The sequence below is a fragment of the Rhodovulum sp. PH10 genome (assembly GCF_000293785.1).
Lineage (GTDB): Bacteria > Pseudomonadota > Alphaproteobacteria > Rhizobiales > Xanthobacteraceae > Rhodoplanes.
The window spans coordinates 1-46,286 of the sequence record NZ_AKZI01000083.1 but is presented as its reverse complement, the minus strand read 5'-3'; the positions used below and the strand labels follow the sequence as shown (position 1 = coordinate 46,286).

Sequence of the window (46,286 nt, the reverse complement as noted above, 5' to 3'; positions counted from 1 at the left end):
GGGGGGGGGGGGGGCGCGGGGGGGTCGGCGACGGGGCGCGGCGCCCCCTCACCCGGCCTGCGCGCCGGCGGCGCGAAGGCCGACCTCTCCCCGCACGCGGGGAGAGGTGAAGCCGCAATCGTCGAAAGAGTCGTCTTGCCGCTCATCGCTCTCACCGGTAGGGCGCGTCGAGCGCGATGTTCTGGGCGATCTCGCGCTCCCAGCGGTCGCCGTTCGAGAGCAGCCGCGCCTTGTCGTAATAGAGCTCTTCACGGGTCTCGGTGGCGAACTCGAAGTTCGGCCCCTCGACGATCGCGTCCACCGGGCACGCCTCCTGGCAGTAGCCGCAATAGATGCACTTCACCATGTCGATGTCGTAGCGGGTGGTGCGCCGCGTGCCGTCGTTACGGCGCGGCCCCGCCTCGATGGTGATCGCCTGGGCCGGGCAGATCGCCTCGCACAGCTTGCAGGCGATGCAGCGCTCCTCGCCGTTCGGATAGCGACGCAGCGCGTGCTCGCCGCGGAAGCGCGGCGACAGCGGGTTCTTCTCGAACGGATAGTTGATGGTCGGCTTCGGCTTGAAGAAATAGCGCATCGACAGGCCGATCGCCTGCACGAACTCCAGGAGGAATAGCTGCCGGGCGGCCAGATCGAGTCTCATCGTGTCGTCCTCGCGTTCACCGCCAGCCCCCGTATTGCAGCACGCCAGCCACCACCACCACCATGAACAGCGAGATCGGCAGGAAGACCTTCCAGCCGAGCCGCATGAGCTGGTCGTAGCGGTAGCGCGGCACGAACGCCTTCACCAGCGCGAACATGAAGAACACCGCCAGCGCCTTGAGGGTGAACCAGATCACCCCCGGCACCCAGGTGAAGGGCGCGAACGGGATCGGCGACAGCCAGCCGCCGAGAAACAGGATGGTGCACAGCGCGCACATGGTGGTGATCGCCACGTACTCGCCGAGCATGAACAGCACGTAGGGCGTCGAGCCGTACTCGACCATGTAGCCGGCGACCAGCTCCGACTCCGCCTCGACGAGGTCGAACGGCGGCCGGTTGGTCTCGGCCAGCGCCGACACGAAGAAGATGATGAACATCGGAAAGAGCGGCAGCCAGTACCAGCCGAGCATGCCCCACTCGCTGTCCTGCGCCCGCACGATGTCGGACAGATTGAGCGAGCCGACGCACAGCAGCACGGTGATGATCACGAAGCCGATCGAGACCTCGTAGGAGACCATTTGGGCGGCCGAGCGCAGCGCCGACAGGAAGGCGTATTTCGAGTTCGACGCCCAGCCGGCCATGATGATGCCGTAGACGCTGAGCGAGGAGATCGCGAAGACGTAGAGGATGCCGAGATTGATGTCGGCGACCGCCCAGCCGTCGGCGACCGGTATCACCGCCCAGGCCGACAGCGCCAGCACGCAGGTGACGAGCGGCGCCAGGATGAACAAGCCCTTGTTGGCGCCGTCCGGGATGATCGGCTCCTTGAGGGCGAACTTCATCATGTCGGCGAAGGATTGCAGCAGCCCCCATGGCCCGACCACGTTGGGGCCGCGCCGGATCTGCACCGCCGCCCAGATCTTGCGGTCGGCATAGAGGACGTAGGCGATCACCGTCATCAGGATCAGCAGCACCGCGAGGCTCTGGATCACGATGATCAGCAGCGGCCAGATGTAGTCGGTCCAAAGCTCGGCCATCGGGGGCTACTCCGCGGCGCGCAGCGCGTCGTGGTCGCGGGCGAGCGCGGAGCACTCGGCCATCACCACGGAGGCGCGGGCGATCGGGTTGGTCAGGTAGAAGTCGGACACCGCCGGCACGAAGGCGCCCTTGTCGGGCGTGCCGGAGCGGCCGGCGAGCCGGTGGACTTCCGCGGGCGTGCCGGGCGCCACCACGTCGAGCCGCTGCAGATGCGGGTGCGCCTGGTAGAGCGCGGTGCGCAGCGCGAGCAGCGAATCCCACGGCAGGGTACGGCCGAGGATTTCCGACAGCGCGCGGAGAATGGCCCAGTCCTCGCGGGCCTCGCCCGGCGGGAAGCCGGCCCGCAGGCCCATCTGCACCCGCCCCTCGGTGTTGAGATAAATGCCCGATTTCTCGGTGTAGGCGGCGCCGGGCAGGATCACGTCGGCGCGGTGGGCGCCGCGGTCGCCATGGGTGCCGATATAGACGACGAAGGTTTCGGGGGCGACGTCGATCTCGTCGGCGCCGAGCAGCACCAGCACGTCGAGGCCGCCGAACGCCGCCATCCGCGTCGCGTCGAGCCCGCTTTGCCCCGGCACGAAGCCGATATCGAGGCCGCCGACCCGCGAGGCCGCGGTGTGCAGCACGCCAAAACCGTTCCAGTCGTCCTTCACCGCGCCGAACTCGACCGCCGCCTTGGCGGCGAGCGTGGCGATCGCCGCGCCGTCCGGCCGCGCGGTCGCGCCGTTGCCGAGCAGCACCAGCGGCCGCTCCGCCTTGCGCAGGATGTCGGCGAACTCGCCGTTGCCGGCCGCGAGGTCGGCGAGCGTGTCGGGGCCGGCACCGAGATACTGATAGGGATAGGTGAGATCGACCCGCTCGCCGATCAGGCCGACCGGGAACGGCCCCGCGCGCCAGCGCTTGCGGATGCGGGCATTGAGCACCGCCGCCTCGCGGCGCGGATTGGCGCCGACGATCAACAGCGCGTCCGCGGTCTCGATGCCGGGAATGGTCGGGTTGAAGCGATAGGCCGCCTTGCCCCAGGCCGGATCGATCACCGAGCCGTCCTGCCGGCAGTCGATGTTCTGCGAGCCGAGCCCGGACATCAGCTCCTTGAGCGCGAACATCTCCTCGACGCTGGCGAGATCGCCGGCGATGGCGCCGATCCGGCCCGGCCCGGTGCCGTCGACCTTTGCCGCGATCGCCCGGAACGCCTCGCTCCAGGAGGCGGGGCGCAGCTTGCCGCTCTCGCGCACATAGGGCCGGTCGAGCCGCTGCACCCGCAGGCCGTCGACCACGTGGCGGGTCTTGTCGGAGATCCACTCCTCGTTCACGTCCTCGTTGACGCGCGGGAGGATGCGCAACACCTCGCGGCCGCGGGTGTCGACCCGGATCGCCGAGCCGACCGCGTCCATCACGTCGATCGACTGGGTTTTCGTCAGCTCCCACGGGCGGGCGGTGAAGGCGTAGGGCTTCGAGGTCAGCGCGCCGACCGGGCAGAGATCGACCACGTTGCCCTGCAGCTCGGAGGTCAGCGCCTGCTCGAGATAGGTGGTGATCTCCATGTCCTCGCCGCGGCCGATGGCGCCGAGCTCGGGCACGCCGGCCACCTCGGTCGCGAAGCGCACGCAGCGGGTGCACTGGATGCACCGGTTCATCGCGGTCTTGACGAGCGCACCGAGATACTTGTCCTCGACCGCCCGCTTGTTCTCCTTGAACCGCGAGGAATCGACCCCGTAGGCCATCGCCTGGTCCTGCAGGTCGCATTCGCCGCCCTGGTCGCAGATCGGGCAGTCGAGCGGGTGGTTGATGAGGAGGAACTCCATCACCCCTTCCCGCGCCTTCTTGACCATCGGCGATTTCGTCAGCACCTGCGGCGGCTCGCCGTTCGGCCCCGGCCGGCAGTCGCGCACGCCCCAGGCGCAGCTCGCCACCGGTTTTGGCGAGCCCTTCAGCTCCACGAGGCACATGCGGCAGTTGCCGGCGATCGACAGGCGCTCGTGGAAGCAGAAGCGCGGAATCTCGGCGCCCGCCGCCTCGCAGGCCTGCAAGAGCGTGTAGTCCGGCGGAACGTCCACCTCGATGCCGTCGACGACGATCTTTGTCATCTCACGTTCGTTCCTGCTCGACCGCCTCTCCCCGTCGTCATCACCGGGCTCGACCCGGCGATCCATCGTCTTCGCTCGATGGATGCCCGGCTCGAGGCCGGGCATGACGCATGGGTGCTGGGCTGCCTCCCTCGTGTTCGCGTCATTCCGCCGCCACCGGGACCTCGCCCGGATCGCGCACGCCGACCGCGTCGGGCCGCGCCGCGTATTCGTCGATGCGCCGCTCGATCTCGCCACGGAAGTGGGTGATCAAGCCCTGGATCGGCCACGCCGCGGCGTCGCCGAGCGCGCAGATGGTGTGGCCCTCGACCTGCTTCGACACCTCGAACAGCATGTCGATCTCGCGCTTTTCCGCGCGCCCCTCGGCCATCCGGCTGACGACGCGCCACATCCAGCCCGTCCCCTCGCGGCAGGGCGTGCACTGGCCGCAGCTTTCGTGGCGGTAGAAATAGGAGATGCGGGCGATCGCACGGACGATGTCGGTCGACTTGTCCATCACGATCACCGCCGCGGTGCCGAGGCCCGACTTCAGCTTCATCAGCGAGTCGAAATCCATCGGCAGGTCGTTGCAGAGATCGGCCGGCAGGCAGCGCACCGACGACCCACCGGGGATCACCGCGAGCAGATTGTCCCAGCCGCCGCGCACGCCCCCCGCATGGGTCTCGATCAGGTCGCGCAGCGGGATGCCCATCTCCTCCTCGACATTGCACGGCTTGTTCACGTGCCCGGAGATGCAGAAGAGCTTCGTTCCGGTGTTGTTCGGCCGGCCGAGGCCGGCGAACCATGCGGCACCGCGTCGGAGAATGGTCGGCGCGACCGCGATGCTCTCGACGTTGTTCACCGTGGTCGGGCAGCCATAGAGCCCGACATTGGCCGGGAACGGCGGCTTGAGCCGCGGCATGCCCTTCTTGCCCTCGAGGCTTTCGAGCAGGGCCGTCTCCTCGCCGCAGATGTAAGCGCCGGCGCCGTGATGGACGTAGAGGTCGAAGTCGAAGCCGTGGATGTTGTTCTTGCCGATCAGTCTTGCCTCGTAGGCCTGATCGATCGCCGCCTGAAGGCGCTCGCGCTCGCGGATGAACTCGCCGCGGACATAGATGTAGCCGGTATGCGCGCCCATCGCGAAGCCGGCGACCAAGCAGCCTTCCACCAAGAGGTGCGGGTCGTGGCGAAGGATCTCGCGGTCCTTGCAGGTGCCGGGCTCGGACTCGTCGGCATTGACGACGAGATAGCTCGGCCGCCCGTCCGACGCCTTCGGCATGAACGACCATTTGAGGCCGGTCGGGAAGCCTGCGCCGCCGCGGCCGCGCAGACCGGAGGCCTTCATGTCGGCGACGATGCCGTCGCGGCCCTTCTCGAGCAGCGCCTTGGTGCCGTCCCAGGCGCCGCGCTTGCGCGCGCCCTCGAGGCCCCAGTCGCCCTGCCCGTACAGATTGGTGAAGATGCGATCGCGATCGTTGAGCATCATTCCCGCCTAGTGGTCTTGCTGCCCTCGGACGCGTCGCCGACCGGCGGCTTGGGCGTCCCTTCCTCACGGACGTTCGCGGCCTCGCCGGGCCGCTTGGGCTCGGTGTCGGCGAGCGCCGGCTCCTTCGGCGTCGGCGTGCTCGGCCGCTCCGGCAGGTCGGTCAGCGTGGTCGGCCCACCCTCCGGCGCCGAGCACTGGCGGCCGATCTGCGAGCCGGTCGCGACCTGCCGTCCGGCGGCGAGATCGTCGAGCAGCTTTGCGAAATTCTCCGGCGTGAGGTCTTCGTAATAATCGTAACCGATCTGGGCCATCGGCGCGTTGACGCAGGCGCCGAGACACTCGACCTCGGTCCAGGAGAGCTTGCCGTCGGCGGTGACGTGGTGCTCCTCGCCGATCTTCTCCTTGCAGACCTTCTTGAGCGCGTCGGCACCGCGCAGCACGCAGGGCGTGGTGCCGCACAGCTGGACGTGATGCTTCCCGACCGGCTCGAGATTGAACATCGTGTAGAAGGTCGCGACCTCGAGCACCCGGATATAGGCCATGCCGAGCAGGTCGGCGACGTGCTCGATCGCCTTCTGCGGCACCCAGCCGCCGGCCTGCTCCTGCGCCCGCCACAGAAGCGGGATCACCGCCGAGGCCTGACGCCCTTCCGGATATTTGGCGATCTGCCCCTTGGCCCAGTCGAGATTGTCGCCGGTGAAGGCGAACTCCTTCGGCTGCTGGTCCGCGGGAGCGAGGCGACGAACGGACATTTCAGTTGATCTCCTTCGCGCCGGGTGCGGCAGCCGGGCCGAGCAGCGCCTCGACCGAGACCGTGAGGCCGGGCGGATCGAGCACGATCTCGCCGTCACGGAGGATGCGGGTGTCGATCGTGGCCTCGCCGGTGCGGCGGTGATGCACGACGGCGCCCTGGGTGCCAGCGACGATCAGGTAGTGCGCGACGCTCGGCAGGGCGAAATAGTCGACCAGCTTGGTCTCCCGGTCCTCGCGCTCGCTCGACGGCGACACCACCTCGACGACGATCACCGGCGTGTCGATCAGCAGCGCGTCGGGATCGGGCTCGGCGCCGCAGTGCACGACGACGTCCGGGATGCGCACGGTGCGCTCGCCGACCCTGACGCCCACGCCGTCGATGAACACCTCGCAGGGAACCGGGGCGCTCTGGATCGCGTCGTAGAGCGCGCGGTAAACGGCCGACTTCGCGCGATTGTGCTTCACCGAATCCCGGGTCATGGCGACCACCCTGCCGTCCACCAGTTCGTAGCGCTCGGTCTCCGGCTGGCGCGCGCTCCAGTCCAAGAATTCCTGCACGGTCATCCGGGCGGTCGGGGGCAGCGGCGCGTTCATCGGTCGACCTCCCCGAACACCAGATCGAGCGAGCCGATGATCGCGGTGATGTCGGCCATCAGGTGGCCCTTGCTGAGGAAGTCGATGGCGCTGAGATGCGCAAAACCGGTCGCGCGGATCTTGCACTTGTACGGCTTGTTGGTGCCGTCGGCGACCAGATAGACGCCGAGCTCGCCCTTGGGGGTTTCCGCCGCCGCATAGACCTCGCCGGGCGGCACGTGAAAGCCCTCGGTGTAGAGCTTGAAGTGATGGATCAGCGCTTCCATCGAGCGCTTCATCTCGCCGCGGCGGGGCGGCACGTACTTGTTGTTCTCGGGCAGCACCGGCCCCTGCCCGTCCGGCTGCGCGAGCTTCTCGAGGCACTGGCGGATGATGCGGATCGACTGGCGCATCTCCTCCATGCGGACGAGATAGCGGTCGTAGCAGTCGCCGTGCTTGCCGATCGGGATGTCGAAGGCGAGCTCGCTGTAGCACTCGTAGGGCTCGGCGCGGCGAAGGTCCCAGGCGGCGCCGGCGGCGCGCACCAGCGGGCCGGAAAAGCCCCAGCCCCAGCAGTCCTTCAGGGTCATCACCCCGATGTCGACCATGCGCTGCTTGAAGATGCGGTTTTCCGTGAGCAGCGCGTCGAGGTCGGCGAGCGTGCTCAAAAACGGGTCGCACCACGCCGCGATGTCGTCGAGCAGCTTCGGCGTCACGTCCTGATGCACGCCGCCCGGACGGAAATAATTGGCGTGCATGCGGGCTCCCGAGGCGCGCTCGTAGAAGCCCATGATCTTTTCACGATCCTCGAAGCCCCACAGCGGCGGGGTCAGCGCGCCGATGTCGAGCGCGCCGGTGGTGACGTTGAGGATGTGGTTCTTGATGCGCGTCAGCTCGAGAAAGAGCACGCGCAGGAGCTGGGCACGGCGCGGCACGGCGAGGCCGAGCAGTTTTTCGACCGCCATGCAGAAGACGTGCTCCTGCGACATCGGCGAGGAGTAGTCGAGCCGGTCGAAATACGGGATCGCCTGCAGATAGGTCTTGTACTCGATCAGCTTCTCGGTGCCGCGGTGCAAGAGCCCGACATGCGGATCGGCGCGCTCGATCACCTCGCCGTCGAGGTCGAGCAGCAGCCGCAGCACGCCGTGAGCCGACGGATGCTGCGGGCCGAAATTGATCGTGAAGCTGCGGACGGAAGCCTCTGCCATCACTCACCCTCCGCCGACGCCAGCCCGGCGGCTTTCGCCTTCTCGCCCGTGCGGGCATTGAACTTGTCCCAGCTCACCACCACGCGCTCGTGACGGCCCTTGCCGATGGTGTCGACCCCGTCGTGGGCCGTCACCTGGAAGGTCAGCCGGCGGCCATCGACCGCGACGCACTCGGCGTCGACCGTCACCGTCAGGCCGGGCGGCGTCGCCGCCGTGTGGTCGACGTCGACATGCACCCCGAGGCTGCCCTCGCCCGCGTCGAGATGCGGCGCCATCAGCCGCACGCAGGTCCATTCCATCAGCCCGACCATGAAGCCGGTGGCAAAGACCTTCGGCATCGCCGAGAATTCCGGCGCCTCCGGATAGAGGCACGGCACCGTCTTGGTCTCGGGCACCGTGTAGGAGAAGCGGTGCGTGAGGCCGGGCACGAGGGAGGGCTTCATCGCGGCTCAGCCCACCTTGGCCTTCTCGTCGCCGGGCAGGACGTAGTCGGGCCCCTCCCACGGCGAGAGAAAATCGAAGTTGCGGAATTCCTGCGCCAGCCGGACCTTGTCGTAGACGACGCGCTTCTGCTGGTCGTCCCAGCGCACCTCGACGAAGCCGGTGAGCGGAAAGTCCTTGCGCAGCGGATGACCCTCGAAGCCGTAGTCGGTGAGGATGCGGCGCAGGTCCGGATGGCCGGTGAAGACGACGCCGTAGAGGTCGAACGCCTCGCGCTCGAACCAGTCGGCGCCGGGATAGACCGAGACGATCGACGGCACGCTCTCGCCGTCCTCGACCGCGAGCTTGATGCGCACCCGCTGGTTCTTGGTCGGCGACAACAGATGATAGACGACGTCGAAGCGCTGCTCGCGCTGTGGCCAGTCGACCGCGGTGACGTCGATGAAGCAGGCGAACTGGAAGTCGGGGTCGTCGCGCAGCCGGGTCGTCACGGCGACGATCTCGCTCGCCTTCGCGGTCACCGTGAGGTCGCCGTACGCGACCGAATGGCCGGTCACCGCGCCGGGAAGCGCCCGTTCGATCGCCTGTCCGAGCTCGTCGAGCCTGTCGTCCATCGGTGTCCCCAACTCTCCTGGCTCGTCCTTCGTCGTGCCGTCCCGCGGTCGGGCCGGCAAGGAACCGGCGACGTCCGCCGGTCAGCGTTCGATGGTGCCGGTGCGGCGGATCTTTCGCTGCAGCAGCAGCACGCCGTAGAGCAGCGCCTCGGCGCTCGGCGGGCAGCCCGGCACGTAGACGTCGACCGGCACGATGCGGTCGCACCCGCGCACCACGGCGTAGGAGTAGTGATAGTAGCCGCCGCCGTTGGCGCACGAGCCCATCGAGATGACGTAGCGCGGCTCCGGCATCTGGTCGTAGACCTTGCGGAAGGCGGGCGCCATCTTGTTGGTCAGCGTGCCGGCGACGATCATCACGTCCGACTGGCGCGGCGAAGCGCGCGGCGCGAAGCCGAACCGCTCGAGGTCGTAGCGCGGCATCGCCGCGTGGATCATCTCGATGGCGCAGCAGGCCAGGCCGAACTGCATCCACATCAGCGAGCCGGTGCGCGCCCAGTTGATGATCTCGTCGGTGGCGGTGACGATGAAGCCCTTGTCGGCGAGTTCGTCGTCGACCCGCGCGAAGAAGGGATCGTCGGCGCCGACCGGCTTGCCGGTCGCCGGATCGAGCACACCCGTCGGGGCGGGAGCGACCAGCGGACGTTCGTTCAGTCCCATTCCAGGGCTCCCTTCTTCCACTCGTAGACGAAGCCGATGGTCAGGACGCCGAGAAAGACCATCATCGACCAGAAGCCGAACAGGCCGACGTCGCCGAAGGCGACCGCCCAGGGAAACAGGAAGGCGACCTCGAGGTCGAAAATGATGAACAGGATGGAGATCAGGTAGAACCGAACGTCGAATCGCGCACGGGCGTCGTCGAAAGCATTGAACCCGCATTCATATGCGGAGAGCTTTTCCGGATCCGGATTCTTGTAGGCGATCAGGAAGGGGGCCACCATCAGACCGAGCACGATCACCAAGGCGATGGCGACGAACACCACGATCGGAAGATAGTTCAGCAGCAAGGCGTTCATACGAGACCTCTGATCTGCGACAAACAGCCCCCCGGGCCGGCCGTGCCGGTCCGCGGTCGCGCTCGGATGACCAGGCTCCGGACGGTCCCCGTCCGGACACCCCGCTGCGCCCGCAGCCCCGCGAGAACCGGTTGGAGTCGTTCCAGGCGGGACGCCCGACGCTTACCCCAGCGTCCGGACCGCCGCAAGCCGCCCGTTGCCCTCCGAAGCGGCATGCACGGTCGCCGTGCAAAGGAGAATTTTTTCGGCGCGGACGGGCTGTGGCACATCGCAGAGCAACATGCAAGACGACATGCAAATCACAGGCGATTGCAGCAGGAAACGGGCTTTTGGTACCGTTCCGCCCGCCGGCGGGCCCGCTGGCGGGACCGTCGCCGGGCCTGCCGCGGGGCTCTCCTCCGGCCGGGACGGAGCGCGCGGGCGAGAGGGGCGAGAGATCGGTCGGCCCGTCGCGGCGCCGTCTCGTCGCGACGACGCTGCGGGAACCCGGACAGAATCGAGAATCGCCCGCGACTCGCCGCATCGGGCGACAGCATCGGGTTGCCATCGCGTCCCGCCGCACCCGCCGCACCGATCTTCGGCGTCCTGGCCGCACCGCCGCCACGCCGCAGCGCCGCGACGATGGCGGCCCGCCGATGCGGACCGACGATCCGGCCTGCCGGATGCGGCATCGGCCGTCCCGGCGGTGCGCCCGGCCGGCCCTCCGCTTCGCAGTGCGCTACTCCGCCGTGCCCTGCCCGCCTGCGCTACCCGGCCTGCCCTACTCGGCCTGCCCTACTCGGCCGCGCTCGCCACCGCAGCCGCCACCCGCGCCTGCTCGGCGAGGTCGAGCACCACCCGGCACACACCCGGGTCGTCGGGGTCGTGCTCGGTGCGGAAGCCGAGCTCGGTGCACATTTTCAGCATCGTGGTGTTGTCGCGCAGCACCTGCCCCTCGACCACCTTCAGGCCTTCCGAGCGGGCGTATTCCAGCATCTGCAGCATCAAGACCCAGCCGAGCCCGCGCCCCTTGAGGTCGGAGCGCACCAGCACCGCGTACTCGCCCTTCTCGTAATTGGCGTCGGAGTGGATGCGCACGCCGCCCAGCATCTCGCCGGTGTTCTCGTCGATGGCGATGAACACCATCGCACGGGCGTAGTCGATCTGCGTCATGCGGGCGATGAAGGTGTGGCTGAACTCCTTGACCGGCGCGAAGAAGCGCAGCCGCAAATCGTTCTCGCCGACGTGCTTGAAGAACTTCAGATAGAGGCCCTCGTCCTCCGGCCGCACCGGCCGCACCAGCACGTCGAGCCCGTCCCAGATCTCGAGCTTCGGGCGCCGCTCCCACTCCTTCGGGTAGGGCTTTACCGCAAAACGCGACCGCGCCCCGGCCGCGACCGGCGCGACCAGCACCCGCGCGTCGACCGCGATCACCCCGTTCTCGTCCGCCAGCACCGGGTTGAGGTCGACCTCGCGCACCTCGGGAATGTCGGCGAGAAGCTGGGAGAGCTTCACCAGCATCAGCTCGAGCGCGCGTCGGTCGGCCGGCGGCACGTTGCGATAGCCGGCGAGCAGCCGCGATACCCGCGTGCGGTTGATCAGGTCGCCGGCGAGCTTCATGTCGAGCGGCGGCAGGGCGAGCGCCTTGTCGTTGATCACCTCCACCGCCGTTCCGCCGCGGCCGAACACGATGACCGGCCCGAATGTCGGGTCGTCGGCGGCGCCGACGATCAACTCGCGCGCTTTCGGCCGGACATACATGGGATGCACGGTGACGCCGGTGATCCGGGCATTCGGCTTGGCCGCCCGCGCGCGGCGCAAAATGTCGTCGGTCTCCTCGCGCACCGAGTCCTCGGTCAGCACGTTGAGGCGGACGCCGTTGATCTCCGACTTGTGGATGATGTCGGGCGACAGGATCTTCAGCACCACCGCCTGCCCCTTGGCGAGGAACGGCCGCGCCGCCGCGGCCGCCTCGCGCCCGTTGGTGGCGAGGAAGGACGGGGCGATCGGGATGCCGTAGGCGGTGAGCAGGGTCTCGATGTCGAGCGGATCGAGCCAGGTCTTTCCCTCGGCGATCGCGTCGGCGACCACCGATTTCGCCACCTCGGCGTCGGAGACGAACTGGTCCGGCACGCTCGGCGGCGTCTCCATCAGTGCGTCCATCGCCTCGCGATAGCGCACGATGTGCATGAAGCCGCGGATCGCCTCGGTCTCGGTCGCGTAATGCGGCACGCCGGCGGCGTCGAACACACGGGTGGCGTCACCGTTGTCGCCGACCCACACGGTCAGCACGGGCTTGCGCGAATAGGCGCGGCCACGCTCGCGCTGGATCACGTCGACCACGGCGGCGGCCGAGTCGGCGGCGGAGGCGAGTGCGGTCGGGCAGTTCATCACCAGCACGGCGTCGTTGCCGGGATCGGCGACGAGCTGCTCCAGCGCGGCGCGGTAGCGGTCGGCATCGGCGTCACCGATGATGTCGACCGGGTTCGCCTTCGACCAGGTGGGCGGCAGAACCTTGTCGAGCGCGGCGATCCGCTCCTCGGAGAGGGTCGCGAGGCGGCCGCCGTAATCGACCAGCCGGTCGACCGCCAAGACCCCGATGCCGCCGCCATTGGTGAGCATCGCCAAGCGCTTGCCGTCGAACGGGCTGAGATGGCCGAGGGTCTCGGCGGCGGCGAACAGCTCGTCGAGATCGAGCACCCGCAGAAGGCCGGCGCGGCGAAAGGCGGCATCGTACACCGCGTCCGAGCCGGCGAGCGCGCCGGTATGGGTCGCCGCCGCCCGGGCGCCGAGCGTGTGCCGGCCGGATTTCACCACGATCACCGGTTTTACACGCGCCGCGCCGCGGGCCGCCGACATGAACTTGCGCACGTCGGTGATCGACTCGACATACATCAGGATCGCGCGGGTCTTGCGGTCCATCGCGAAGTAATCGAGCAGGTCGCCGAACTCGACGTCGATCGCGTCGCCGATCGAGGCGACCGCGGAGAAGCCGATCGAGCGGTTGGCGGCCCATTCGACCAGGCTCGCGGCGATCGCGCCGGACTGCGAGATCAGCGCGAGATCGCCGACCTTGGCGTTGCGGGTGGCGAAGCTCGCATTGAGATTGATGCTGGGAACCAGGAGCCCCAGGCAGTTGGGGCCGAGAATGCGGATGCCGTGGATGCGGGCGGCCTGCACCGCCTGCTCGGCGAGCGAGCCCGGCCCGTGGCCGAGGCCGGCCGAGATCACCACCACCCCCTTGACGCCGCGCGCCCCGGCCGCGGCGATCGACCGCGGCACCTCGAGCGGCGGAACCGTGAGGACCAGCAGGTCCGGCACCGGGTCGAGGTCGTCGATGCTCGCCAGCGTCGGCATCCCGTCGACTTCGGGGTAGCGCGGATTGACGAGCTGGATCGGCCCCTTGAACCCGCCGTCGCGGATGTTGGCGAGCACGATGCGGCCGAGCGAGCGCTCGCGCGGGCTCGCTCCGGCGAGTGCCAGGGATTTGGGGGCGAACAGCGATTCGAGTCGGTAGGTGCTCATGGATTCGCCTCTTTTCGAGCCGGGCGCGGCGGCGCTCGGCTGCCGGGTTTCCTCGGCCGAGCCGACCGGGTCGGCAGGCACAGAGACAACTGAGAGAACACGCGACGATCGCACTGCAGCAGAAAAATTGTATGAATAGGGCCTGCAATACCACCGGAATCTGCAGAAACGACGATCCTCCGCTGCATTGCACCATTCGCCGGCGACAAAGGCACTGCGGCGAAAGGCCTCCCGTCGATCGGCCGGCGGCGGGCGCCGAAACCCGCCGCCGCTCGATCCAACCCCGTCTACCGCAGGTCGAGAATCTCGCGCGTGAGCATTTCTCCTACCTCTGGATCGGCACGAACGGCGATCGCAGCTCGCCCGACTTGTAGCGGGGGGGATGCAGGATCACCTGCTTGCCCGGCTTCTCGAACTGGGCGAGGTCGTCGCCCTCGATTCCCTGGTACTGGATCGTGAGGATGCGCGGCTCCGCCCACTCGCCGCGGTCGCCGAACCGGATCGTCCCGACGATCGTGTCGAAGGCGTTGGCGCGAATGTGATCGGCGAGTTTTGCGTCGTCGAGCGACCCGACCGCCTCGATCGCCGATTGCAGGATCTGCATCTCGGCATAGGCGAAGGGCGGGATGTAGAGACCGAGCGGGTCGACCCCCGCAGGCTTCGCGCGCTCCCGGTAGGTCACCAGGAACTGCTCGATGCCGGGAAACGTCATCGTCGGCTCGGGAACATAGAGGTCGTAGGCGACGATGTTCTCCAGCATCGGCCCGAGCTGGTGCTTGAGGGTGGCGAACTGCAGGCCGATCATCCCGCCGCCGACCATCCGCGCGCCGAACCCGACCTCGTGGATGGTGCGGATCATGCCGGCCGAATCCGGCGGATAGGACGCGATGAACAAAAGGTCCGGCCGGGCCGCCTTGATGCTGCGCACGATCGGCGTGAAGTCGACCGTGCTCGGCGGATAGCTGCGGTCGTAGACGATCTTGGTGCCGTAGGTCTTGGCGTTGTCGCGCGCGCCTTCGAGCGCGAGGATCGAGTATTCGGCGTCCGCGCCCACCAGTGCGATGCTCGCGGGCTTCGGCGAAAGACCCATCGCCAGCTCGTAAAAGCCCTTCGAGAACTCGTGCTTGGCGTCCGGCCCGTTGGGCTGGAGCTGAAAGTACCGGTCGTACTGGAAGGCGTCGTTGCCGGCGAGCGCGAACAGCGAGAGAAACAGCTTTCCGCGCTGCATCACCACCGGCATCGCCGCCGCGGTCGGCACGCTCGCATAGCCGGAGATCACCAGGTCGACCTTGTCGATGTCGAGGAGCTTCGTGTAGATGCCCGGCACCGTCGCCGGGTTCGACTGGTCGTCGTAATGGACGAGCTCGACCTTACGCCCGAGCAGCCCGCCCTTCTGGTTCACCTGGTCGGCCCAGATCTGGTAGGCGAGCAGCGCCGCCCGGCCGCCGCCGGCGAGGCCGCCGGTGAGCGCCATGCTGAAGCCGATGCGGATCGGCTCCTTCGACTGGCCGAAGGCGCGCGTCGCCGAGAGCGGCAGCAGCGCGCCGGCGAGCACCGATCCGCCGAGGGCAAACGTATCGCGTCGCGAGAATCGAGCCACGGGCATGTCTCCCTTTGGACCGATCCGATCCCGGCCGGAGCATGCACGGCCGGTGAAGCGTGAGCCTGCCGACATGCGGCAGCCGAGACCGACCGGTCGTCTTTGTGGTTGTTGACCCCGAGACGATAAGTTTTGTCAAAATACGCCGCAACGGTGCATCCGAACGTTGCAGGCTAATCCTGCAACCGCGCGTAGGTCTCCACCCGATCGGTGCCGACGGTCTCGGTCCGCTGCAGGACGAGCGCCGGCCCGCCGGTGAGCGCCGCGAGCGGCAGCGTCTCCAGCGGCGCGATGCCGTCCGGCCCGATCGTCCTCTCGCCGTGGATCAACACGGCCGCGTCGACCAGATCGGCCTTCACCAGCGCGGCCGCGACGGTCGGCCCGCCCTCGACCAACAGCCTCGTGATGCCGCGCTCCGCCAGCGCTTTTGTCACCGCTCCGAGGTCGAGGCCCGCCTCGGCACGGCCGACCCGCAAAACCTCGGCGCCGGCGTCCCGCAGCGTAGTCTCCGCCTCGGCCGACGCGTCGTGCGCGGCAAAGATCCACAGCGGCGTCTCGCACGCGGTTTTCACGAGGCGCGAGGTTTTGGGCAGCCGCAAATCCGCGTCGAGCACCACCCGGACCGGCGAGCGGTGCGCGAGGCCGGGCAGCCGGCAGGTCAGCAAGGGGTCGTCGGCGAGCGCGGTGCCGATCCCGACAAAAATCGCGTCGTGCATCGCCCGCATCAGATGGACGCGGGCGTTCGCGGCCGCGCCGGTGATCGCCACCGGGCGGCGCCCCGGAAGGGCGACCTTGCCGTCGGCCGACAGCGCGAGCTTGAGCGTCACCTCCGGCCGGCCGTCGAGGAGTTTTCGGATGTGCCCGGCATGCGCGGCGCGCGCCTCGGCGGCGCGCAGGCCGACCTCGACCGCAACTCCGGCCGCCCGCAGTCTCGTGTGCCCCTGCCCCGCCACCAAGGGGTTCGGGTCCTCGATCGCCGACACCACCCGGGTGACACCGGCGGCGATCACCGCATCGGCGCAAGGCGGCGAGCGGCCGTGATGCGAGCACGGCTCGAGCGTGACATAGAGCGTCGCCCCGCGCGCCGCCTCGCCCGCCCGGCGCAGCGCATCGACCTCGGCATGCGGCCGCCCGCCCGGCTGCGTCCAACCCCGCCCGACGATCCTGTTTCGGCCGTTCCCGTCGTCGCGTACCAGCACGGCACCGACTGCCGGGTTCGGCCAGGTGTTGCCGAGCCCGCGGCGCCCGAGCGCCAGCGCCAGGTCCATGAACCGGGCGTCGGAGACCTGGGTGTCATCCGGCGCACGGTCCTGCGACGGCACTTTGGTCTTCGTGGACAAGCTCATGATTCGTCAGATTTTTACAGCACACGAACGGCCGAGCGGACGATATCGTCCCGCAGGCGCGGATGAAGACTGTCTCGGGTGGGGAGATCGACCCGTGTCCCGAGCCGGCTCTCGATCGACTCCTCGAGCCCGACCAGATCGACCAGCGAGAATTTCTTGGCCGGATCGTAATCGATGAACAAGTCGAGGTCGCTTCCGGCCGTCGCCTCGTCGCGCGCCGTCGCGCCGAACAGCCAGAGAGAGGTCGCCCCCCTCGCCCGCACGACGTCGCCGACTTCCGTCAGGCGTGCGATGGCTTCGGCTCGTTCCATGCCGACGCTCGTCTCACCCCGGCTTCGCCGGGCCGTCCTCGTCGTCCTCGCCGGCGAGCTCCGCCAGCGCGGTCTCGAAGTCCTTGGCCTCGCGGAAATTCTTGTAGACCGAGGCGAACCGGACATAGGCGACGTCGTCGAGCTCGCGCAGGTGGTCCATCACCGTCTCGCCGATCGTCTCGGCGGTGACCTCGCTCTCGCCGAGACTTTCCAGCTCCCGCACGATGCGCGAGATCGCCTCCTCGACCCGCTCGGGATCGACATTGCGCTTGCGCAGCGCGATCTCGACCGAGCGGGCGAGCTTGTCGCGGTCGAACGGCACGCGCCGGCCGTTGCGCTTGACCACGGTCAGCTCGCGCAGCTGCACCCGCTCGAACGTAGTGAAGCGGAAGCCGCAGACGGGACACAGCCGCCTGCGGCGAATCGCGGAGGAATCCTCGGTCGGACGCGAGTCCTTGACCTGCGTGTCGAGGCTGCCACAGCTCGGACAGCGCATTCCTCAAATCCCTCCGGGCGTCCCGCCTCAGAAATCGTAGATCGGGAACCGCGCCACCAGCTTGGCGACCTTTTCGCGGACCGCCGCCTCGACCAGCGAGTCGGCGTCGGTGTGCTTCTGCGACAAGACGTCGAGCACCTCCGAGATCATCTCGCCGATCTCCTGGAACTCGGCGACCCCGAAGCCCCGCGTGGTGCCGGCCGGCGTGCCGAGGCGGATGCCGGAGGTGACCATCGGCTTCTCGGGGTCGAAAGGAATGCCGTTCTTGTTGCAGGTGATGGCGGCACGGCCGAGCGCGCCCTCGGCGACCTTGCCGGTCAGGCGCTTCGGCCGCAGATCGACCAGCATGAGGTGCGTGTCGGTGCCGCCGGAGACGATGTCGAAGCCCTTCGACTTCAGGGTTTCCGCAAGCGCTTTCGCATTTTCCGCGATGTTCTTCGCATAAACCTTGAAGGACGGCCGCAGCGCCTCGCCGAACGCCACCGCCTTGGCGGCGATCACGTGCATCAGCGGCCCGCCCTGCATGCCGGGGAAGACGGCCGAGTTGATCTTCTTCGCCAAAACCTCGTCGTCGGTGAGGATGACGCCGCCGCGCGGGCCCCGCAGCGTCTTGTGGGTCGTGGTGGTGACGACATGGGCGTGCGGGAACGGGCTCGGATGGGCGCCACCGGCGACCAGGCCGGCGAAGTGCGCCATGTCGACCATCAGATAGGCGCCAACCTCGTCGGCGATCTCGCGGAACGCGCGGAAGTCGATGATCCGCGGATAGGCCGAGCCACCGGCGACGATCACCTTCGGCTTGTACTCGCGGGCGAGGCTGCGCACCTCGTCCATGTCGATGCGGTGGTCGTCCTGGCGCACGCCGTAGGGCACCACGTGGAACCACTTGCCGGACACATTGACCGGCGAGCCGTGGGTGAGATGGCCGCCGGCCGCCAGATTGAGCCCCATGAAGGTGTCGCCGGGGTTCATCAGCGCGAAGAACACGGCGGAATTGGCCGAGGCGCCCGAGTGCGGCTGGACATTGGCAAAGCCGCAGCCGAACAGCTTGGTGACGCGCTCGATCGCCAGCCGCTCGACCACGTCGACATATTGGCAGCCGCCGTAATAGCGCTTGCCGGGAAGCCCTTCGGCGTACTTGTTGGTGAGCACCGAGCCCTGCGCCTCGAGCACCGCCCGGCTGACGATGTTCTCCGAGGCGATCAGCTCGATCTCGTCGCGCTGACGACCGAGCTCCTTCTGGATCGCGTCGAAGACGTCCGGGTCGCTGTCACGGACGGAGGCGGAAAAGAAGCTCTCGGCCTCGGGCGAGGCCGCATTCTGGGTCACCGACATCATGGTCTCCTGGCGCCGCGGGAAGAGCGTCGGCGCCGAGCGTCAGGCTGGTCCCGCGATATGCCCGCTCGATTAGCATAATGCTCTCGGCACGCCAACTGTGGGCAGATGCCGCGGGTCTCGGCCTAGATGTTGAGAGCGCCGGCGCGCACCCGGATATACACGACGACACCCCGCAGGGGTCGTACCTCTGCGCGACCCGGACAGCTTACCACCGATCGGTCACCGCTAATCGGTCACTGCTCCCGGGCGAGCCGGCGCTCGAGCTTGCGCATCGCGATCCGCCGCAGCTCGCCGCGCGGCGCCGCGGCCGGCCCGGTGATGCTGACCTCGATGCCGGTGAGCGCATCGATCGCAACGACCTTCACGTATTGTCCGACCACCGTCATCTCGAACAAAATCTCGCGGCCGGAAGCGGTATCGTCTGCCATCGAGATTCAGCGCAACGTCGCCCCCTGCCCTCGTCGCCCGACGCGACGTCAGCCGCGATGCACCGTGGTGCTCGCCGCCAAACCGTCGCGCGAATAGACGTCCTCGCGGAACTGCACCACGCCGTCGGGCGTCGCCCAGGCGGTGACATAGACCCAGTAGAGCGGCACCGGGTCGGCGAGGCGCGCGTCCTTGCGCTCGCCCGACTTGATGACGGCATCGATCTCGGCGCGCGACCAGCCCGGCGTGCCGGACAAAAGCCACACCACCAGCTCGCGCACGTTCTGCACCCGCATGCAGCCGGAGGAGTGGAAGCGGAAATTGTCGCCGAACAGGCTCTTTTCCGGCGTGTCGTGCATGTACACGCCGTCCTTGGAGGGAAAGTTGATGCGCAGCGAGCCGAGCGAGTTGAAGTCGCCCGGGTCCTGCCGGAAGCGGTAGCTCACCGCCTCGTTGGAGTACCAGTTGATGTCCCGCGGCTGCAGCTCGTTGCCCTTCGGGTCGTAGATGTGAATGTGGTTCTCGGTGAGGTAGTTCGGGTCGTCCTGCATGCGCGGGATGAGATCCTTGCGCACGATCGACACCGGCACCGTCCAGTAGGGGTTGAAATTGACCTCGACGATCCGGCTCTGCAGGTCGGGCGACGGGCGGTCCGGCTTGCCGGCGACGGTGACGTGGCGCGACACCACCACCCCGCTCTCGATCGCCTCGATCTGCGCCGCCGGGATGTTCGCCACCACCAGCTTGTTGCCGAGATTGCTGCTCAGCGTGCGCAGCCGCACCACGTTGATCTTCAGCTGCATCAGCCGCACGTGGGCCGGCACGTTGAGCGCCTGCAGCGTCTGCGCGCGCACCACGCCGTCGACCGACAGGCCGTGACGCGCCTGGAAGCGGCGCACCGCCGCCTCGACATAGGAATCGTAGACGTCGCCGGTGCCGGCCGCCGCCGGATCGAGATCGCCGGAGACGGCGAGCCGTTGGCGCAGGATCGGCACGCTCGGGTGGCGGTTGCCGAGCCGCAGGCGGTCGGGCGCCGGCACCTCGGGCCAGCCGCCGCGCGCGACGATGCCCTCGTAGCGCGGGATCGCCAGCTCGGTGGTGCGGGCGGTCGAGGGATCGAGCGTCGGCAGCGACGCCTTCGGCATCAGGATGGTGCGCGAGGCCGAATCGAAGCCCTGGCCGAAATTGCGGCCCTGCGCCTGGTCGATCAGCTGCTGGAGAATGGCGTCGTCGGCCAGCGCCCGGCGCGCCAGCCCCATGGAGGCCACGCCGCCGGCGGCGAGCGCCGCCAGAAAAGCCCGCCGGTCGAGTCCGTTCTTGTTGATTGGTCCGCTCATCCCGCCCCTCGCACGACCGTCGCACCATCGGTTGCCGCGCGCCGATCCGCACGGGCGTGCCCCGGCACCACGTATCCCGGATACCACGTGTCCATTTCCGAGTGTCCGCGACGTCCGGCAGCCGCCGGACCCGCGGTCGCGACGCAAACGACTCTGTGGGTAGGAAGGTCGATCGGCGATTTTATGTCAAGGAAGCCCGGCCGGCACGGGCTTCCTTCGGAGCGCCGCCGGATGCGTTCATGCGAGAGGCGCGTTCAGCCGCTCGAGCACGAGATCGGCGCGACTCGCGACGTCGACCTTCGGCAAAATCTCGATAGCATAACCGAGCTCGGCATAGACCCGCAGCAGCCGCTCGTGCTCGGCCACCGCCTCGGCAAAGCCGTGCCGCCGGTCGTCGTCGCGGCCGTAAATCTCCGGCCATGGCGGCGTCACGAACACGCGCCGGTGGTAGCGATGCGCGCGGCAATGGTGCTCGATCGCCGGCTCGCCGGTGGCGTGCTCGAGCGCTGCGGCCGCATCGACCAGCCCGCGATCGAAGAAGACCCATGCTGGCGCGGGCGATGACGCCGGCGCGGGCCGTGCGGCCGGCGCGGCGCCCTCCTCCCGCAGCGCCCCCGCCGCCCCTGCCTCCGCCCGTGTCGCCTCCGCCGCCGCGCGATCCGCGAGGGCCAGCGCGATCGCCCGCCGTGCAAAAGCCGCGAGATCGACCCATGGCAGCGCAGTGCCGCCCGCTTCGCGCTCCTCGGCGACGATCCGGCGTCCCGGCTCCTCGACCACGGCAAAGCCGCGCCGCTTCAGCTCGGCCAGCAGCGTCGATTTTCCCCCGCCCGAGCAGCCGGACACGACGACGAAACGGTTCATGAGACATGCCGGTGGTGCAAGGAGGAGATCGGTGCTCGCATGGTCGGCGCGACGCGCCGGCCGAGACCGGCACCGTCGCTGCCCCGGAAACGAAGGGAGACGCCCGCAGCATGCCCGACGCAGAGCTTCATTTCCACGCGATCACCGCCCGCGGACGGGAGAGCGGCGGCGGCGCGACCGACGCGTGCTTTCCCTATTGGAGCTTCACCAAGACGGTGATCGCGATCTCGGCCGCAAAACTCTCCGACGCCGGGGTGCTCGATCTCGACGCCGCGATCGCGGGAGAGCAGTTCACGGTGCGCCAGCTGTTGAGCCACACCGCCGGGCTGCCGGACTACGGCTCGCTCCCCGAGTATCACCGTGCCGTGGCGGCCGGCGACGATCCGTGGCCGCGCGACAGGATGATCGAGGCCGTGCTGTCGCGCGGGCCGCTGTTCACCCCCGGCGAGGGATGGTCCTATTCCAATATCGGCTACATGCTCGCGCGCGAGCGCATCGAGGCCGCCTCGGGCGTCGGCTTCGGCCGTCTGGTCGACGAGACGATCCGCCGGCCGCTCGGCCTGGACAGCATCGCGCTGGCGACCACCCGGGAGCAGTTCTCGCGGCTCCACTGGCCGGCCGCCCGGCACTACCACCCGGGCTGGGTCTATCACGGCTGCCTGACCGGAACCGCGCGCGACGCGGCGGCGCTTCTCCACGCGCTGTGGTGCGGACGTCTGCTCGGCGAACGGGGGCTCGCGGAGATGCTCGTCCGCCGGCCGCTCGGCGGAGCAATCCCGGGCCGGCCGTGGACGGAGTGCGGCTACGGCCTCGGCCTGATGAGCGGGCGCATGGGCGACGCCGGGCGGGCGATCGGGCATTCCGGCGGCGGACCGTTCTGCGTGAACGCCGTCTATCACTTCCCGGACCGCGACGAACCGGTGACGGTGGCGTGCTTCACCGACGGGACGGCCGAAGGGCGGGCGGAATTCGAGGCGGTCGCGGTCGCCTGCACCGGCCGGCCGTCGCCCGGCACGGAACGCGCCCGCGCGCCCCGGTCCCGATCGTGATGACGACGGGACCGCGAGTCGAGCCCGGCCCCGTATCGAGATCGCAGCCCGGTGGCCGGACGGCGATTGGCCCCTTTGGCACCCGGACGCGGCCGCTGGCCGCGAGATCACCGGTGCGAGTGTGAAAAATCCGGCGGAGGGATCACCAGCGCAGCAGCTTCGGCCCGAGATGGGCGCCGGCCGCCGCGCACAGCACGATCGTCGCGCCGTACCAGACCGCGACGAACGGCACAGAATCGTCCATGCAGTGGAGCGCGTAGCCGGTCGCGCTGATGCCGCCGGCGACCAAGCCGGCGAGCGCGCCGGCGCGGCGCAGATCGGTCGGCATGTGCTGGCGCACCGCCCACATCGTCGCCGCGAACGGAACCACCGCGATCAGCGGGATCGAGATCAAACATTCGAGCCACTGGTCGCCCAGCACGACGTCGTCCCAGTGCCCCTGCGGGACCATCGACAAGACCCCGACAGCGAGCGCGATGATCGCCACGAACGGCAGCGCGACGACGGCGAGCGAGACGCGCCGCTCGCCGCCCGGCCGCGCAAGCCGGATCAGATAGAGGAGCGAGAGCCCGACCACGGCGAGCGAGAACACGAGCTTCGCCACGAGATGGACGAGCGACCCGGCGTGCCCCATGTCGGCCCGCGTCCCGAAGGCGAGGAAGACCAGCCCGACCACGGCGACCGCGCCGACCGCCACCGCCAGGACGATCGAGCGCGCGACCTTTCGCGTGTCGGCCGGCTGCACGTTGGTGCTGAGCATGTCGATCAAATCGTCGGTCTTCATGGCTTGCTCTCCCGAGCGATCGCTGCGGCCAGCGCCTTGAGGCCCCGGTGGATGTTGACCTTGACGGCGGACTCCGAGGCGCCCGACCGCGCCGCCGCCTCGGCGACGCTCAGGCCGTCGATCTTGACGAGCCGGATGGCCTCGCGCATCCGCTCCGGCAGCGTCGTCAGCAGGCGGCCGAGATCGAGCGCGCTCTCGGTGCCGGCGCGGTCGTCGACCGCGACGATGTCCTCCGCCTGATCGAGCCCGACGTCGCGCATCGAGGCGTGGGTGCGGCGCAGATAGTCGAGCAGCTTGTAGCGCGCGATCGCGTGCAGCCACGGCGTCAGAAGCTCGGCCGGATCGTAGGTGTGGCGCCCGGTGTGGATCGCCATCAGCGCCTCCTGCACCAAATCCTCGGCCTCCGCGACACTACGCCCCATCCGGGTGAGCCGGCCGCGGTAATAGCCGCGCAGATAGCCGCTCAACCGGTTCAGCAGGTCCCGGTGGGCCCGGTCGTCACCGCCGATGCTCTTCAGCATCAGCGCCTTCAGCTCCGGCTCGATCGGATGCATCGGCCGCGCCGTCAGCTCGCGCCCGCCGGCACGCCGCGCTCTTCCGCGGACGGCTCGGCGCCGGCGGTTTTGGAAGACAGCCCGCGGCTCTTCACCACCGCATAGATCGCCGGAATGACGATCAGCGTCAGCACCGTCGAGGACACCATGCCGCCGATCATCGGCACCGCGATCCGCTGCATCACCTCGGCCCCCGTCCCGTGGCTCCACAGGATCGGCAGCAGCCCCGCCATGATCGCCGCCACCGTCATCATCTTCGGCCGCACGCGCTCCACCGCACCGGTCATGATCGCCGCATGGAGGTTTTCGCACGTGAACGGCCGCCCCTGGGCATGCCGCTCGGCGCGCAGCGCCTCGAGCGCGTGATCGAGATAGATCAGCATCACGACGCCGGTCTCGGCGGCGACGCCGGCGAGCGCGATAAAGCCGACCGCCACCGCGACCGACAGGTTGAAGCCGAGCCACCACATCATCCACAGGCCGCCGACCAGCGCGAACGGAACCGACAGCATCACGATCACGCTCTCGGTGATCCGGCGGAAGTTGAGATAGAGCAGCAGGAAGATGATCAGGATGGTGACGGGAACGACGATCTTCAGCCGCGCCGAGGCGCGCTCCATGTACTCGAACTGGCCGCTCCATCCGACGAAGTATCCGGGCGGAAACTGCACCTGCTCGGCGACCGCCCGCTTGGCATCGGCGACATAGCCGCCGATGTCGCGGTCGCGCATGTCGACATAGATGTAAACGACGAGCTGGGCGTTCTCGGTGCGGATCGCCGACGGGCCGCGGTCGAGGCTCACCTTGGCGATCTGCCCGAGCGGCACCGTCGCGCCACCCGCGACGGGCACGAGGAGCTGCGAGGCGATGGTTTCGGGATCGCTGCGCAGGTCGCGCGGATATCGCACGCTCACCGAATACCGCTCCCGCCCCTCCACGGTGGTGGTCACCGGCGCGGCGCCGAGCGCCGAGGCGACCATCTCCTGCAGGTCGTCGATGGTGAGACCATAGCGGGCGATCTGGGCGCGGTCGGGATCGATGTTGAGATAATATCCGCCGATCACCCGCTCGGCAAACGCGCTGGTGGTGCCCGGAACCGTGCGCACCACCGCCTCGATGCGTCGGGCGAGGGTTTCCAGCTCTTTCAGGTCCGAGCCGTAGACCTTGATGCCGATCGGTGTGCGGATGCCGGTCGACAGCATGTCGGTGCGCGCCTTGATCGGCATGGTCCAGGCGTTCGACACGCCGGGGAATTGCAGCGCGCCGTCCATCTCGGCGATCAGCTTGTCGATCGTCATGCCGGGCCGCCATTTCGACTCCGGCTCGAGATTGATCACCGTCTCGAACATCTCGGTCGGCGCCGGGTCGGTCGCGCTCGAGGCGCGGCCGGCCTTGCCCCACACCGACGCGACCTCGGGGAAGCTCTTGATGATCTTGTTCTGCGTCTGCAACAGCTCGGCCGCCTTGGTGACCGACAGGCCCGGAAAGGTCGTCGGCATGTAGAACAGCGTGCCCTCGTTGAGGGTCGGCATGAACTCCGAGCCGAGCTTCATCGCCGGCCAGGCGCTGGCGGCGAGGATCAGCAGCGCCGCGACGATGGTGGTGCCCTTGAAGCGGAGCGCCGCGACGATGAACGGACGATACGCCCAGATCAGGAACCGGTTCACCGGATTCTTGTGCTCCGGCATGATGCGGCCGCGCACGAACAGGAGCATCAGCGCCGGCACGAGAGTGACCGAGAGAAAGGCCGCGGCGCCCATCGCGAACGTCTTCGTGAAGGCGAGCGGCTTGAACATCCGGCCTTCCTGCGACTCCAGCGCGAAGATCGGCAGGAACGACACGGTGATGATCAGAAGGCTGAAGAACAGCGCCGGCCCGACCTCGATCGCCGCCTCGGTCAGCGACTCGGCGCGCGGCTTTCCGGGCGGCGCCCGCTCGAGATGCTTGTGGGCGTTCTCGATCATCACGATCGAGGCGTCGACCATCGCGCCGACCGCGATCGCGATGCCGCCGAGGCTCATGATGTTGGAGGAGAGCCCGAGCAGATACATCATGAGATAGGCGATCAGCACGCCGATCGGCAGCGTCACGATGGCGACGAAGGCGCTGCGCACGTGCAGGAGGAAGAGCACGCACACCGCCGCGACGATGATGCTCTCCTCGATCAGCGTGCCCTTCAGGGTCTCGATCGCCCGGTGGATCAGGTCGGAGCGGTCGTAGACCGGGAGAATCTCCACCCCCGACGGCAGGCTCGTGGCGATCTCGGACAGCCGCGTCTTCACGTTGTCGATCACCGTGAGCGCGTTCTCCTCGGAGCGCTGCAAGGCGATGCCCGTCACCGCCTCGCCCTCGCCGTTCAGCTCGGTGATGCCGCGCCGCTCGTCGGGCGCGATCTCCACCCGCGCGACGTCGCGCAGAAAGACCGGCACGCCCTTGTCGCTCTTCACCACGACGTTGCGCAGGTCGTCGAGGCTCTTGATGTATCCGCGTCCGCGGATGGCGAACTCGGTCTCCGACAGCTCGATGCTTCGGCCGCCGACGTCGCGATTGCTCGCCTTGATCGCCGCCTTCACCTTGTCGAGCGGTATGCCGAGCGACTGCAGCCGGCGGGGATCGACGATCACGCTGTACTGCTTGACGAAGCCGCCGACGCTGGCGGCCTCTGCCACGCCCTCCGCCTTGGCGACGGCGAAGCGGATCTGAAAGTCCTGCAGGCTGCGCAGCTCGGCGAGCGTGTGCTGCGTGCTGCGCACGACGTACTGATAGACCCAGCCGACCCCGGTCGCGTCGGGGCCGAGCGACGGCGTCACGCCGACGGGAAGCTGGCGCTGCGCGGCGCTGAGATATTCGAGCACCCGCGAGCGCGCCCAGTAGAGATCGGTGCCATCCTCGAAGATCACGTAGACGAACGACACGCCGAAGAACGAGAAGGCCCGCACCGTCTTCGATTTCGGCACGCTCAACATCGAGGTGGCGAGCGGATAGGTGACCTGATCCTCCACCACCTGCGGCGCCTGGCCGGCATATTCGGTGTAGACGATCACCTGCACGTCGGAGAGGTCGGGGATCGCGTCGAGCGGCACGCGGTACACCGCATAGAGGCCGGCGAGCGTGACGAACAGCGTGGCGAGCCCGACCAGGACGGTGTTGCGGGCCGACCAGCGGATGATGGCCCCGATCATGGCTTCGGCTCCGGCGCGCCGAACGACTTCAGCGCCGCGTTCAGGTTGCTCTCGGAATCGATCAGGAAGGTCGCGGTGGTCACCACCGGCTCGCCGTCGGCGACGCCGTCGAGAATTTCCACGAAGCCGTCCGCGCGCTGGCCGAGCCTCACGTCGCGCGGCTCGAACCGGCCTTCTTCCTTCGAGACGAACACCACCTTGCGCGAGCCGGAGTCGATCACCGCGCTCTCGGGAACCGAGACGCTCGGGGTGCCCTCGCCGACCGCGTGAAACACGACGTCGGCATACATGTCGTTGCGCAGCCGGCCGTCGCGGTTGTCGAGCTCGATGCGCACGCGGGCGGTGCGCGTCTCGGGGCGCAGGTCCGGATAGATGAAGGTCACGGTGCCGTCGAGCGGCCCGTTCGGATAGGCCCGCAGGGTGACGGTCGCGTGCATCCCCTCCGCGATCGCGGCGAGATCGAGCTCGGAGACCTCGGCGATCACCCACATGCGTCGCAGATCGGCGATCCGGTACAGCTCGTCGCCCGGCATCACCCGCTGGCCGTTCACGATCTTCTTCTCGATCACCACCCCGTCGGTCGGCGACACCCAGTCGATCGTGCGCGGATTGATCCGCTTCTTGCGAACCTCCGCGATGTGCGACTCGGGAACGCCGAGATTGCGCAGGCGCTGCATCGCGCCCTCGACATTTTCGGGATCGAGGCCGCCGACCCCGCGCGCCTGGGCCGAGGTGGAGACGTTGAGGTCGACCTGGGCGAGCTGGATCTCCTTGCTGTAGATCCGGAACAGCGGCTGGCCGGCGCACACGGACGCGCCCGTGGTGTCGACGAACAAATCCTCGACATAGGCTTCCGAGCGCACCGTCACCGTGGTGAGGCGCCGCTCGTCCCAGGTGACCGTTCCGACACCGCGCACCGGGCGGACCAGCAGGCGGGCGCTCGCCGGCTCGGTGCGCACGCCGCTGCGCTGGACTTTTGCGAGGCTCACCTTGATCGCGCCGCCGTCGTCCGGTTCGTCGCCGTCGTAGACCGGGACGTAGTCCATCCCCATCGGGTCCTTCTTCGGCGTCGGCGACACGTCCGGCAGACCCATCGGATTGCGGTAGTAGAGAATCGTCCTGGAGCCATCGACGACCTTCTTCGCGGGAACGCCGGCGAGCGGCGGCTCCTCGCTGTCGTGCACCGGAAGATAGGCGCGGCCGCTCTCGTCGTTCCGCGGCACCGCCGACCAGGCGGGCCGGCCGGACGGATCACGCCAGTACAGCACCGGGTCGTCGGCCGCCGCATGGTCGTGCGGCCCAGCCGCGGGCTCGGCCTGCGTCTGCGCCAGCGCCGGCAACAACCGCTCCGCCGCGAACGGCAGCAGCACATAGGCACTGCCCGCCACCAGCCCGGCGAGCGCCAGGCCGCGAACGACCGATCTTTTCACGATGTCTCTCCCCGCCGACGCGCGCCCGCACGGCGCGGTGCCGCGCGGGCCTTCCCCGTTCCCGCGCGACTTACTTCGTCGCCTTCAGGATCACCCTGCTCTGCACGGTATCCGCCTCGCCCTGCACCTTGGCGGCGAGCAGGAACTGGTAGTTTCCGGCCATCGGAAGGTCGGTCTTGAACGCGTAGGTGCCGGGCTCCTGCGACGGCACCGCCTCGACCGGGGAGACCATGTTCGCCATCCCGTCCGGCCCCATGTCGATCCGGGTGCGGACGATCACCGCGTCCGGAACCGGCTTTCCGGTCGGCTTGTGGACCAGCCGCAGGGTGACGACCACGTCGTCGCCCTTCTCGAGCTGCGGGGCGGTCGGCTCGAAGGCGTAGTCGGCACCGGCGGCACGGGCGCCGGCAGTGGCGGCGACGGCGAGCACGAGGCCGAGCGCGGCCGAGCGAAGAGCAGCCTGGCGGAAAACGGGGATCATCGGAAAAATCCTCTGGTGTGCGGCCGACCGTGCGGCGGAGCTTTGCCGATCCCGTTCGGGACCTCGCCGGGGAGTTCGGCGGTTTGCGGGATTCGGTTACAGGGATCGGCCGCGGCCGGGCCGGCATCGTCGATGGGGCGCGGAGAGCGGGTATCGAAACACCAGAAACCGCCGCGACCGGCGGCGTTTTCCGCCACCGGCCGGCGACGGCCCGGTCGTGACCCCTCCTGGCGGGTGCCCGCGCGGCTCTACAAAGACGTCCAGCGCAGGCGGAGGGCGTTGGCGACCACGCTGAACGACGACAGCGCCATCGCCGCCGCCGCGATCACAGGCGACAGCAGAAGCCCGAACACCGGATAGAGGACGCCGGCCGCGATCGGCACGCCCGCCGCGTTGTAGACGAAGGCGAAGAACAGATTCTGGCGGATGTTGCCCATGGTCGCCTTGCTGAGGCGCCGGGCTTTCACGATTCCCATGAGATCGCCGCGCAGAAGAGTCACGCCGGCGCTTTCCATCGCGACGTCGGTGCCGGTGCCCATGGCGATGCCGATGTCGGCGGCGGCGAGCGCCGGCGCGTCGTTGACGCCGTCGCCGGCCATCGCGACCACCCGCCCCTCCTTCTGGAAGCGCGCTACGATCGCGCCCTTGTCCTCCGGAAGAACCTCGGCCTCCACCTCGTCGATGCCGAGGCGGCGGGCCACCGCCTCGGCGGTGGTGCGGTTGTCGCCGGTCAGCATGACGACGCGGATGCCCGCCTCGTGCAACGCCGCGATCGCCGCGGGCGTGGTCTCCTTGACCGGATCGGCAATCGCCAGAACGCCGACGGGCTTTTGGTCCACCGCCACCAGGATCGCGGTCGCCCCGCTCTCGCGCAAGCGGTCGGCGTCGGCCGAAAGGCTCCCGGCATCGATGCCGAGATCGGCGAACAGGCGCGTGTTGCCGAGCGCGACGGCGCGGCCGCCGACGTTTCCGGTGACGCCCTTGCCGGACGGCGCATCGAACTCGGCGGCGTCCGCGATCGTCACGCCCCGCTCCTTCGCGGCCGTGACGATCGCCGCCGCCAGCGGATGCTCGCTCGCCTGCTCGAGGGCGGCGGCGAGGCGCAGCAGCTCCTCCTCGGTGACGCCGGGACGCGTGACGATGTCGGTGACGCGCGGCTTGCCTTCCGTCAGCGTGCCGGTCTTGTCGACCACCAGAAGGTCGACCTTCTCCATCCGCTCCAGCGCGTCGGCGTTCTTGATGAGCACGCCCGCCTGGGCGCCGCGCCCGACCCCGACCATGATCGACATCGGCGTCGCGAGCCCGAGCGCGCACGGGCAGGCGATGATCAGGACGCTCACCGCCGCGATCAGCCCGAACGTCATCGCCGGCTCGGGGCCAACGCTCGTCCACACCGCGAAGGCGACCAGCGCCGCCGTGATCACGATCGGCACGAACCAGGACGCGACGACGTCGGCGAGGCGCTGAATGGGCGCACGCGAGCGCTGGGCCTTCGCCACCATCTGGACGATCTGCGACAGCATGGTGTCGCGGCCGACCTTTTCGGCGCGCATCACGAAACCGCCCTGCCCGTTGATGGTGCCGCCGATCACCGCGTCGCCCTGTGCCTTGGCCACCGGCACCGGCTCGCCGGTGACCATCGATTCGTCGACATTGGAGCGGCCCTCCAACACCTCGCCGTCGAGCGGCACCTTGTCGCCCGGCCGCACCCGCAAGCGGTCGCCGACCTTCACGTCGTCGAGCGACACCTCCTCGTCGCCGTGCTCCCCGATCCGGCGGGCGGTGGCGGGCGCGAGATCGAGCAGCGCACGGATGGCGCCAGACGTCTGCTCGCGGGCGCGCAGCTCGAGCACCTGGCCGAGCAGCACCAGCACGGTGATCACCGCCGCGGCCTCGAAATAGACGGCGACCGCGCCATCTGGTCCCCGGAAGCCGGTCGGGAAGATGCCGGGCACGAGCGTCGCGACGATGCTGTAGGTCCAGGCGACGCCGGTGCCGAGCGCGATCAGCGTGAACATGTTGAGCGCGCGCGCGACCAGCGAGTTCCAGCCGCGCACGAAGAACGGCCAGCCGGCCCACAGAACCACCGGCGTCGCGAGCGCGAGCTGGATCCAGTTGGAGACGGTCGGATCGATCACATCGTCGAGCGCGAAGATGTGCCCGCCCATCTCCAGCACGAACACCGGGGCGGCGAGCGCGAGGCCGATCCAGAACCGGCGCGTCATGTCGCGCAGCTCCTCGCTCGGCCCCTGGTCGGCGGTGGCGACCTCGGGCTCCAGCGCCATGCCGCAGATTGGGCACGCGCCGGGGCCGACCTGACGGATCTGCGGATGCATCGGGCAGGTGTAGACGGTGCCTTCCGGCACGTTCTCGTCCGCCGCCACCGCCTCCTTCGGCTGCGTGTAGCGATCCGGCGCCGCCTCGAATTTTGCGCGACACCCCGCCGAGCAGAAGAAATACGTCTCGCCGTGATGGTCGACCTTGTGCTCGGATTTTGCCGGGTCGACCGTCATGCCGCACACCGGGTCGTGCACGGCGGGCGCGCCCTCGCCGGCATGGTGATGGTGGTGATCTTGGCCGTGGTGGTGATCGTGCCCGTGATGCGCGTGCGCGTCGGCATGGGCTTCGTGGCGATGCTCTGCGTGTGTCGACATCATCGGCTCCTCCTGGTGACCGCCGCGAGACGCGCGGCGCGCCACGTGTTCGATCGGGACAACGATCGAGGCGGCGGAACGATCGACGCCACACCTCGTCGATCCGCCGTCGCGCGATCCGACCAGCAACTCGTCATCTCGACCCCGACGCGACCGGCGCCGTGACGGCCGGCTCCTGCCGCAGACGCCGCACGAGCGGGAGGATGGTCTCCTCGAGCGCCCGCTGGTTCACCGGGCCGATGTGCTTGTAAGCGACGCGGCCGTCGCGACCGATCACGAAGGTCTCGGGAACGCCGTAAACACCGAAATCGATCGCCACCCGCCCGTTGCGGTCGGACCCGACCTTCTCGTACGGATCGCCGAGCGATCTCAGCCAAGCGAGCGCGTTGTCCGGCGCGTCCTTGTAGTCGAGGCCGTGCACCGGGACGGTGCCTTCGGCCGAAAGACGCATCCAGTATGGATGCTCCTCGCGGCACGCCGTGCACCACGACGCGAAGACGTTCACGATCGTGACCTCGCCGTGCAGATCGGCGCTCGACAAGCCCGGCGGCCGCCCGGAAATAGGCGGCAGCACGAACTCGGGAACCGGCTTGCCGATCAGCGGCGACGGAATCACGGCCGGATTCATCGTCAGCCCGACCGCGAAGGCCGCGGCGAGCCCGCCGAAGATCACCAGCGGAATTTTCGGCAGCCAACGGCGCGACACGGGCGGCACCCGCCGCGCGATCGTCCGCCGGTCGGCCGCCGGACGATCAGTCGTGCTCATGAGCGGGTGTCCGCGGGCCGGCCGGCTGCGCCGAAATCTCCTGCGCCGAACCGTGCGGTGACGTGCCGTGCTTGCCGTGGCCGCCGTGCATGAAGCCGTGCATCGCCAGGCACGCGAGCAGCGGTATGTATGTATAGAGGCTGCCGCCGCGTCCGGCGTCCCAGATGATCAGAGCCGCCGCCGCGAGCCCGCCGACGCCGATCAGCGCACTGGTGCGCGGTTTCGTCCTGACGTTTGTTCTGATATGGGCAACGATACCGTCCGACATCGAGCGAGCCTTTTCTTGGCGAGAGGCGCGCATCCGAACGAGGATCCGACGCCGACCGCGGCAGGCTGACGAGAAACCGTCTCGCGAGTTCGACGGTTCGGCGCGATGTTGTGACCGTTCTTGACGGGAGCCGGCTTCGACACACTCCGTCACACTTTTTTCGGCTTTCGCCGCGGGGGCTGCCTGTATAGTCGCCGGCGATGGACGCCTCGCCCCACATCCTGATCGTCGACGACCACCGCGACATCCGCGACCTTCTCGGAAAATTCCTGGTCGGTCACGGCCTGCGGGTGACGCCGGCCGCCAACGGAACCGAGATGTGGGAGGTGCTGGCGAACCACCGCATCGACCTGATCGTGCTCGACCTGATGCTGCCGGGCGAGGACGGCCTCGTGCTGTGCCGGCGGCTGCGGGGCGAAGGGCGCACCACCCCGGTGATCATGCTCACCGCGATGGGCGAGGAGACCGATCGCATCGTCGGGCTGGAGATGGGCGCCGACGACTATGTCGCAAAACCGTTCTCCTCCCGCGAGCTGTTGGCGCGCATCAAGGCGGTGCTCCGGCGCACGCAGAGCAACGGCCCAACCTCCGCCGCCTCGCCCGCCGGCGAGGAGCGCGCGGTCGCCCGCTTCGCCGGCTGGACGCTCGATCTCGCCCGGCACGACCTGCACCGGCCGGACGGCGTGGTGCTGCCCTTGAGCAAGGGCGAGTTCACGCTGCTGGTCGCCTTCGTGGAGCGCCCGAAGCGGGTGCTGTCGCGCGACCAGCTGCTCGATCTCGCCCGCGGCCGCTCGGCGGTGCCGTTCGACCGCAGCATCGACACCCAGGTGAGCCGGCTGCGCCGCAAGCTGGAGGACGACCCGGCGACCCCGACGCTGATCAAGACGGTGTGGGGCGACGGCTACATGTTCACCGCCGACGTCGACTTCGATGACCACTGAGAGCGGCCGCAGGCGGCTGCCCTGGCCGCGCAGCATCGCCGGGCAGACCATGCTTCTCCTGGTGGTCGGGCTGACGCTGACGCACGCCGTCAGCATGCTGCTCTACACGCACGACCGCGACGTTCTGCTGGCGGCGACCGGCGGGCGCGAGTTCGCCCACCGCGCGGCGGTGGTGGTGGAGATGATCGCCGCGGTGCCGGCGGCACAGCGGCCGGAGCTGGTGCAGGCCGCCCGCGCCACCGACCTCGAGGTCGCGATCGCGCCCGAGAACCCGCTGGTGCGCGGCCACGAGGCGGACTGGCGCGGCGCGCTGATCGGCCGGCTTCTCGCCCAAGAGCTGCCGCGCCGGGCGGGCCGGATCACCGTGCAGGTGTTCGATCCGCAATCGAATGCCGGGCTCGCCCGCCTCGGCCCCGCGAACACCGCCGATGTGCGCGCCTCGGTCGGGCTCGACGACGGCACCTTCGTCTCGGTCGCCGGCTCGCTGCCCGAGCACGGCATGGGCCCGTCCGGCGGCGCACTCGCCTCGGCCCTCGTGATGGCCGGCGCGGTGCTCGCGCTGTCGTTCGTCGCCGTGCGGCGGATGACCGGCCCGCTGCGCAAGCTCGCCGAGGCGGCGGAGCGCCTCGGCCGCGACGTCGCCGCGCCGCCGCTCGACGAGCGCGGCCCCGAGGAGGTGCGGCGCGCCGCCGGCGCCTTCAACGAGATGCAGGCGCGGCTGCGCCGGCTGGTGGAGGACCGCACGCAGATGCTGGCGGCGATCTCGCACGACCTGCGCACGCCGATCACCCTGTTGCGGCTGCGCGCCGAGCTGATCGAGGACGAGGAGGAGCGCGGCAAGACGATGGCGACGCTCGACGAGATGGAGGCGATGATCCGCTCCACCCTCGCCTTCGCCCGCGAGGACGCCGAGCACGAGCCGATCCAGCGGGTCGATCTCGGCGCGCTGGTGCAGAGCCTCGGCGACGACCTCGCGGAAGCGGGCCGTCCGGTCGTCTGCGCCGACCCGCCGCCGCTGGTGCTCTCCTGCCGGCCGCAGGCTTTGCGCCGGGCGGTGACCAACTTGATCGAGAACGCCGTGCGCTACGGCCATTGCGCGCGGGTGTCGATGGAGGCGCGGGCCGACAGCGCCGTGATCCAGGTGGACGACGACGGGCCGGGCATTCCGGAGGACCGGATCGACCAGGTCTTTCGTCCGTTCTATCGGCTGGAGGGCTCGCGCGGCCGCGAGACCGGCGGCGTCGGGCTCGGCCTCGGCATCGTCGCCAGCGTCGCTTATGCCCATGGCGGCGAGATCACGCTCGCCAATCGCCCGGGCGGCGGCCTGCGCGCCACCTTGCGGCTGCCCCGGTGAGCGGGCCAATGAGCGGACCCGGTGAGCGGACCCGGTGAGTGGGCCCGGTGAGCGGGCGGCGCTCGTCACACACCGACACACTTTTCCGCGCGTCCGACAAAGCTCCGTTTCAGGATCGGCGTCTTCTGCGCACCGACACGATGCGATGTCGCCCGACGCCGCACGACGAGCCTCGGTCCCCCGGCAGGCAAAGCCTGCGGCTCCGATCCGATCGAACCCGAAACGACGAGATACACGACATGAAAAACCTCCTTCGCACCGACCGGACGGCCGTTCGTCGCTGGTTGCCGGGCCTCGGCGTCGCGCTCGCGATCGCCGGCGCGGTCGCGCTGCTCGCCGATCCGCCCTCCGCCGCCACGGCAGGGGAAAACCCGCCGATCCCGAGCCGCGCGGAGCTGACCTCCTGGAAGCAGAACGGCCACGACGGGCGCTACGTTCTGCAGGTGATCGAGGGACGGCTCCCGGCCGAGACGACCACCGGGACGATCCTGAGCGACACCCAATGCGAGCCCGACGCCCAGATGATCAATCACTGCCACAACCAGATCCGGCTCGCGAACGGCGAGACGATCACCGTGATCGACAATCACAGCATGATGGTGAACCCCTGCCTCGCGCCCGGCGCCACGATGACGATCGAAACGCTCGAGACGAGCTGGCTCGTCGGAACGCTGTCGTGATCACGTCGACGTCCGGAATAGAAGGAAAGCACCCCGTGAAAAAGCCGATCATCGTCTCCGCGCTGGCGATCGTCTCGGTCCTCGGCGTCTCCGCCGCGCTCGCCCAGCCGAGCCGAATGTCACCGAGCGAGCACGAATCGCATCACCCCGGCGCGACTGCACAAGCGAGCGGATCCGACAATTCGGGATCCGCGGAAAAGTCCGGATCGGACATGATGGGTGGCGGCGCGATGTCCGGAACGATGCAGGGAATGATGGGCCGCGGCGGCATGCACGGCAGCGGCATGATGGGCGCGACGGGATCGGACATGATGGGCGCCGGCATGATGGGAGCCGGGATGATGGGAGCCGGCATGATGGGAGCCGGAATGGCCAAGATGATGGTGGTGATGATGGACGCGAACGGCGACGGCACCGTCGCGCGCGACGAGTTCCAGGCGGTGCACGCGCGAATGTTCAAGGCGATGGACGCGAACGGTGACGGAAAGCTGTCCGCCGACGAGGTCGGGTCCTTCTGCGGCGGCATGCAAACGGGCTCGGTCGACACGAAGTGATCGGGCGGAGCGATCCGGCGAACAGGAAAAGGGCTTTTCGCCGGCGCGGCCCGGCGCGGCTCTTTTTCTCGTACGAGCGAGGCACCGGAGACGACCGGCGCCGAACCGACCCCGATGCTCGTGTGTGCGAAGGCAATCGGCGGACGGGGTGGTTGGCATTCCTTTTTTTGGACAATTCGAATGGGATCGCCGATCGCTTGGAGCGATACCCACAAACGTACCCGCAATTCGGAGGCCGAGACCTCGGGCTCCGCGTCGTCCAGCGTCGCTGCGCTAATCAGGGTCTTCCTGCCGAACTCGATCGGAGTGAGGTCGCCACGCTCGGTCGTCGCGGAGACGGAGGTGCGGCCGACGCTGAGCAGATCGACGGTTTCGGCGACGCTGTAGGTCGCCTTCAACCGACCGTACCTGCCGATCGGCATCGCGCACGAAGACGACATCATCGTCGATCTGGCCCGAGCTCTCGCCGAAGCGCGGGCGCGACACGCACGCCGGATCAGATCGAGGCGTCGTCGCTCGCGGTCGGCTGGCGGATGCGTCCGAGGATCGCCTGGATCAGGCGCTCGGCGGCGATCTCCGGGCCGATCTCGTCGGTGGGGAGCACCAGCGCGGGCGCGAGCGGCGGCTCGTAGGGCTGGTCGCGGCCGGTGAAGTTCGCGATCCGCCCGGCTTCGGCCTTCGCATAGAGACCCTTGGGATCCCGTGTCCGGCAGGTCGCCGGGCTCGCCTCGACCAGCACCTCCATGAACCGCTCCGGCGGAAACAGGCCCGCGGCACGCTCGCGATCGGCTCGGAGCGGCGACACCAGCGCGACCAGCACGATCAGCCCCGCCTCGGTCATCAGGCGCGCCACCTCGGCGACCCGGCGCACGTTCTCGGCGCGCGAGGCGACGTCGAAGCCGAGGTCGGCATTGAGGCCCTGGCGCACATTGTCGCCGTCGAGCAGCATGGTATGGTGGCCGAGCTTGACGAGCCGCTGCTCCACGAGATTGGCGATGGTCGACTTGCCGGCGCCCGGCAGCCCGGTGAGCCACACCACGAGAGGCTCCTGCGATTTCACGAAGGCCCGGGTGGCGGGCGCGACTGCGCTGGCTTCGGCGTGCACGTCGCGCGCCGCGTCGAGCCAGGCGATCACGAGGCCGGCCGCCGCGGTCGCATGCGTCGTCCGGTCGATCAGGATGAAAGCGCCGGTCGAGCGGTTTTCGGCATAGGAGTCGATCGCGACCGGCACGGCGGTTTCGACATGTACCCGGCCGATCGCGTTGAGGCCGAGCCGATCGGCCGGAACGCGTCCGAGCGTGCCGAGATCGAGCCGGTCGGCGATCGTCGTGATCACGGCGGGCACCGTCGTCGTGCCGGTCTTGAGCAGGAAACGCCCACCGGCCAGACCGTCGTGGTCGGTCATCCACACGAGGTCGGCGGCGAAGCGGCGCGTCACGGTCGGCCGCGCCCGCGGCGGCGCCAGCACCTCGCCGCGCCCGATGTCGATCTCGTCCGCGACCGTCTCGAGGTGGTCGAGCAGCGTCGGCCCGCCGTACCAGGGCGTGCTCGGGCTCGCCGCGGCGACGTTGTCGCCGAACCGCGCCGACAGCGGGATCGCGATCACGGAGCGGAACGCCAGCGGTCCCGCGAAGGCGCGGAACGCCGCCGTCACCTCGCCGAACCGCTCGGGCGACCAGCCGACCAGATCCATCTTGTTGACCGCCAGCACGACGTCGCGAATGCCGAGCAGCGCGACGATCGCGGCATGCCGGCGGGTCTGCTCGAGCAGGCCCTTGCGGGCGTCGACCAGCAAGATCGCGAGCTCGGAGGTCGAGGCGCCGGTCGCCATGTTGCGGGTGTATTGCGCGTGCCCCGGCGTATCGGCGACCACGAAGGCGCGCCGTGCGGTCGAGAAGAACCGGTAGGCGACGTCGATCGTGATGCCCTGTTGGCGCTCGGCCTCGAGCCCGTCGAGCAGCAGCGCGAAATCGACGTCCTCGCCGGTGGTGCCGAACCGGCGGCTCTCGCGCGTGATCGCGGCGAGCTGGTCGTCGAGCACGCCCTGCGCCTCGTGCAGCAGCCGGCCGATCAGGGTCGATTTTCCGTCGTCGACCGAGCCGCAGGCGATCAGGCGCAGCGCGCCGCGGTCGCGCACGTGCGAGATGTCGGGGTCGGAGTCGTTCGCGACCCGAGGAACGACCGACATATTGGCGGCTGCGGAGCGAAGGGAGGCGGTCGGCATCAGAAATACCCCTCGCGCTTCTTGGCTTCCATCGAGGCGTGGACGGCGGCGTCGACCAGGCGGCCGTTGCGCTCCGAGACGCGCGAAGCGACGATCTCGGAAACGATGCCGTCGAGGTCGTTCGCCTGCGAGTCCACCGCACCGGTGAGCGGCCAGCAGCCGAGCGTCCTGAACCTCACCGTGCGCCGCTCCACCCGCTCGCCCGGACGAAACCGCATGCGCTCGTCGTCGACCACCAGCAGCGTCTCGTCGCGCACCAGCACGTCGCGCTCCGCCGCCAGATAGAGCGGGACGATCGGGATGTTTTCGGCGCGGATGTAGTCCCATACGTCGAGCTCGGTCCAATCCGACAGCGGAAACACCCGCATCGAGTCGCCGGGCGAGAGGCGTGTGTTGAACAGCCGCCACAGCTCCGGCCGCTGATTGCGGGGATCCCACACATGGCCGCGCCGGTGCGAGAAGATGCGCTCCTTGGCGCGCGCCTTCTCCTCGTCGCGCCGCGCGCCGCCGAAGGCGGCGTCGAAGCCGTGCGCATCGAGCGCGCTCTTGAGCGTCTCGGTCAGCATCACGCGGGTGTACTCGCCTGTCTCGGTGTCGAACGGGTTCACGCCGGCGGCCGCCGCTTCGGCATTGGTGTGCACCAAAAGCTCGAGCCCGTAGGCCGCGGCCATGCGGTCGCGATGCGCGAGCACCTCGCCAAAATCCCAGCCGGTCGCGATGTGCAGGCACGGGAACGGCGGGCGTCCGGGAAAGAACGCCTTGCGCGCGATGTGCAGCATCACGCTGGAATCCTTGCCGACCGAATAGAGCATCACCGGGTTGCGGAATTCTGCCGCGACCTCGCGCATGATGAAGATCGCCTCCGCCTCCAGCCGGCGCAGATGCGGCGACAGGCGCGAGCGATTTTCGAGGGCGGCGGGCGACGGGGCGGGTGGAGGCGGCGGAGCAACGGACTCGGCGACGAGCATGACGAACTCTCAGGGCAATGCGACGGAGATCCGGCGCCAGGGGTGGCGGTCGGGCGCCTTTTCGGAAACGCCGGCAGCGGCGGGCTGATAGTGGTGGCTCACCGCGACGATGCGCTTTTCATGCAAGGCTGCGATCGTGCCGGGATGGCTCGGCTCGAGCGCATCGAAGCCGGCGCGCAGCATCGGCACGATCTGATCACGCAGCACGTCGCCAGTCGCCCGCAGCTCGCTGCGAAATCCGTGACGATCGCGCAGCAGCCGGGCGAGCGAATAGGGGCGTCCGTCGCCGAACTTCGGGAAGCGGATGGCGATCAACGCCAGCCGCGAAAGATCTGCGGCGATGTCGTCGAGCCGGTCGCCCGCCTCGAGCACGACACCGATCGCCTCGCTGCGAGCGAGCAGCGTGTCGCGTTCCGCCGAGAAGCGCGCCTTCGACACCGCGACCTTTCCGCTCGCCGGCAAGGGCGCGTCGTCGGGCGGGAAGAGCCAGTCGTCCTCGACGAAGCCACCGTCTCGATACAATGGCATCTCAGCGATCCTCCGTGGCGGCGACGGTCCGGCGGCCGTGTAGGCCGCACTCGGTTTTCTCGAATCCCCGCCAGCGTCCGGCGCGAAAATCTTCACCGGCGGCGACGCGCGAGGTGCAGGGAACGCAGCCGATCGACGGAAAGCCCTCGGCCGCGAGCGGGTGCTCCGGCAGCTCGTGCAGGCGGCGATAGGCGTCAGCGCGGTCGGCCGTCCAGCCGGCGAGCGGATTGATCTTCACGTGGGTGCCGTCCCACTCGGCAGCCGGCAGAGCGGCGCGCGTCGTCGCCTGATCACGACGCCGTCCGGTGATCCACGCGGCGAACGGCGCGATCGCGGCCGTGAACGGCGCGACCTTGCGGATAGTGCAGCATGCATCGGGATCGCGCTCGGCGAGGCTGAGGTCGGGGTCGGTCCGTCTCACGTCGGGAAATGCCGGGCGGACGGTGCGGACATCGCCGAGCCCGAGCCGCGCCACCAGCGCGTCGCGGTAAGCGTGCGTCTCCGGAAACAGGCGCAGCGTGTCGATCAGGATCGCCGGCGTCGCCCGGTCGATCTCGGCCACCATGTGCAGCAGCGCCGCGGAATCCGCGCCGAACGACGAGACGACCGCGATGCGGCCGGCGAACCGCGCGAGGCTTCTTCGCACGATCTCGTCGGGGGAGAGGTTCACCCACTCGGCCGCGAGCGTCGCCGCCAAATCCTCGAGATCACTGCGCGGCAGCATAGAGCGCCTCCCGGAACGGCGCCTCGCCGACACGACGATAGGCGGTGAGGAACGTCTCCTGCGGCGCGTTGCGCAGGCCGAGATAGGTGTCGATCACGGTTTCCACCGCGTCGACGATCTCGGCGGAGGAAAACCCCTTTCCGACGATCTCGCCGATCGCGCAGCTCTCGTCGCCGGAGCCGCCGAGGGTGATCTGATAAAACTCCTCGCCATTCCGCTCGAGCCCGAGAATGCCGATATGACCGACGTGATGATGGCCGCAGGCATTGATGCAGCCGGAGATCTTTATCTTCAGGTCGCCGATCGCGTGCTGACGGTCGAGGTCGGCGAAACGCTCCGTGAGCCGCTCGGCCACCGGGATCGAGCGGGCGGTCGCGAGCGCGCAGTAGTCGAGCCCCGGGCACGAGATGATGTCGGTGACGAGCCCGGCGTTCGGCGTCGCGAGCTCGGCCTGCGAGAGCGCGGCGAACACCGCCGGAAGGTCGTCGCGCCGCACGTGCGGCAGCACCAGGTTCTGCTCGTGACTGACACGGATCTCGCCGAACGAATAGCGCTCCGCGATGTCGGCGACCGCCTCCATCTGCGCCGCGGTGGCGTCACCCGGCGGCGTGCCGACCGGCTTCAGCGATACCGTGACGATCGCGTGGCCCGGCACCTTGTGCGGATGCACGTTGCGGGCGGCGAACCGCGCAAATGCCGGATCGTCGTGCAACGCGCGGTCGAACGCTTCCGAACGCGCCGGCATTGCGGCAAAGGCGGGCGGCGCGAAATAGGCGGCGATGCGGGCGACCTCGTCCGGCGGCAGCGGCGCGGTCTCGCCCTTCAGCGCCGCGAACTCGGCCTCCACGGCGGCAGCGAACTCCGCCGCACCGGTCTCGTGCACCAGGATCTTGATGCGTGCCTTGTACTTGTTGTCGCGCCGGCCGTCGAGATTGTAGACGCGCAGGATCGCCTCGCAATAGGCGAGCAGATCCTCTTCGGGGAGGAAATCGCGGATCGTCTCGGCGATCATCGGGGTGCGGCCCTGGCCGCCGCCGACATGAACGACGAAGCCGAGCCGGCCTTCATCGTCACGTGTGAGCTGCAGGCCGATGTCGTGCACCTTGATGGCGGCACGATCGTGCGGTGCACCGGTGACGGCGACCTTGAACTTGCGCGGCAGGAAGGTGAACTCGGGATGCAGCGACGACCACTGCCGCAGCATTTCCGCATAGGGCCGCGGATCGGCGATCTCGTCGGCGGCGGCGCCGGCGAAATGATCGGCGGTGACGTTGCGGATGCAGTTGCCCGAGGTCTGGATCGCGTGCATCTCCACGCTCGCGAGCTTTTCCAGAATCTCCGGCACGTCCTTCAGCGCAATCCAGTTGAACTGCAGGTTCTGCCGTGTGGTGAAGTGGCCGTAGCCGCGATCGTGATCACGTGCGATCTGCGCCAGAACGCGGAGCTGGGCCGACGACAGCGTGCCGTAGGGAATCGCGATCCGCAGCATGTAGGCGTGAAGCTGAAGGTACACCCCGTTCATCAGCCGCAGCGGCTTGAACTGATCTTCCGTCAGCTCGCCCGAGAGGCGCCGTTGCACCTGATCGCGGAACTCCGCGATGCGTTCGAGCACGAAGGTCCGGTCGAATTCGTCGTAGCGGTACATCGGGGCGTCTCTCGGACTCTGTCAGCGGCGGGCCGGCGGCGGATCGGCCGGCAGTGCGATGGTCGGGCCGGTGGTGCGGATCATCTCGCGCAGCGCCGCCGGGCGGACGAACGCGCCCGCCTGCACGATCTCGATCAGCGCCGGCTCGATCACGCGATCGGCGTCCTGATCCGCCTGCGCGGCGGCGAGCAGCGTGTCGGCCGCCTCGGGCGTGGCGGCGATCTCGGCGGCGGCGATGTCCGGCGACCACGTGCCGTCGCGCCCGCGAAACACCACGGCGCCGGTCGAGAGATCGTTGGCGGTCGCCGCGACGGGTCTGAAGATTTTCGGGCGCTTGGCCATGGCGGGTTCCTCAGGCGGCGGCCGACACGGCGCACTGCGACGGCCGGAACGGCTCGGCGTTCGTCAGGTCGCCGTGCGCGACCGCCGGGCCGATCAGGATGAGAACGGGGCCGTCCACCTCGCTGCGGGCGGCGAGCGCAGGCAGGTCGGCGAGCGTGCCGGCGAACAGCCGGCGGCCATCGCGGCCGGCGTTCTCGATCGCGGCGACGGGGGTGCTCGATGCAAGGCCGGCGGCGATCAGGCGCGCCGAAACGTTGGCCGCAACGCTGCGGCCCATATGCACCGCGACCGTCGCGCCGCTCGCGGCGAGCGCCTCCCAGCCGTCCGGCTCGGCGCCGCCGGCCGCGTGGCCGGTCGCGAGCACGAGATGCGAGGCGACGCCGCGCAGCGTGAGCGGGATCGCCGCCTCGGCGGCGGCCGCGAACGTCGCCGAGACCCCCGGCACCACCTCGTGATCGATGCCGGCGGCGCGCAGCGCAGCGATCTCCTCGCCGGCCCGGCCGAACACCATCGGGTCGCCCGCCTTCAGCCGCACCACCTGCCGGCCCTCGCGGGCGAGCGACACCAGCAGTAGGTCGATCTCCTCCTGGTGCATCGTGTGATTCCCCTTGCGCTTGCCGACCGCGATGCGGGTGGCGTCGCGCCGGCCCATCGCCACCAGGGCCTCGGGCACCAGCGCGTCGTGCACGATCACGTCGGCCTCGAGCAGCACACGATGCGCGCGCAGCGTCAGCAAATCCTCGGCGCCCGGCCCGGCGCCGACCAGAAAGACTTTTCCGGATCGCACCGGCGACGTTTGCGCGTCCGACAAGCTCTTCAGCGCGATCACGCGGGCCCGCTCGACCTCGCCGGCCAGTGCCGCAACGGCAGCGCGGCCATTGAACAGCGCGCGCCAGAACCGGCGGCGAGCGGCGTTGTCGGGCAAGCTGTCGAGCACGGTGTCGCGGACGCTCTCGGCGAGCGCACCGAGCCGCCCGAATGCCGGCGGTAGCAACGCCTCGATCTTTGCGCGCACGAGCTGGGCGAGCACCGGCGCGTGGCCGTCGGTGGCGATCGCGATCGACAGCGGCGCGCGATCGACGATCGCCGGGGTCGCGAAGTCGCAAAGCTCCGTTCGGTCGACCACGTTCACCGGGACGCCGAATTTGCGCGCGAGCGCGGCGAGCCATCGGTCACGGACCGGGTCGCCGGTCGCCACGAACAACAGCGCCGCCTCACGAACGAGATCGGCGGTCGGCTCGCTCGCGGCGTGTCGAATTCCCTGCTCCGTCACGAAGGCGAGGAGCGTTGGCGTCGGCGCGGTCGCGCACAGCACGAGCCGGGCTTGCGTGCGCGCGAGAAGCCGCAGCTTCTGCAACGCGGCCTCGCCATCGCCGACCACCAGCACGGTCTTGGCCGCGACATCGAACGAGACGGGAAAATAACGAAAGCGCGGCACGGTGGCCTCCTCGGATCGATGTCAGGCGGGAAAGGCCCGGACGGTCTGGAACGCGACCCGCACGAGGTCGCCGCGACACCGCACCGGGCCGGCCGGCAGCCGGACCGCCTCGCCGATGAAGCCGGCGACGGGCGTGCCGATTTGCTCGATGCGGCCGCGATCGAGGATCGCCGCCCGGTCGGCGAGTTCCAGCGCCTCGTCCTGATCGTGGGTGACGGACAGCGTCGTGTGCCCGGTCTTGTCGTGCAGCTCGCGCAGCCGGCGGCGAAGATCGCAACGCACCTGTGCGTCGAGCCGCTTGCAAGGTCGAAGCGCCGCGTGAGGTCCCGGCCGGGCGACCGACCAAGAATGAAACGTCATCGAGCGGTCTCCTTCGTTCCGAAGCCCACGAAGACGCTTCGTGGCTCTTTAGCGTCGGTGACGCGGCGCAAGCTGCTCCATCAAATCCCGCGGTGCCGATGCATCGCAGTGCAACGGACGCGTCCATTCGACCTTCCCCCGCGTCGCGGTCAATACGGCTCGGGAAAAGAGTTCGTTCACGTCGTTTGGGCCGGCCCACGAGAAAACGAGCGGGGTGAACCCGGTCGATCGGGAAAAGGTCCTCTCCGTCGGGCAACGGGGTCGCGCCGCGGACATGCGCACTCCGAACTGACGGTGAGCCGCGACCCGGACAGGCAGCGGTTCCGGCTCGGCTGTCGTCCATCCGGCGGCGAACTTCTCGGCGCCAGGCGGCGTGCCACCGTGGAGCAGCACCATGTTGGGGTGCATGGCAAGGAGGCGGTCGAGTGCGTTCCAGATGCGGTGGTGATCGTTGAAGCAGACGCCACCGCGAAGGCGATCTTGGTGCCGGTCGGTAGCAGGACCTCGGTCTGGTCGCCACGCCGATAGGCTTGTTCTACCTTGCTGCTGATCGCGTGCGCCAGCGCCGTCTCGGCGACCTCGCCTGGAAAGTTCGTGCATTCGGCGGCCCAGTCGCGGACCGTGGAGCGGAAGCCTGCGCGATCAGATCATCGCGCTTCATCTGGCGCAGCAGCATCAGGAACGAAATGTCGCTCAACGGGTGCCCGCGTTTGATTCCCGGGAAAACGAATGCGTCGGATCATCCGGTTTGGCCGTCGAGATCGATCAGCGGCTTCATGTCGGCGAGGATCGTGATCGTGCGCGGACTCGGCGGGACCCGGTGATCCTTGCCAGCCTTCATGCGGCCGGCCGGCACGGTCAGAGCTTTCCGGACAGGCCTATTTCGCTTCAGCGCGCGCCGATGACCTGCCGGTTCGAGCGGCGGTCAGGATCGCGAACTCCGAGGCGCGCGCGACGCCCTCCTGGTCGCGGAGCCTCGTCATGAAGTCGGGGAGATCCCCGCAGGGAAGCGCCGCGTGATGCTCGACCTTGCGGACCTTGTCGCGGCCGGCAGGAGCCTGTCGAGGTGGCAGCGCCAGCGCCGGGTTCTCGCCGTCGCAATAGCCCCGCTCCGTCGCCCGATCGAGAATGGATTCGATGCGCCCCCACAATCGACCCGCTGTTTCCGGCTTGGCGGTCCGTAGGGGGACGTCGCGCCTGGCGCGACCGTGGTGAACCTTCTGCTCCGTCACCTTCATCACCACAGCGCCGTATCGGTCGCCTGGACCGACAGCTCACCGATGGTAGGCTCGGCGTAGGTCGCGAGCGTCGCCTCCCACCGCGCGTCCTGCTTGGCGTTGCGCCACCCGGCCCGATGCGCGCCGATATAGGCTTCGGCGCGGGCTGGCGGACGGGGTGGGATTCGAACCCACGAGGGAGCTCGCGCCCCCTGGCGGTTTTCAAGACCGCTGCCTTCAACCACTCGGCCACCCGTCCGGCGGACAGATGAATGGGCGATCGGCCGTCGCGATGCAAGCCGATGATTTTTTCCCCCCGGCGCGTCCGCCGCCGGCACGACGGCCGAAGCGGCCGCCACGTGCGGCCGCGACGCGACGCCGGCGTCGCCGCCGTGAGGCGGTTGCCGGCGACAGCGTTTTCGGGGCGGGCTCGGCGGATGGCGCAGTGAGGACGGCCGCGCGCTGCCGACGATCGGCGAGGCGCGGCGACCTGCCGCCAACGACATCGCTCGGGACGCGACCGGCGACCTCGGAGACGACCACGCCGGGACGGGGAAGTCGAGCCAGGGACGAGCCCGAGACCGAGCCAGGGACGAGCCAGGGACGAGCCCGCGAACAGCAGGAGGCGAGCGGAAGCCGATCGACCTCCCGCCGCGGCAGCGAACGGCACGGGAAGAGCCGAATCGTACCACCCGCATTCATAGCCGTTTTCGTTTCCTCAATCCTCGGTGGACACAATGGTGCCCGATCGTCGACCGACGAAGGTCGTGTCCCCGGAGGACGAAGATGCGAATCCTGCACGATGCCGAGCCCGGATATCCGCCGCCCCGCCCGCGCGGGGATCGGCTGCCGCCGGGCGGCCCGGGCCCCGCGGCCGGCCCACGCCGCGAGGACACCGGCAGCAATGGGGCGGAGAACGAGGACGCCCGCTCCCGCGCGGCGATCGGCCGACTGCGCGGCACCGTCCTGTTTCTCGAAGCGATGAGCCGCTGAACGCCGGTCGCGCGGGTCGCGGGCCCGGCTCGGGTCACCGAACGTCTTCCACCCTAAGAGCCGATCCGAGAAGTTGTTGAGTCTCGGGAATCGGTTGTGA

At 69.1% G+C, this 46,286-nt stretch carries 45 protein-coding genes and 1 tRNA gene; 7 read left to right on the top strand and 39 right to left on the bottom strand.

Going from position 1 to position 46,286, the window contains the following annotated elements; genetic code table 11:
- Nucleotides 1-151: 151 nt before the first annotated feature.
- The 20 genes from nuoI to A33M_RS14145 form a co-directional block, all read right to left on the bottom strand.
- Nucleotides 152-640 carry an NADH-quinone oxidoreductase subunit NuoI gene (nuoI, locus tag A33M_RS14240; protein ID WP_008388318.1) on the bottom strand — a complete coding sequence of 163 codons (489 nt, stop codon included), beginning with the start codon at nucleotides 638-640 and terminating at the stop codon, nucleotides 152-154.
- 16 nt (nucleotides 641-656) lie between these two features.
- Nucleotides 657-1,676: an NADH-quinone oxidoreductase subunit NuoH gene (nuoH, locus tag A33M_RS14235; protein WP_008388316.1), complete on the bottom strand. Its 1,020-nt coding sequence runs from the start codon at nucleotides 1,674-1,676 to the stop codon at nucleotides 657-659.
- A gap of 6 nt (nucleotides 1,677-1,682) precedes the next feature.
- On the bottom strand, nucleotides 1,683-3,764 hold the full coding sequence (gene nuoG, locus A33M_RS14230) for an NADH-quinone oxidoreductase subunit NuoG (RefSeq protein WP_040620677.1): 2,082 nt from the start codon (nucleotides 3,762-3,764) through the stop codon (nucleotides 1,683-1,685).
- Nucleotides 3,765-3,906: 142 nt separating this feature from the next.
- Nucleotides 3,907-5,226, bottom strand: a complete 1,320-nt coding sequence (gene nuoF, locus A33M_RS14225; protein WP_040620688.1) for an NADH-quinone oxidoreductase subunit NuoF — start codon at nucleotides 5,224-5,226, stop codon at nucleotides 3,907-3,909.
- A complete protein-coding gene (gene nuoE, locus A33M_RS14220; protein WP_008388307.1) occupies nucleotides 5,226-5,981 on the bottom strand; it encodes an NADH-quinone oxidoreductase subunit NuoE in 756 nt (251 codons plus the stop codon). The genes nuoF and nuoE overlap by 1 nt, the downstream gene beginning before the upstream one ends.
- Nucleotide 5,982: 1 nt before the next feature.
- Nucleotides 5,983-6,576 carry a Uma2 family endonuclease gene (locus A33M_RS14215; protein WP_008388305.1) on the bottom strand — a complete coding sequence of 198 codons (594 nt, stop codon included), beginning with the start codon at nucleotides 6,574-6,576 and terminating at the stop codon, nucleotides 5,983-5,985.
- Nucleotides 6,573-7,763: an NADH-quinone oxidoreductase subunit D gene (locus A33M_RS14210; RefSeq protein WP_008388304.1), complete on the bottom strand. Its 1,191-nt coding sequence runs from the start codon at nucleotides 7,761-7,763 to the stop codon at nucleotides 6,573-6,575. The genes A33M_RS14215 and A33M_RS14210 overlap by 4 nt, the downstream gene beginning before the upstream one ends.
- Complete coding sequence (locus A33M_RS14205) at nucleotides 7,763-8,206, bottom strand: thioesterase family protein (protein ID WP_040620675.1); 444 nt, start codon at nucleotides 8,204-8,206, stop codon at nucleotides 7,763-7,765. Before A33M_RS14205 ends, A33M_RS14210 begins: the two co-directional genes overlap by 1 nt.
- A 6-nt stretch (nucleotides 8,207-8,212) precedes the next feature.
- Nucleotides 8,213-8,818, bottom strand: coding sequence for an NADH-quinone oxidoreductase subunit C (locus A33M_RS14200; protein WP_008388299.1), 606 nt, complete (start codon nucleotides 8,816-8,818; stop codon nucleotides 8,213-8,215).
- Nucleotides 8,819-8,899: 81 nt separating this feature from the next.
- Nucleotides 8,900-9,475 (bottom strand): NuoB/complex I 20 kDa subunit family protein, encoded by a 576-nt coding sequence (locus tag A33M_RS14195; protein WP_040620674.1) that lies wholly within the window; start codon nucleotides 9,473-9,475, stop codon nucleotides 8,900-8,902.
- The gene (locus tag A33M_RS14190; RefSeq protein WP_008388294.1) at nucleotides 9,466-9,831 is read right to left on the bottom strand and encodes an NADH-quinone oxidoreductase subunit A; all 366 of its coding nucleotides are present in this window, start codon (nucleotides 9,829-9,831) and stop codon (nucleotides 9,466-9,468) included. Before A33M_RS14190 ends, A33M_RS14195 begins: the two co-directional genes overlap by 10 nt.
- A 774-nt stretch (nucleotides 9,832-10,605) precedes the next feature.
- Nucleotides 10,606-13,335 (bottom strand): bifunctional acetate--CoA ligase family protein/GNAT family N-acetyltransferase, encoded by a 2,730-nt coding sequence (locus A33M_RS14185; RefSeq protein WP_008388292.1) that lies wholly within the window; start codon nucleotides 13,333-13,335, stop codon nucleotides 10,606-10,608.
- Between the two features lie 325 nt (nucleotides 13,336-13,660).
- Entirely contained in the window at nucleotides 13,661-14,935 is a 1,275-nt protein-coding gene (locus A33M_RS14180; protein ID WP_040620686.1) for an amino acid ABC transporter substrate-binding protein, read from the bottom strand.
- Between the two features lie 173 nt (nucleotides 14,936-15,108).
- A complete protein-coding gene (gene ribD, locus A33M_RS14175) occupies nucleotides 15,109-16,275 on the bottom strand; it encodes a bifunctional diaminohydroxyphosphoribosylaminopyrimidine deaminase/5-amino-6-(5-phosphoribosylamino)uracil reductase RibD (protein ID WP_052027063.1) in 1,167 nt (388 codons plus the stop codon).
- Nucleotides 16,276-16,295: 20 nt separating this feature from the next.
- On the bottom strand, nucleotides 16,296-16,592 hold the full coding sequence (locus tag A33M_RS14170; protein WP_008388285.1) for a nucleotidyltransferase family protein: 297 nt from the start codon (nucleotides 16,590-16,592) through the stop codon (nucleotides 16,296-16,298).
- A gap of 13 nt (nucleotides 16,593-16,605) precedes the next feature.
- Nucleotides 16,606-17,088 (bottom strand): transcriptional regulator NrdR, encoded by a 483-nt coding sequence (nrdR, locus tag A33M_RS14165; protein ID WP_008388283.1) that lies wholly within the window; start codon nucleotides 17,086-17,088, stop codon nucleotides 16,606-16,608.
- Nucleotides 17,089-17,115: 27 nt separating this feature from the next.
- A complete protein-coding gene (gene glyA, locus A33M_RS14160; protein WP_008388281.1) occupies nucleotides 17,116-18,423 on the bottom strand; it encodes a serine hydroxymethyltransferase in 1,308 nt (435 codons plus the stop codon).
- Nucleotides 18,424-18,659: 236 nt separating this feature from the next.
- Nucleotides 18,660-18,854: a DUF6898 family protein gene (locus A33M_RS14155; protein ID WP_008388279.1), complete on the bottom strand. Its 195-nt coding sequence runs from the start codon at nucleotides 18,852-18,854 to the stop codon at nucleotides 18,660-18,662.
- 48 nt (nucleotides 18,855-18,902) lie between these two features.
- Entirely contained in the window at nucleotides 18,903-20,189 is a 1,287-nt protein-coding gene (locus tag A33M_RS14150) for a L,D-transpeptidase family protein (protein ID WP_008388276.1), read from the bottom strand.
- Between the two features lie 237 nt (nucleotides 20,190-20,426).
- A complete protein-coding gene (locus A33M_RS14145; RefSeq protein WP_008388274.1) occupies nucleotides 20,427-21,050 on the bottom strand; it encodes an AAA family ATPase in 624 nt (207 codons plus the stop codon).
- 110 nt (nucleotides 21,051-21,160) lie between these two features.
- Here A33M_RS14145 and A33M_RS14140 point away from each other — a divergent pair, with 110 nt between their 5' ends.
- On the top strand, nucleotides 21,161-22,099 hold the full coding sequence (locus tag A33M_RS14140) for a serine hydrolase domain-containing protein (RefSeq protein WP_052027060.1): 939 nt from the start codon (nucleotides 21,161-21,163) through the stop codon (nucleotides 22,097-22,099).
- A gap of 142 nt (nucleotides 22,100-22,241) precedes the next feature.
- On the opposite strand, the gene A33M_RS14135 is transcribed toward A33M_RS14140, so the two are convergent.
- From A33M_RS14135 to A33M_RS14095, 8 genes are all read right to left on the bottom strand, one after another.
- Nucleotides 22,242-22,883, bottom strand: a complete 642-nt coding sequence (locus tag A33M_RS14135; protein WP_008388270.1) for an NrsF family protein — start codon at nucleotides 22,881-22,883, stop codon at nucleotides 22,242-22,244.
- The gene (locus A33M_RS14130; protein ID WP_008388267.1) at nucleotides 22,880-23,437 is read right to left on the bottom strand and encodes a sigma-70 family RNA polymerase sigma factor; all 558 of its coding nucleotides are present in this window, start codon (nucleotides 23,435-23,437) and stop codon (nucleotides 22,880-22,882) included. Before A33M_RS14130 ends, A33M_RS14135 begins: the two co-directional genes overlap by 4 nt.
- Nucleotides 23,438-23,448: 11 nt before the next feature.
- A complete protein-coding gene (locus A33M_RS14125) occupies nucleotides 23,449-26,619 on the bottom strand; it encodes an efflux RND transporter permease subunit (protein ID WP_008388264.1) in 3,171 nt (1,056 codons plus the stop codon).
- Nucleotides 26,616-28,049: an efflux RND transporter periplasmic adaptor subunit gene (locus A33M_RS14120; RefSeq protein WP_008388261.1), complete on the bottom strand. Its 1,434-nt coding sequence runs from the start codon at nucleotides 28,047-28,049 to the stop codon at nucleotides 26,616-26,618. Before A33M_RS14120 ends, A33M_RS14125 begins: the two co-directional genes overlap by 4 nt.
- A 70-nt stretch (nucleotides 28,050-28,119) precedes the next feature.
- Nucleotides 28,120-28,530 (bottom strand): FixH family protein, encoded by a 411-nt coding sequence (locus tag A33M_RS14115; RefSeq protein WP_008388259.1) that lies wholly within the window; start codon nucleotides 28,528-28,530, stop codon nucleotides 28,120-28,122.
- A 248-nt stretch (nucleotides 28,531-28,778) separates the two neighbouring features.
- Nucleotides 28,779-31,184, bottom strand: coding sequence for a heavy metal translocating P-type ATPase (locus tag A33M_RS14110; RefSeq protein ID WP_083850471.1), 2,406 nt, complete (start codon nucleotides 31,182-31,184; stop codon nucleotides 28,779-28,781).
- A 133-nt stretch (nucleotides 31,185-31,317) separates the two neighbouring features.
- Nucleotides 31,318-31,950: a DsbE family thiol:disulfide interchange protein gene (locus tag A33M_RS14100; protein WP_008388253.1), complete on the bottom strand. Its 633-nt coding sequence runs from the start codon at nucleotides 31,948-31,950 to the stop codon at nucleotides 31,318-31,320.
- Nucleotides 31,937-32,251, bottom strand: coding sequence for a DUF2933 domain-containing protein (locus A33M_RS14095; protein WP_202801898.1), 315 nt, complete (start codon nucleotides 32,249-32,251; stop codon nucleotides 31,937-31,939). The genes A33M_RS14100 and A33M_RS14095 overlap by 14 nt, the downstream gene beginning before the upstream one ends.
- A gap of 167 nt (nucleotides 32,252-32,418) precedes the next feature.
- Between A33M_RS14095 and A33M_RS14090 the strand changes: the two genes are divergently transcribed.
- The 4 genes from A33M_RS14090 (at nucleotide 32,419) to A33M_RS25390 (ending at nucleotide 35,747) form a co-directional block, all read left to right on the top strand.
- Nucleotides 32,419-33,159, top strand: a complete 741-nt coding sequence (locus tag A33M_RS14090; protein ID WP_008388248.1) for a response regulator — start codon at nucleotides 32,419-32,421, stop codon at nucleotides 33,157-33,159.
- Entirely contained in the window at nucleotides 33,149-34,513 is a 1,365-nt protein-coding gene (locus A33M_RS14085; protein ID WP_202801897.1) for an ATP-binding protein, read from the top strand. Before A33M_RS14090 ends, A33M_RS14085 begins: the two co-directional genes overlap by 11 nt.
- Nucleotides 34,514-34,752: 239 nt before the next feature.
- The gene (locus tag A33M_RS14080; RefSeq protein WP_008388244.1) at nucleotides 34,753-35,193 is read left to right on the top strand and encodes a hypothetical protein; all 441 of its coding nucleotides are present in this window, start codon (nucleotides 34,753-34,755) and stop codon (nucleotides 35,191-35,193) included.
- 116 nt (nucleotides 35,194-35,309) lie between these two features.
- Entirely contained in the window at nucleotides 35,310-35,747 is a 438-nt protein-coding gene (locus A33M_RS25390; protein WP_083850470.1) for a hypothetical protein, read from the top strand.
- A 496-nt stretch (nucleotides 35,748-36,243) separates the two neighbouring features.
- Here A33M_RS25390 and cysC read toward each other — a convergent pair whose 3' ends face one another.
- From cysC to A33M_RS25315, 9 genes are all read right to left on the bottom strand, one after another.
- Complete coding sequence (gene cysC, locus A33M_RS14070) at nucleotides 36,244-37,935, bottom strand: adenylyl-sulfate kinase (protein WP_157223482.1); 1,692 nt, start codon at nucleotides 37,933-37,935, stop codon at nucleotides 36,244-36,246.
- Between the two features lie 35 nt (nucleotides 37,936-37,970).
- Nucleotides 37,971-38,939 (bottom strand): sulfate adenylyltransferase subunit CysD, encoded by a 969-nt coding sequence (gene cysD / locus A33M_RS14065; RefSeq protein ID WP_008388237.1) that lies wholly within the window; start codon nucleotides 38,937-38,939, stop codon nucleotides 37,971-37,973.
- A gap of 9 nt (nucleotides 38,940-38,948) precedes the next feature.
- On the bottom strand, nucleotides 38,949-39,467 hold the full coding sequence (locus A33M_RS14060; protein WP_008388234.1) for a DUF934 domain-containing protein: 519 nt from the start codon (nucleotides 39,465-39,467) through the stop codon (nucleotides 38,949-38,951).
- 1 nt (nucleotide 39,468) lies between these two features.
- Nucleotides 39,469-40,191, bottom strand: coding sequence for a phosphoadenylyl-sulfate reductase (locus tag A33M_RS14055; protein WP_008388232.1), 723 nt, complete (start codon nucleotides 40,189-40,191; stop codon nucleotides 39,469-39,471).
- A complete protein-coding gene (locus A33M_RS14050) occupies nucleotides 40,175-41,836 on the bottom strand; it encodes a nitrite/sulfite reductase (protein ID WP_008388229.1) in 1,662 nt (553 codons plus the stop codon). Before A33M_RS14050 ends, A33M_RS14055 begins: the two co-directional genes overlap by 17 nt.
- A 21-nt stretch (nucleotides 41,837-41,857) precedes the next feature.
- On the bottom strand, nucleotides 41,858-42,178 hold the full coding sequence (locus tag A33M_RS14045; RefSeq protein ID WP_008388227.1) for a DUF2849 domain-containing protein: 321 nt from the start codon (nucleotides 42,176-42,178) through the stop codon (nucleotides 41,858-41,860).
- A 10-nt stretch (nucleotides 42,179-42,188) separates the two neighbouring features.
- Complete coding sequence (gene cysG / locus A33M_RS14040; RefSeq protein ID WP_008388225.1) at nucleotides 42,189-43,616, bottom strand: siroheme synthase CysG; 1,428 nt, start codon at nucleotides 43,614-43,616, stop codon at nucleotides 42,189-42,191.
- Between the two features lie 21 nt (nucleotides 43,617-43,637).
- Nucleotides 43,638-43,898: a Sulfate and thiosulfate import ATP-binding protein CysA gene (locus A33M_RS24990; protein ID WP_008388223.1), complete on the bottom strand. Its 261-nt coding sequence runs from the start codon at nucleotides 43,896-43,898 to the stop codon at nucleotides 43,638-43,640.
- 126 nt (nucleotides 43,899-44,024) lie between these two features.
- The gene (locus A33M_RS25315; RefSeq protein WP_443213190.1) at nucleotides 44,025-44,384 is read right to left on the bottom strand and encodes a hypothetical protein; all 360 of its coding nucleotides are present in this window, start codon (nucleotides 44,382-44,384) and stop codon (nucleotides 44,025-44,027) included.
- Between the two features lie 122 nt (nucleotides 44,385-44,506).
- Between A33M_RS25315 and A33M_RS24450 the strand changes: the two genes are divergently transcribed.
- Nucleotides 44,507-44,800, top strand: coding sequence for a hypothetical protein (locus tag A33M_RS24450; protein ID WP_192814121.1), 294 nt, complete (start codon nucleotides 44,507-44,509; stop codon nucleotides 44,798-44,800).
- A 54-nt stretch (nucleotides 44,801-44,854) separates the two neighbouring features.
- Here the strand turns inward: A33M_RS24450 and A33M_RS24445 are convergent, their stop codons facing one another.
- Both A33M_RS24445 and A33M_RS14025 read right to left on the bottom strand, forming a co-directional pair.
- Nucleotides 44,855-45,214: a hypothetical protein gene (locus A33M_RS24445; protein WP_040620671.1), complete on the bottom strand. Its 360-nt coding sequence runs from the start codon at nucleotides 45,212-45,214 to the stop codon at nucleotides 44,855-44,857.
- Nucleotides 45,215-45,360: 146 nt separating this feature from the next.
- A tRNA-Ser gene (locus A33M_RS14025) sits at nucleotides 45,361-45,452 on the bottom strand.
- Nucleotides 45,453-45,979: 527 nt separating this feature from the next.
- On the opposite strand from A33M_RS14025, the gene A33M_RS14020 reads away from it, so the two are divergent.
- Entirely contained in the window at nucleotides 45,980-46,186 is a 207-nt protein-coding gene (locus tag A33M_RS14020) for a hypothetical protein (protein WP_008388218.1), read from the top strand.
- The last annotated feature ends 100 nt before the right edge of the window (nucleotides 46,187-46,286 follow it).

Bases quoted from the DNA above. Each gene is read 5' to 3' on its own strand.
- nrdR (WP_008388283.1), bottom strand. From the start codon at position 17,088: ATGCGCTGTCCGAGCTGTGGCAGCCTCGACACGCAGGTCAAGGACTCG.
- A33M_RS14085 (WP_202801897.1), top strand. From the start codon at position 33,149: ATGACCACTGAGAGCGGCCGCAGGCGGCTGCCCTGGCCGCGCAGCATC.
- A33M_RS25315 (WP_443213190.1), bottom strand. From the start codon at position 44,384: ATGCACCCCAACATGGTGCTGCTCCACGGTGGCACGCCGCCTGGCGCC.
- A33M_RS14205 (WP_040620675.1), bottom strand. From the start codon at position 8,206: ATGAAGCCCTCCCTCGTGCCCGGCCTCACGCACCGCTTCTCCTACACG.
- A33M_RS14215 (WP_008388305.1), bottom strand. From the start codon at position 6,576: ATGAACGCGCCGCTGCCCCCGACCGCCCGGATGACCGTGCAGGAATTC.
- A33M_RS14115 (WP_008388259.1), bottom strand. From the start codon at position 28,530: ATGATCCCCGTTTTCCGCCAGGCTGCTCTTCGCTCGGCCGCGCTCGGC.
- cysC (WP_157223482.1), bottom strand. From the start codon at position 37,935: ATGTCGGTCGTTCCTCGGGTCGCGAACGACTCCGACCCCGACATCTCG.
- nuoG (WP_040620677.1), bottom strand. From the start codon at position 3,764: ATGACAAAGATCGTCGTCGACGGCATCGAGGTGGACGTTCCGCCGGAC.
- A33M_RS14020 (WP_008388218.1), top strand. From the start codon at position 45,980: ATGCGAATCCTGCACGATGCCGAGCCCGGATATCCGCCGCCCCGCCCG.
- A33M_RS14125 (WP_008388264.1), bottom strand. From the start codon at position 26,619: ATGATCGGGGCCATCATCCGCTGGTCGGCCCGCAACACCGTCCTGGTC.
- A33M_RS25390 (WP_083850470.1), top strand. From the start codon at position 35,310: ATGTCACCGAGCGAGCACGAATCGCATCACCCCGGCGCGACTGCACAA.
- A33M_RS14095 (WP_202801898.1), bottom strand. From the start codon at position 32,251: ATGCGCGCCTCTCGCCAAGAAAAGGCTCGCTCGATGTCGGACGGTATC.
- glyA (WP_008388281.1), bottom strand. From the start codon at position 18,423: ATGTCGGTGACCCAGAATGCGGCCTCGCCCGAGGCCGAGAGCTTCTTT.
- A33M_RS14185 (WP_008388292.1), bottom strand. From the start codon at position 13,335: ATGAGCACCTACCGACTCGAATCGCTGTTCGCCCCCAAATCCCTGGCA.
- A33M_RS14080 (WP_008388244.1), top strand. From the start codon at position 34,753: ATGAAAAACCTCCTTCGCACCGACCGGACGGCCGTTCGTCGCTGGTTG.
- A33M_RS14150 (WP_008388276.1), bottom strand. From the start codon at position 20,189: ATGAGCGGACCAATCAACAAGAACGGACTCGACCGGCGGGCTTTTCTG.
- A33M_RS14190 (WP_008388294.1), bottom strand. From the start codon at position 9,831: ATGAACGCCTTGCTGCTGAACTATCTTCCGATCGTGGTGTTCGTCGCC.
- A33M_RS14200 (WP_008388299.1), bottom strand. From the start codon at position 8,818: ATGGACGACAGGCTCGACGAGCTCGGACAGGCGATCGAACGGGCGCTT.
- A33M_RS14170 (WP_008388285.1), bottom strand. From the start codon at position 16,592: ATGGAACGAGCCGAAGCCATCGCACGCCTGACGGAAGTCGGCGACGTC.
- A33M_RS14210 (WP_008388304.1), bottom strand. From the start codon at position 7,763: ATGGCAGAGGCTTCCGTCCGCAGCTTCACGATCAATTTCGGCCCGCAG.
- A33M_RS14195 (WP_040620674.1), bottom strand. From the start codon at position 9,475: ATGGGACTGAACGAACGTCCGCTGGTCGCTCCCGCCCCGACGGGTGTG.
- A33M_RS14135 (WP_008388270.1), bottom strand. From the start codon at position 22,883: ATGAAGACCGACGATTTGATCGACATGCTCAGCACCAACGTGCAGCCG.
- A33M_RS14055 (WP_008388232.1), bottom strand. From the start codon at position 40,191: ATGCTGCCGCGCAGTGATCTCGAGGATTTGGCGGCGACGCTCGCGGCC.
- A33M_RS14140 (WP_052027060.1), top strand. From the start codon at position 21,161: ATGCCCGACGCAGAGCTTCATTTCCACGCGATCACCGCCCGCGGACGG.
- A33M_RS14130 (WP_008388267.1), bottom strand. From the start codon at position 23,437: ATGCATCCGATCGAGCCGGAGCTGAAGGCGCTGATGCTGAAGAGCATC.
- A33M_RS14155 (WP_008388279.1), bottom strand. From the start codon at position 18,854: ATGGCAGACGATACCGCTTCCGGCCGCGAGATTTTGTTCGAGATGACG.
- A33M_RS14045 (WP_008388227.1), bottom strand. From the start codon at position 42,178: ATGGCCAAGCGCCCGAAAATCTTCAGACCCGTCGCGGCGACCGCCAAC.
- A33M_RS14090 (WP_008388248.1), top strand. From the start codon at position 32,419: ATGGACGCCTCGCCCCACATCCTGATCGTCGACGACCACCGCGACATC.
- A33M_RS14110 (WP_083850471.1), bottom strand. From the start codon at position 31,184: ATGTCGACACACGCAGAGCATCGCCACGAAGCCCATGCCGACGCGCAC.
- A33M_RS24445 (WP_040620671.1), bottom strand. From the start codon at position 45,214: ATGAAGGTGACGGAGCAGAAGGTTCACCACGGTCGCGCCAGGCGCGAC.
- nuoI (WP_008388318.1), bottom strand. From the start codon at position 640: ATGAGACTCGATCTGGCCGCCCGGCAGCTATTCCTCCTGGAGTTCGTG.
- A33M_RS14145 (WP_008388274.1), bottom strand. From the start codon at position 21,050: ATGAACCGTTTCGTCGTCGTGTCCGGCTGCTCGGGCGGGGGAAAATCG.
- nuoF (WP_040620688.1), bottom strand. From the start codon at position 5,226: ATGCTCAACGATCGCGATCGCATCTTCACCAATCTGTACGGGCAGGGC.
- nuoE (WP_008388307.1), bottom strand. From the start codon at position 5,981: ATGTCCGTTCGTCGCCTCGCTCCCGCGGACCAGCAGCCGAAGGAGTTC.
- A33M_RS14060 (WP_008388234.1), bottom strand. From the start codon at position 39,467: ATGCCATTGTATCGAGACGGTGGCTTCGTCGAGGACGACTGGCTCTTC.
- A33M_RS14050 (WP_008388229.1), bottom strand. From the start codon at position 41,836: ATGTACCGCTACGACGAATTCGACCGGACCTTCGTGCTCGAACGCATC.
- cysD (WP_008388237.1), bottom strand. From the start codon at position 38,939: ATGCTCGTCGCCGAGTCCGTTGCTCCGCCGCCTCCACCCGCCCCGTCG.
- A33M_RS14100 (WP_008388253.1), bottom strand. From the start codon at position 31,950: ATGAGCACGACTGATCGTCCGGCGGCCGACCGGCGGACGATCGCGCGG.
- nuoH (WP_008388316.1), bottom strand. From the start codon at position 1,676: ATGGCCGAGCTTTGGACCGACTACATCTGGCCGCTGCTGATCATCGTG.